Origin of the sequence: Enterobacter sp. 118C5, from assembly GCF_034107645.1 — a bacterium.
GTDB classification, from domain to species: domain Bacteria; phylum Pseudomonadota; class Gammaproteobacteria; order Enterobacterales; family Enterobacteriaceae; genus Enterobacter; species Enterobacter nematophilus.
Genome location: NZ_JAWNEU010000021.1, coordinates 1 through 45,057 on the forward strand (window position 1 = coordinate 1; position 45,057 = coordinate 45,057).

Sequence of the window (45,057 nt, forward strand, 5' to 3'; positions counted from 1 at the left end):
ATGTTCACTCAGAGACTTGGTATTCATTTATTGTCCGAAGACATTAAGAATCCATGTCACTTTGAGTGCCCACACAGATTGTCTGATAAATTGTTAAAGAGCAGTTGCAACACGGCTTTCAGCTCACCGTTGCGAGGTCCCGTATATTACGTTTTCCTCATTCAGAGTCAAGCGATTATTTTCACTTTTCTCTGTTGGTGTTCATCTCTGAACCCCGCTAACACGGCGGCTTGCAAGCCGTTGTTCCGTGTCAGTGGAGGCGCATTATAGGGAGTTCTCAGACGTTGACAACCCCTCTTTTAAAAAAAACTTTCAACCGTCTCTTTTTTGCTCAAAACCGTGCTACAGCGCCAGTTTTTCGAGCGTTTCAAAGCCATAACGGCGTAAAACGGGTAAAAGTTGCTCAGTCTCTTTCGTGATAGCCATGCAAAACGCGATATTCGCATCGATAGATTTCGCATCCGGCGCTTCATGCTCCAGCAGCCAGGCCGTACGACGAGCGATTGCCGCACCAGAATCCACCAGGCGCGTCCCCTCCGGAAGCACTTCTAGTAGCTCTTCCTGCAAGAGAGGAAAGTGGGTGCAGCCCAGCACAACCGTATCCGGTGGTTCGGGCATCCGCAGCCACGGACGAAGAATACGACGCAGCTCTTCGAGCGATACCGTCTCGCCGTGTAGTTTCGCTTCCGCCATCTCCACCAGTTCTGCGGAGCCAAGCATTGCAATCTGGCATTCGTTAGCAAAACGGTCGATCAGCTCGCGGGTATAAGGACGCTTTACCGTACCACGCGTGGCCAGTAACCCCACGATGCCGTTCGCCGTCAGGCGCGCGGCAGGCTTTATGGCAGGAACGACGCCCACAACCGGGAACGGGAATTTCTCACGCAGGGCGGGAAGAGAAACGGTGCTCGCCGTATTACAGGCAATGACCGCCAGCGCAAGGGGATAGCGCTTTTGTACCGCGGTGACGATTTCAACCACGCGCTCAACGATAAAGTCCTCACTCTTCTCCCCATACGGAAAAGCGACGTTATCGAAGGCGTAGATGTAATGGAGATCCGGCAGGAGATGCCGAATCTCATCGTAGACCGAAAGCCCACCGACGCCGGAATCAAACACCAGCACGGTAGGGCGCGGATTAGAAGGTGTAGCTGCCAGACAAGGTGTATTCCCGTCCTGCAGTTTGGTAGCCATAAACTGTCTCGTAATCTTTATCGAACAGGTTGGCTATTTTACCACGAACTGTGAGGTGTGAGGTGACCGGATATGAAACTGCGACATCCCACAGGCTCACGCCGCCCATTTTCACTTTCTCTGACGGATAAGAACCAAAATCAGTGTCGTAACGCGTGCCGAGATAGTGATACGTCAGGCTCCAGTCGAAATCATAGATCTGCGTATCAAGCTGATATTTCACCTGCTGCTTAGCACGACGGTCCAGAAGTTCGTTGGTTGCCGCATTGCGGGCATCCACATAGTCGTAGCCTACAGTATGCGTCAACGGACCTGTATCAAATGAAGCTGTCGCCTCCACACCCTTAATGCGTGCTTTGCCGACGTTGTAATATTCCTGAAGGTTATTATTGAAGTCGATGAGATTATCAACGTCATTACGATAGCCGGACACGCGCCAGCTCACGCCTGCCGTCAGGCCTTCAAACGCCCCTTCCCACTGCTTGCTCTCTTCAGGATCAAGATGGTCATTGCCATAGAAGCCATAAAGTTGACCCAGATTCGGGGCTTTATAGGCCGTACCATAAGAAGCAACGAAGCGGTAACCGTCCACGAACTCCCACGCTGCACTGCTTTGCCAGGTGCCATGGCGACCAAACTGAGAGTTGTCATCGCTGCGAACCGCCCCTTCCAGAGTGAAATCACCCAGCTGCTGCAGCCCGGTCAGGTAGACGCCGGTGTTACGTAGATCGTAGCCGTTGGTCACGTAGTTTGTACCCGGCTCGGTGCTCTGCTTCTGCCAGTCAACGCCCGCGCCAATGTTCCCGTGACCCACATCAACGGAGTTGAGCCACTGGACGTTGTACTGTTTGATTTCATCCAGCGTGGCCGTCGAATCGTAACGGCCCAAATTAGGGTCGTAGTTATAGTCCTTGCTGTGGCTATAGCTGGTGAGCAGCTGTGAATGGAAGATATCCTTGTTGAAGCGTAATCCTGCGTCCCAGGTCTGGCTGTAGAGCTGACGGGTATCGACCAGTACGTCAGGGGTAAATGAGCTGTAGTAACCGTCATAGGCCGTACGGTTGCTGTAGCCAAAGCCGCGAACAAATCCGCTCCACTGGTCTGAGAATGCATGATCCAGTGCGCCGTAGAGCGTCTTATTCATAAAACCGTCGCGATCGGTCTGGGCAAGGCCGCCATTATTGCCGTCCGCAACCACATCGAAACCTTTGGTATAGGTGTAATCACCCGCAAGCGTGACGCGCGTGCTGTCGCCCAGCGTTTGCTGGGTACTGCCGCCATAATTCTGGTAACCGTGCGAGCCTGCGCCGGCATTCAGCGTCGTACCGTCCTTCGCGCGGGTGGTAATAATGTTGACTACACCGCCAATCGCATCCGAGCCGTATACCGCCGAACGCGGTCCACGAACATATTCGATACGCTGCACCAGAGAGATTGGGAACTGGCTGAGATCGGACGACCCCGTGACGCCCGCCTGGTTAAGGCGGACCCCGTCAACGAGAATCAGGACGTGACTGGAGTTGGTGCCACGGATAAAGAGAGAAGAGAGTTGCCCCATTCCGCCATTTTGCGCCGTATCCACGCCGGGCAGGCGACGCATAACGTCCAGCACCGAGGTTGACTGCCAGCGGTCAATATCGGCACGCGTAACCACCGACGTTGCTGCCAGAATTGTTTTTTCAGGTTGTTCAAAACGATTTGCCGTCACCACCAACGAGTCAGCGCTATCCTGCGCCCAGCCCGAAAATGCCGTGACGGACAGCGCCGTCAACAGCGATACTTTTTTAATCATTGTTAAAGCATCCACAATATAAGAAGGATGCCGCAGGCCTCATCTATAGCACGCGATGATGAAACCAAATGCGACGTGATCCCGGCAGGTCTTCGGGCTAGGTGGCGTTATACGGATGAAGACTTCCCATTTTCACAGTGTCTACAGCTCTCATCCCGCCAGTCTTTACCGCTGCGCGTCAGCTCCAGATTTTCACTGGATTCCCTTTTCACTCTCAGGAGACCGGAAACAGAATGCTACAATTAGACACGTATAGATGTCCAGACAGCTATTGGCCATTAAATCTGGACATCCCCTGAACAATCCCTACAATCCCCGCGTAATTCTTTATCACTCAGGACGCATCATGACCCCAGAACACCTCCCGACAGAACAGTACGACGCGCAGCTGGCAGAGAAAGTTGTCCGCCTGCAAAGTATGATGACGCCGTTCAACGCGCCCGTTCCCGAGGTGTTCCGCTCCCCCGTCAGCCACTACCGCATGCGCGCCGAGTTCCGCATCTGGCACGACGGCGACGACCTGTACCACATCATTTTCGATCAGCAGACCAAATCCCGCATTCGCGTGGACAGCTTCCCGGCAGCGAGCGAGCTTATCAACCAGCTGATGACGCTGATAATTGAAGGCGTGCGCAACAATCCGGTGCTGCGCCACAAGCTGTTCCAGATTGACTATCTGACCACGCAAAGCAATCAGGCGATTGTCTCTCTGCTGTATCACAAAGCGCTGACCGACGAATGGCGCGAGCAGGCCGAAGCGCTGCGCGATGCGCTGCGTGCGCAGAACATCAACGTGCACCTGATAGGCCGCGCGACCAAAACCAAAATCATGCTGGATCAGGATTACGTCGACGAACGTCTGCCGGTGGCGGGTAAAGAGATGATTTACCGCCAGGTGGAGAACAGCTTCACCCAGCCGAACGCGGCGATGAACGTGCAAATGCTGGAGTGGGCGCTGAAGGCGACGGAAGGGTCTAAGGGCGATCTGCTTGAGCTGTACTGCGGTAACGGCAACTTCTCGCTGGCGCTGGCGCGTAATTTCGATCGTGTCCTGGCAACCGAAATCGCCAAGCCGTCGGTGGCGGCCGCGCAGTACAACATCGCCGCTAACCATATCGACAACGTGCAGATCATTCGTATGGCGGCAGAAGAGTTCACCCAGGCCATGAACGGTGTACGCCAGTTTAACCGCCTGGAAGGGATCGATTTGAAGAGCTACCAGTGTGAGACGATTTTTGTCGACCCGCCCCGCAGCGGCCTGGACAGCGAAACCGAAAAGATGGTGCAGGCGTACCCGCGTATTCTGTACATCTCCTGTAACCCGGAGACGCTGTGCAAGAATCTGGAAACATTAAGCCAGACGCATAAGGTTGAACGTCTGGCGCTGTTCGATCAGTTCCCATACACGCACCATATGGAGTGCGGTGTACTGCTCACGGCGAAGTAATTAGCCGGCGTTTTTGGCAGGTGGCGCTTCGCTTACCTGCCCTACTCAGATCTTATTACTCTGGCAGTTGGCTCTTGCGGCTACGCATGCGCGAGCCAATCCAGAACACCAGCGCCACGGACAGAACAGCCGGGAAGAAGTTAGAGCCGATATCCGGATACTCCGCGCGCACCACGGTGCTATACAGCAATACGCCCAGAATAAAGCAGGCGGCGGCCAGCCCAGGTAACCCAACCGGCATGGTGCGGTTCAGGTAACGTTGATGCAGGCAGTAGACCGTCAGCACCAGCGCAATAAGCGGGAAAATCGAAAATGGAACGATGGAGCTAAAAATAGCGGCAAACGTGCCATTAATGGATAAGCCAGCGATCAATGCCAGCAACAGCGTCCCTTTATCCTGACCTGACTGTTTCATTACTCACCTTCACTCTTCGGTTTGATGTGCCAGTTTCTCTTGTTCACGGCGATACCAGTAGTACGCGCCTTTGGAGATCATCCTGAGCTGCAATACCAGTCGCTCTTCGAGCTGCTTGCGTTGTTCAATGCTGACATCCAGCGCTTCGGCACCCGCGCTGAATACAATCGTCACCATCGCCTCGGCCTGTGCTTCGGTAAACGCACGCGGCATATGGTTTTCGAGTTCAAGATAGTCGGCAAGTTCCGCGATGAAGTGCTGAATTTCCCGCGCGACGGCAGCACGAAACGCTGCCGACGTGCCCGAACGTTCGCGCAGAAGCAGACGAAACGCGTTGGGGTTATTGCCGATAAATTCCATAAAGGTCGACACGGAGGTGCGGATCACGCTGCCTCCTTTGGCGATACGCTGACGCGCCTGGCGCATCAGCTGGCGCAGCATGAGTCCGCTCTCATCGACCATGGTCAGGCCCAGTTCATCCACGTCACGGAAGTGACGATAGAAGGACGTTGGCGCAATCCCGGCCTCGCGTGCGACTTCGCGCAGGCTCAAACTGGCAAAACTCCGCTCAGCACTCAGTTGACTGAATGCGGCTTCCACCAGCGAACGCCGGGTTTTCTCTTTTTGTTGTGCTCTTACGCCCATCACAATAGTTGAATCCTTCCAAAGGCCTGATGGCACTATACCAGAGAATAAAATTAATCTGTTTGCCTGGCTTTGTGAATGATTGTTTACGTGCGGTTTGTGCTCCACTGCCGGAAAAAAGCACAACGATAATTGGGTTACCCTGGTAATGATGTTATGATTCTGTTGCTTTTATGTATAAGAACAGGTAAGCCTTACCATGCCACATTCCTACGATTACGACGCAATAGTTATTGGTTCCGGCCCCGGCGGCGAAGGTGCAGCTATGGGTCTGGTGAAACAGGGAGCCAGAGTAGCGGTCATTGAGCGCTACCATAATGTCGGCGGCGGTTGCACCCACTGGGGCACCATCCCTTCGAAAGCCCTCCGCCACGCCGTTAGCCGCATTATCGAATTCAACCAGAACCCTCTTTACAGCGACCACTCCCGACTTCTTCGTTCCTCCTTTGCCGACATCCTGAATCACGCGGATACCGTCATTAACCAGCAGACGCGGATGCGTCAGGGCTTTTATGAGCGTAACCACTGTGAAATTCTGCAGGGCAACGCGCATTTTGTGGATGAACACACCCTGGCACTCGAATGCCACGACGGGTCGGTTGAGACGATCACCGCTGAAAAATTTGTTATCGCCTGCGGTTCACGCCCTTACCATCCGGCCGACGTCGACTTCTCGCACCCGCGCGTCTACGACAGCGACTCCATTCTGAGCCTGCACCATGAACCCCGCCACGTCATTATCTACGGTGCAGGGGTCATCGGCTGCGAATACGCGTCGATCTTCCGCGGAATGGATGTCAAAGTTGACCTGATCAACACTCGCGATCGCCTGCTGGCGTTCCTCGATCAGGAGATGTCAGACTCCCTCTCCTACCACTTCTGGAACAGCGGCGTGGTGATTCGCCACAACGAAGAGTACGAGAAGATCGAAGGCTGCGATGACGGGGTGATCATGCACCTGAAGTCCGGTAAGAAGCTGAAAGCCGACTGCCTGTTGTACGCCAACGGCCGTACCGGCAACACCGATTCCCTGCGGCTGGAAAATATCGGGCTTGAGACCGACAGCCGCGGCCAGCTCAAGGTCAACAGCATGTACCAGACCGCGCTGCCGCACGTTTACGCTGTCGGCGACGTGATTGGCTACCCGAGCCTGGCCTCCGCCGCTTACGATCAGGGCCGCATTGCCGCTCAGGCGCTGGTGAAGGGTGAAGCAACGGCGCACCTGATTGAAGATATCCCGACAGGTATCTACACCATCCCGGAAATCAGTTCCGTGGGCAAAACCGAGCAGCAGCTGACGTCGATGAAGGTGCCTTACGAGGTGGGTCGTGCGCAGTTTAAACATCTGGCGCGGGCGCAGATCGTGGGAATGAGCGTAGGTACGCTGAAAATTCTGTTCCATCGCGAGACGAAAGAGATCCTCGGGATTCACTGCTTTGGTGAACGCGCGGCGGAAATCATTCACATCGGCCAGGCGATAATGGAGCAGAAAGGCGGTGGTAACACCATTGAGTACTTCGTTAACACCACCTTTAACTACCCGACCATGGCGGAAGCCTATCGGGTAGCCGCGCTGAACGGCTTAAACCGCCTGTTTTAACGCGCTGTCGAAATGGCCATCCATCGAACCGCGGATGGCCTCTGCCAGCTGCTCATAGCGGCTGCGCAGCGGTGACCCCGGACGATAAACCAGGCCAATCGTGCGACGCGGCTCCGGCTTAATGCACGGCAGGTACACCACGCCATCACGCTTGCGCTCGCGCGGCACGGCCAGCGCAGGCAGCAGCGTAATACCGCTTCCCGCCGCCACCATATTACGCAGCGTTTCCAGGCTGGTTGCGCGGAAATGGGTATCTTCATCGGCACCCGCTTCGAAGCAGAAGCCCATCGCCTGATCGCGCAGGCAGTGGCCGTCTTCCAGCATCAGCAGCTTTTCACCGGCCAGATCGGCCATCGGTACGCGATCGCGGTTCGCCCAAGGGTGATCTTCATAGATCGCCAGCATCATCGGCTCATCGAACAGCGGCACTTCGATAAAAGCCTCGCTCTCTTTCACCAGCGCCAGAATGGCGCAGTCGAGCTTGCCGCTATCTAACTGCGCCAGCAGCTGATGGGTTTGCGCTTCATGCAGGTACATTTCGAGTTTCGGGAACGTCTGGTGCAGCATTGGAATGATGTGCGGCAACAGGTACGGGCCAACGGTTGGGATCAGGCCAATATGCAGCGGGCCGGACATCGCCTCCCCCTGCTGGCTTGCCATTTCCTTGAGCACTTTGACCTCGCGCAGCACGGTGCGCGCCTGATCCACCAGCAGCAGACCGGCCTGGGTGAACAGCACCTTACGGCTGGTACGCTCCAGCAGCATCACGCCCAGCTCGTCTTCCAGCTTGCGGATCTGGCCGCTCAGCGTCGGCTGGCTGACGTGGCAGGAATCTGCCGCGCGGCGAAAGTGACGATGCTCGGCTAACGCTACCAGGTATTCAAGATCACGAATATTCATTATTCATCCTCCGTCGCCACGATAGTTCATGGCGATAGATAGCATAGCAACGAACGATTATCCCTATCAAGCTTTCTGTTGAATAATACACCACATAGACGAGGCGGCCCGTGTTTGACCCTTGACGTCCCCGCACCGTCATCGAGTTTCTCTCAAAACTCGAACAACTAAAGCCAACGTGAACTTTTGCGGACCCCGTGGTCCGCTTTTTTTTTGCTTAAAAAAAAAGCCCAGCGCTAAGCCAGGCTCTGTTTTTCTCCCTCTCCCTGTGGGAGAGGGCCGGGGTGAGGGCACCAGCCCGCACGGATCAAACCAACCGGTTTTTCGCATCCGCAATCGCCTGCGCCACCTGCTTCGGCGACACTCCGCCTTTCGCAGCACGTTTATCCAGGCAGGACTGCAGCGCCAGAATCGGATACACATCATCTCCAATCACCGCGCTGAACTTTTGCAGATCGGCAAGCGCCAGATCTTCCAGCGGCTTACCCTGACGAATGGCCTCCACCACCGCTTCGCCCACAATATGGTGCGCTTCACGGAACGGTACGCCCTTCGCGACAAGGTAGTCCGCCAGCTCGGTGGAGTTGGCATAGCCCTGCTGCGCCGCTTCCTGACAGCGAGGACGTTTCACCTGAATGCCGTCCAGCACCAGCGCGCCCATGTGCAGACAGTCCAGCCAGGTGTCGAGCGCGTCGAACAGCCCTTCTTTGTCTTCCTGCATATCTTTGTTGTACGCCAGCGGCAGCCCTTTCAGGGTCATCATCATGCCGGTCAGCGCGCCCTGCACGCGGCCACACTTGCCGCGGATCAGCTCCAGCGCGTCCGGGTTTTTCTTCTGCGGCATCAGGGATGAGCCTGAGGTCACGCGGTCGGACAGCTCAACGAAGCCCGCTTCGCCAGAGTTAAAGAAGATCAGGTCTTCGGCAAAGCGCGACAGGTGCACCATCCCGATAGACGCATTGGAGAGCAGCTCCAGCACGTGGTCGCGGTCAGAGACGCTGTCCAGGCTGTTACGGGTTGCCGAGGCAAAGCCCAGCCAGCCCGCCAGCTGCTCGCGGTCGATTTCATACGCCGTACCGGCCAATGCGCCGCTGCCCAGCGGGCTGACGTCCAGACGCTTCAGGGTATCCTGCAGACGGCTTTCGTCACGCGCCAGCATCTCAACGTAGGCCAGACACCAGTGCGCAAAGGTCACCGGCTGGGCGCGCTGCAGGTGGGTATAACCCGGCATCACCGCGTCCTGATTGTTCTGCGCGGTCTCTACCAGCGCACTTTGAAGCTGACGGTTGGCCGCCAGCAGCTCGCCAACGGTCTCTTTACACCACAGCTTCAGGTCGGTGGCGACCTGGTCGTTACGGCTACGGCCGGTGTGCAGCTTTTTACCCAGCTGGCCGACTTTGTCGATCAGCTTGCCTTCCACCCAGCTGTGAATATCTTCGGCATCGCTCTGCAGGATTTGCTGCGGATCCAGCCGCACCTCTTCCAGCAGGTTGTTCAGCGCCTCTTCCAGCTGCTGCTGTTCGTCCGCGGTCAGTACGCCAACGGTCACCAGCGCTTTGGACCAGGCCACAGAGCCGACAATATCCTGTTCGGCCAGGCGGTAGTCGAAGCGCAAAGAGTCGTTGAACTGTTTGAACCGCTGATCCGCTGCCTGTGTAAAACGCCCACCCCAAAGTGCCATAACATCGTTCCTTTATTCGTTAGTTCCGCCGGGTGGCGCTTCGCTTACCCGGCCTACGGTCATTCAATAAAAACTTACGCCAGAATACGCGTGCCAATCGGCGTGCCGTTAAACAGCGCCGGAAGCTGCTCCGCGTGGCGCCAGGAGGCGATATCCACCGGGCGGCCCAGCGTGCGCGCCGCATCCAGCGCGGCGTTCACTTTGACGATCATGCCGTCGGTAATAATGCCCTGAGCGATCAGCTGCTCGGCTTTTGCGGCGGTCATTTCCGCAATGCGCTGGCCTTTACCGTCCAGAATGCCGCTCACGTCGGAGAGCAGGATCAGATCCGCGCCCAGCGTGGCCGCCAGCGCGGTTGCCGCCTGGTCCGCGTTAACGTTCATCAGCTCGCCCTCTTCGGTCACGCCGATAGAGCTCACCACCGGCAGGAAACCGCCTTCCAGCAGGGTGTTAATCAGCTTAGGCGAACCTGGCTGCGCCAGTCCAACGTGGCCGAGTTCTTCGTCGAGCTGGGTCACCTTTACGCTGTCGCCGTCGCCCAGGTAGAGGCCAACGGACGCAATATTGTGTTTCTTCGCCCACGCCAGCAGCGTTTTGTTCGCCGTGCCCGCCAGCGCGCCGGTGATGATGTCAATCTGGTCAGCAGGGGTGACGCGCAGGCCGTTCTTCTTTTTCACCGGCAGGTTGAGCCCTTTCATCAGCTCGTCCACCACGCAGCCGCCGCCGTGCACAATCACCAGCGGACGCTGGTGCGATTCGCGATAGTTCACCAGCGCGGTAAACAGACGCTCCAGCGCTTCTTCGCTGTCCAGCAGTACACCACCGAGTTTGATAATTAATGGGTTCATCATCACACCTTAAATAAGAGCCTGCGTTTCAGGGAAGCCGAAACGAATATTTGCACACTGCATTGCCTGTGCGGCAGCGCCTTTGAGTAAGTTATCTTCCGCGGCGACCACAATCAGATGCTCGCCCTGTACGGCAAAGCCGATATCGCAGAACGGCAGGCCGACCACGTTTTTCAGCGCCGGCACGCCTTTGTCGTAAAGACGCACCAGCGGTTTATCCGCATACGCCTGCGTGAAGGCCTCGCTCATCTGCTCTTTCGTCACGCCAGGCTTCAGGCGGCAGGTAATGGTTTCGAGGATCCCACGCGGGAAGCTGCCCAGGTGCGGGGTAAAAATCACCTCCGCGCCCAGATGGGTGGTGATTTCAGGGTGATGGCGGTGATTAAACACGCCATACGGCTGAAGGCTCACTTCGCAGAAGCTGTTGGAGATAGCGGCCTTGCGCCCTGCTCCGCTCACGCCGCTGGTGGCGTTGATCACCGGCCACTGGCTCAGATCCAGCAGGCCCGCGTCGATCAGCGGCTTCAGGGAAAGCTGCGCCGCCGTCGGGTAGCAGCCCGGAACGGCAATCAGGTTCGCTTCTTTCAGTTTATCCGCACTCCACTCCGCCAGGCCGTACACCGCTTTTTCAAGCAGATCCGGGTGCTGATGGGTGAAGCCGTAATATTTTTCGTAGAACGCGCCGTCGTTAACGCGGAACGCGCCGGAGAGGTCGAACACCACGCAGCCGGCCGCCAGGAACTGCGGCGCCAGGTCGTGGCTGACCTCGTGCGCGGTGGCTAAAAACACCACGTCGACGCCGTCGGTAAACTCGCTGATGTCAGACATCGGCTGCAAAGGCAGATCGACAATGCCCTTAAGCTGTGGATGCAAATCGGAAATTAACTTTCCTGCATCATTGCTTTGCGCTGACACGGTCAAAGCGGTTATGGTCATATGAGGGTGACGATTTACGTAGCTTACAAGCTCTGCGCCCGCATAACCGCTAGCGCCTACAATCAGCGTATTCAACATCGGGTTCCTTTATGCTCAACGTTAATGTATTTTTATTCACATTTATTGCATGAATATTGATACTATCACGACCTAAGGTGTGTCAACAATGAAAATGAACTTACCGCCATTTATCGAGATCTACCGCGCCCTGATTGCCACACCGTCCATCAGTGCGACCGAAGAAGCGCTGGATCAGAGCAATGAGTCTTTAATCAATCTGCTGGCGGGTTGGTTTAGCGATCTTGGGTTTAACGTTGAGGTTCAGCCCGTCCCCGGAACCCGTCACAAATTTAACCTGCTCGCCAGTACCGGAACTGGCGCCGGCGGCCTGCTGCTGGCCGGCCATACCGACACCGTACCGTTTGACGATGGCCGCTGGACGCGCGATCCATTCACCCTGACCGAGCATGACAACAAGCTCTACGGTCTGGGCACCGCCGACATGAAAGGCTTCTTCGCCTTTATCCTCGACGCGCTGCGTGACGTGGACGTGACGAAGCTGAAAAAACCGCTCTACATCCTGGCGACCGCCGATGAAGAGACCAGCATGGCGGGCGCGCGCTACTTCTCTGAAAACACGTCAATTCGCCCGGACTGCGCGATCATCGGCGAGCCAACCTCCCTGCAGCCGATCCGCGCGCACAAAGGCCATATCTCTACCGCCGTGCGCGTGCTGGGCCAGTCCGGCCACTCCAGCGATCCGGCGCGCGGCGTGAACGCCATCGAGCTGATGCATGACGCCATCGGCCGCATCATGACCCTGCGCGACAACCTGAAAGAGCGGTATCACTACGAGGCGTTCACCGTGCCGTATCCGACCCTGAATCTCGGTAGCCTGCACGGCGGCGATGCGTCCAACCGCATCTGTGCCTGCTGCGAACTGCATATGGACATCCGCCCGTTGCCGGGCATGACGCTTAGCGATCTCGATGGCCTGCTTAACGAAGCGCTGGCTCCGGTAAGCGAGCGCTGGCCGGGACGCCTGACGGTCTCCGAACTGCATCCGCCGATTCCAGGCTACGAATGCCCGCCAGACCACCAGCTGGTCGAAGTGGTGGAAAAGCTGCTCGGCGAGAAAACCGACGTGGTGAATTACTGCACCGAAGCGCCGTTTATTCAAACGCTTTGCCCGACGCTGGTCCTCGGCCCTGGCTCGATCAACCAGGCCCATCAGCCGGATGAATATCTGGAAACCCGCTTCATCAAGCCAACCCGCGAACTGATTACCCAGGTTGTGCATCACTTCTGCTGGCATTAAAACCGCACCGAAGAGTCCCCTCTCCCTGTGGGAGAGGGTTAGGGTGAGGGTAACAAATCGCATGATCTCCGTCACATTCCCATAAGCATCTCTTATCTGACGCAATGCGAATTAAATTTCGTAAATTGCCCGCATTTATTCGTTTGCTGAACCGTTTTCGCAGCAATTGACGACGGGGGTTTTACGTGGCTTTATAAAGGGAGATGACAAAATAATGTCCAGAAGATTTTCGCCTGGGCATAAACAAAAATGATGGGGTGACTGGGTTTTTATGAACGAACAATATTCCGCGTTGCGTAGTAATGTCAGTATGCTCGGCAAAGTGCTTGGAGATACCATCAAAGATGCGTTGGGTGAGAACATCCTCGACCGCGTTGAAACCATCCGCAAGCTGTCTAAATCTTCCCGTGCCGGTAACGAGGCCAGTCGTCAGGAGCTGCTCACCACCTTGCAGAACCTCTCAAACGATGAGCTGCTGCCCGTTGCTCGCGCCTTCAGCCAGTTCCTGAACCTGGCAAACACCGCTGAGCAATACCACAGCATTTCGCCAAACGGCGAAGCGGCCAGCAACCCGGAAGTCATTGCCCGCACCCTTCGTAAACTGAAAGACCAGCCAGACCTCAACGAAGCCACCATCAAAAAAGCGGTGGAGTCCCTTTCGCTGGAGCTGGTGCTGACCGCACACCCAACCGAAATTACCCGTCGCACCCTCATCCACAAGATGGTGGAAGTGAACAGCTGCCTCAAGCAGCTGGATAACAAAGACATTGCCGACTACGAGCGCAACCAGCTGATGCGCCGTCTGCGCCAGCTGATTGCGCAGTCCTGGCATACCGATGAAATTCGTAAGCACCGCCCAAGCCCGGTCGACGAAGCCAAATGGGGCTTTGCGGTAGTGGAAAACAGCCTGTGGGAAGGGGTGCCTAACTACCTGCGCGAGCTAAACGAACAGCTGGAAGAGAACCTCGGCTACCGCCTGCCGGTCGACTTTGTTCCAGTACGTTTCACCTCCTGGATGGGCGGTGACCGCGACGGCAACCCGAACGTGACCGCGGAAATCACCCGCCACGTCCTGCTGCTGAGCCGCTGGAAAGCGACCGACCTGTTCCTGAAGGATATTCAGGTGCTGATCTCCGAGCTGTCGATGGTTGAAGCGACGCCAGAACTGCGCGCGCTGGCCGGTGAAGAAGGTGCCAGCGAGCCGTACCGCTTCCTGATGAAAAAGCTGCGCGGTCAGCTGATGGCCACCCAGGCCTGGCTGGAAGCGCGTCTCAAAGGCCAGCGCCTGCCGAAGCCGGAAGGCCTCCTGAGCCAGAACGAACAGCTCTGGGAGCCGCTGTACGCCTGCTATAAATCACTGCAGGCCTGCGGCATGGGCATCATCGCCAACGGCGAACTGCTCGATACCCTGCGCCGCGTGAAGTGTTTCGGCGTGCCGCTGGTGCGTATCGACGTGCGTCAGGAAAGTACCCGCCACACCGAAGCTCTGGGCGAGCTGACCCGCTATCTCGGCATCGGCGATTATGAAAGCTGGTCCGAAGCCGACAAGCAGGCCTTCCTGATCCGCGAGCTGAACTCCAAGCGCCCTCTGCTGCCGCGCAACTGGGAGCCAAGCAACGACACCCGCGAGGTGCTCAACACCTGTAAAGCGATCGTGGATGCGCCGAAAGGATCGGTGGCTGCCTACGTGATCTCCATGGCGAAAACTCCGTCCGACGTGCTGGGCGTTCATCTTCTGCTGAAAGAAGCGGGCATCGACTACGCCCTGCCGGTCGCCCCGCTGTTTGAGACCCTCGACGACCTGAACAACGCCAACGACGTCATGACCCAGCTGCTTAACATCGACTGGTATCGCGGCTTTATTCAGGGCAAGCAGATGGTGATGATTGGCTATTCCGACTCCGCGAAAGATGCGGGCGTGATGGCGGCATCCTGGGCACAGTATCAGGCTCAGGATGCGCTGATCAAAACCTGCGAGAAAGCCGGTATTGAGCTGACCCTGTTCCACGGTCGCGGCGGCTCCATTGGCCGCGGCGGTGCGCCTGCTCACGCGGCGCTGCTCTCTCAACCGCCGGGAAGCCTGAAAGGCGGCCTGCGCGTGACCGAGCAGGGCGAGATGATCCGCTTCAAGTACGGCCTGCCGGAAGTGACCATCAGCAGCCTGTCGCTCTATACCAGCGCGATCCTGGAAGCGAACCTGCTGCCGCCGCCGGAGCCAAAAGCGTCCTGGTGCCATATCATGGACGAGCTGTCTGATATTTCCTGCGATCTGTACCGCGGCTACGTGCGTGAAAACAAAGATTTTGTCCCTTACTTCCGCTCGGCCACGCCTGAGCAGGAACTGGGTAAACTGCCGCTGGGCTCGCGTCCTGCCAAGCGCCGCCCGACCGGTGGCGTAGAATCCCTGCGTGCGATTCCATGGATCTTCGCCTGGACGCAGAACCGCCTGATGCTGCCCGCCTGGCTGGGTGCCGGTGCCGCGCTGCAAAAAGTGGTGGAAGACGGCAAGCAAAACGAACTGGAAACCATGTGCCGCGACTGGCCGTTCTTCTCTACCCGTCTGGGTATGCTGGAGATGGTCTTCTCGAAAGCCGACCTGTGGCTGGCGGAATACTACGATCAGCGTCTGGTGAAACCAGAGCTGTGGGCGCTGGGCAAAGAGCTGCGCGAGCTGCTGGAAGGCGACATCAAAGTGGTGCTGGACATCGCCAACGACTCGCACCTGATGGCGGACCTGCCGTGGATCGCCGAGTCTATCCAGCTGCGTAACATCTACACCGACCCGCTGAACGTTTTACAGGCTGAACTGCTGCACCGTTCACGTCTGGCGGAAGAGGAAGGTAAAGAGCCGGATCCGCGCGTTGAACAGGCGCTGATGGTGACGATTGCGGGCGTTGCGGCGGGTATGCGTAACACCGGTTAATGCTTACGCCCGGCGGCGCTGCGCTTGCACGGACCTACGACAGGTAGGCCGGGTAAGCGCTAGCGCCACCCGGCAGATCCCTGGTATCCACACCATGCACCACGACATTGCCCACATTCTGACAGACCTGATCAACGGCACGACGCCGCTGCGTCAGGTACACTTTGCAAACCCAGCCATCTCCGCACCCGACCTTGCCTTACAGGTTGATTTCCCACGTCTGGAGATCGTGCTCGAAGGCTCGGTGAAAGACCAGGCAGCTTCCGTTTTACAGCAGGGTGATGTTTTATACGTCCCGGCTGGCGGCTGGAACGATCCGCAATGGCAAACGCCCGCGACGACGTTGAGCATCCTGTTTGGTAAACAGCAGCTTGGGTTTAGCCTTTTGCACTGGGATGGTGTTGAAGTGCGTAACCTGGCAAAGCAGCACGTTGCTCGCCGTGGCCCCCGCATTGGCTCGTTCCTGCTACAGACGCTTCATGAAATGCAGATGCAGCCGCACGAGCAGCAAACCGCACGGCTGATCATCGCCAGCCTGCTTAGCCACTGCGTTGACTTGTTAGGTAGTCAGATCCAGACCGCCTCACGCAGCCAGGCCCTGTTTGAAGCCATTCGCGTTTATATTGATGAACATTATGCGACCCCGCTAACCCGGGAATCCGTCGCCCAGGCGTTTTATATCTCTCCGAACTATTTATCGCATCTTTTTCAGAAAACAGGCGCGGTAGGTTTTAATGAATACCTGACCCACACACGGCTGGAGCACGCGCGTCAGCTGCTGAAAGGGTATGATTTAAAGGTGAAAGAAGTGGCACATGCCTGCGGATTTGTCGACAGCAACTACTTCTGCCGCTTATTCCGAAAAAACACGGAACGCTCGCCGTCAGAGTACCGTCGCCAGTATCACAGCCAGCTGACGGGGAAAGCGGTCAGTCCAGAATGACCTGAGTATGCTGCGGCGCGGATAACATTTTACGCACCGCCCCCATCACCTTCTGAGGGTCACGCAAAAAGGCGTTAATTCCGCACTTCACGTAGCGCGTATGTTCGAAACGTTCACTGCCCGCCAGTTCGATATCAGTAATCAGCAATACGACATCTGCACGCCGAATGTCGTCTTCAGTGAGCTCGCTCTCAACGCCCAGCGCTCCCTGCGTCTCAATGTTAACGCTCCATCTCTCCTGCTGGCAGAGCTTTTCCAGCCGTTCTGCAGCCATATAGGTATGTGCAACGCCACTGACGCACGCGGTCACCGCCACCAGATGACGTCCCGTTATCACTGTCATGTTCAGCCTCCCACGGTAACGTTGAAACCTTCGCGTTCTGCAAGCCGACGCATCGCTGACACTTCATCTTCTGTCGGAGGGATCGCTTGCCGCATTCCCCACTCTCGCCCTAGCAAACGGTATTTTGGCTCCCCATACTGATGGAAGGGCAATAAATGCAGCTGCCGTATTCCTGAAGGTAGCAGGAAAGCCAACACGCGCGCCATGTTCGTTTCGTTGAGCGTATAGCCAGGAATAAGCGGGACGCGGGGAATCACGTTTATCCCGTCAGCCACCAGCTGACGGAAATTATCCAGCACTCTGGGAAGATTCATTGCGACAATTGATTGGGCCAGCTCCGTGTCCATGATCTTCAAATCAAACAGCACTTCATCACACTGGCGGGCCAACGGCATTAAACGGGACAAAGGGGCATCGCCTGCCGTTTCGATGGCCGTATGTACGCCAAAACGACGCAGCCTCTGTAGAAACCGTGTCGCGAAAGGCGCCTGCAGCAACACTTCCCCGCCCGACAGCGTTACCCCGCCTCCCGAGGAACGAAAGAAGACATCGTCTTTCATCACCTCGCGTTCAAGCTCGTCCAGCGTCACGTCGCGTCCGATGCGCTCAAACGCGCCGGAAGGACATTCATCCACATCACGCAGGCAGGGTGTGCAGTGCAAACATTTACTCTCCCGGCGAACCGTCTCAATTTTCGGCGAGATAGACTCCGGGTTGGCACACCACGGGCAGCGGTGAGGGCAGCCTTTAAAAAAAACTACCGCACGAATGCCGCGACCGTCATTCAAGGAGTAGCGCTGAATATTGAAAATACGCGCCACGTCGACGCGCGTTTCCACGACGTCACAGCTGATGCGCGGTGCGGCGGATAATGTCATCCTGGATCTCCTTCGATAACTCAACAAAGAAGGCGCTGTATCCGGCTACGCGTACCACCAGCCCGGCAAAATCCTGCGGACGCTGCTGCGCTTCACGCAGTGTTTCCGCGTTCACCACGTTGAACTGGATATGCTGCAACTTAAGCTGGGTGAAGGCGCGAAGAAAATCCGCCAGCTTTTGTAGCCCGGCATCGCCTTCCAGCGTCGCCGGTGTGAATTTAACGTTTAGCAGCGTACCGTTAGATAGCAGATAGTTATCCAGCTTACTCACCGATTTGAGTACTGCGGTTGGGCCCTGCATATCTTGCCCAAGCATCGGTGAGAGCCCGCCGTCCGCCAGTTGCTCACCGGCAAAGCGTCCATCCGGGGTTGCCCCCACCACCGCCCCCAGCGGCACGTGTGCCGATACGGTATAAGAGCCCGGCGTAAACAGCCCGCCGCGCGGGTTACGGTATTTTTCGACCTCTTTGCAGTAGTGGCGCAGCAGTTCCGCGCTGATGTTGTCGACATCATCGATATCATTGCCGTACTTTTCGAAGCGATTGATCAGCCTTGCACGCACCTTTTCGCCCTCCGGGGTGGCAAAGTTCGCTTTTAACACGGCTAAGAGCTCATCAAAACTTAAGCGTTGCTGTTCAAAGACCAGCCCTTTCAGGGCGTGTAGTGAATCACTCAGATTGGCTATTCCAATCCCCTGTACGCCAGAGAAGTTATAGCGCGCCCCGCCGTCGGTAATATCTTTCCCGGATTCAAGACAATCGCTTATGAATGAAGAGAGTAACGGCACAGGCGCCCAGTCGCGATGGCCGATATCGCAGATATTGCTCCCCTCGACCATCAGCGCAATATAGTGATTAATTTTGGCGCGAATATGTTCCAGCAAACCTTCATAACTCAGCGCTGCGTTGCCTTCGTTCTCCTGCATCGCGATTTCCATCACTTTCAGCAGGTTAAACATCGCGATATCGTGCAGGCCGTAGGTTTTACCGGGAATCGACAGCTCAACGCAACCGACGACAGCGTAGTCGCGCGCGTCCTCCAGCGACACGCCGCGATTCAGGAAGGCTGGCACCACCACTTCATCGTTAAAGATCTGCGGAATACCGGTTCCCAGGCGGATTGTCTCTGCGGTTTTAAGCAGGAAAGGCCTGTCGATCAGTTCGTTAACCCGCACGCCGAGGTTCGGTTGAGGAAGCTGAACGCTCTGGTAGGCATCCAGGCACAGGAAGGAGAGCACGTTTACCGCGCTACGGCCGTTCTCCGTCAGGCCGCCTAACAATGCGGTATACCCGGTCGGGAAGCCGGCGAAATAGCGGGCGCTGCTGGTCGAGCGTAAAAGCACCACGTCATTGCATTTCACCCACAGCGATTCCAGGATCTCTTTCAGGAACGCAGGCTCTTCGCCCCGTGAGAGCGAGGCCTGATAGAACGGCAGCATATACTGGTCAAAGCGCCCAATGGAGAGCGAACTGGCGTTGGATTCGTACTGCAAAATCACGTTCATGTACCAGAACAGCTGACACGCCTGCCAGAACGTCTGTGGCTTGTGCTGCGCGTTGTGCCGCGAGATGCCGGCAATTTTAAGTAATTCTTCACGCCGTAAAGCGTCACTGCTGGCAGCCAGCTTTTCAGCCAGTAATGCATAGCGCAGTATATGACGCTGAGAAGCCTCAAGCAGGATCAGCGCCGCAGCATAGAAGGTGTTATGGGGATCGCGGGCGCAGTGTTCACGCAGCTCCTCCACCAGCGCACCCAGGCCATTATTGAGCAGGCGCGGATAATCAATAATGATATGCCCCTGCCCTTTATCCGTCTGGTTGACGCTAAAAATCTGCGTCCCTACCGCGGTTTTCACCTCATCCGTCATCTGGCTGTTGATGAAATCCTTCATCGACCGGTTTTCCCAGTACGGATACAGCACGTCACGGTAGGTCTGCTTATCCTCATCGCTGATTTCAAAGCGGTCCTGCGGACGGGTCGCGAACCGATCCAGCTCTTTAAGCAGCCAATACGGGTCCATCTCCGGAGACATAATCCCTGCTCGCGGTTTAACGGTGCGGTTCCCGGCAATCAGCTCCTCATCACGAATCGCGATTTTTACATGGTCGAGTATGTACGCCGTCGCTTTCGCACGCCGGATAATTACCGGCTCGCCTTCCGTCTGTTGGTGGCTGGCGGTGTAGAGCAAAGCACGCTCAAGCGAGATCTCGCGCGGGCTGGCAAAAAGGGCGTCTTTCAAACGCTGGGTACGATTCGTCATGAGGGAACTCCTGTAACGGTAAAACGAGCCCGCCCCGAAGGGCGGGAGAGCATCAGGCGGTTTGCGCCAGGTGGGCATCAATCTTGTTCATGATGGCGTCGGCGCGTTTTACCGCGTCGCTGATGTTGACGCGTACAATGGTTTTCCCGGCAAAGCGCTCTTCGAATTTAATGCCGATATCCTTGGTCAGGATCACCATATCCGCGGCGGCAACGTCTTCTGCCGTCAGTTCGTTCTCAAGACCGATCGACCCCTGCGTTTCAACCTTCACTTCCCAACCTTTGGCTTTAGCGGCGCTTTCCAGCGCTTCGGCAGCCATATAGGTATGAGCAACGCCAGACGGACATGCTGTTACTGCGATAATTCGGGCCATGTTTTCTTCCTCACTCAGTTAATTTCGAAATCCAGATCCAGATCGTCCTCTTTTTCCTCGACCTGTTTTGCATTCTTACGGGCAATACGCTTCAGCACGTTGACGCTGATTGCCGTTACCACTGCGCCCACCGCAACCGCCGCGATATAGCCGAGCTTGCCGTCCACCACGGGAAGCACAATCAACCCGCCCCAACCGGCATAGCATTGCGCGCCCATCACGGCAGCCGTGACCGCACCACATGCGGAACCCAGCATGATGGAGGGAATCACGCGCAGAGGATCGGCAGCAGCGAACGGAATGGCCCCTTCGGTGACGCCCACGCAGCCCATCACTAATGCAGCCTTACCCGCTTCACGCTCTTCATCGGAAAAATTCTTGCGACCGACCAACGTTGCCAGGCCTAACCCCAGCGGTGGTACGCAAATAGCCACGGCGGCAATCGCAACGACGGTATAGACGCCCTGCGCAACGCAAATCAGCATGAAGGCATACGCCACTTTGTTAACCGGGCCGCCCATATCGAACGCCAGCATGAGACCGAGAATGATGGCGAGTACCACGATGCTGCCCTGCTGCATGCCTTGCAGCCACTGGGTGAGGCTGGTGGTCAGCGCGCCGACAGGCTCGCCAAGGCCCCACATCATGACGCCCGCGGTAATAAAGGTGCCGATAATCGGGATGATGAAGATAGGCATGACGGAGCGCAGCACTTTCGGGACCGGCAGTTTTTTCAGGTACCAGACGATAATTCCGCCGAAAATCCCGGCGATAATCGCGCCAAAGAACCCCGCGCCGAAGCTGTTGCCCACCCAGGCGGCAATGGCACAGGGAGCCAGCGCGGCGCGTTCTGCTATTGAGTAGCCGATGTAAGCGGCCAGGAACGGCACCATCAGCGTTAAACCCGCCACACCGATATCAAAGAGCTTTTTCAGATTGGGATCGGTTGCGGCATCCGGTACCGCGCCTTTGCCGTATAGCATGACCGAAACCGCCAGCAGAATGCCGCCCGAGACCACGAACGGGATCATGTGCGACACCCCGGTCATCAGGTGCTGCCGCGTGTTCTTAAGAATATGCACCAACGCTTTCATATGTCGCTCCTGGCCTAAAACCATAAAGATGATGTGGCAAACAATAGGCAATCAGAAAGACGGCGGACAGGAGACAAAAAGGCCATTTACTGGATTTTTGTAATATCGAAATAAAAATGCGATCCGCCTCGACATTTCACATCAGCGATGCGTTACGCAAAACGCCACAACCTGTGAGTGAAATCTCACTTTTAACGTGACATTACATTTGTCCAGCTTTTGGCAGTTTTGTCACATGGCGCACCTTATCCTCACGCTCGTATGCTGTTCGCCAATGAATGATGATTGGTTTCAGGAGTGTGTATGGCTCTGGTAGTGGAATTTACCTGTGAATTGCCCAACGGCGTTCACGCGCGTCCGGCAAGTCATGTGGAAACGCTGTGCAACACGTTTGTCTCGCAAATCGAATGGCATAACCTGCGTACTGACCGTAAAGGCGATGCCAAAAGCGCGCTGGCATTGATTGGTACCGATACGCTGGCGGGCGATCCCTGCCGTCTGGCGATCTGCGGTGAAGATGAGCAACATGCCCATCAGCGTCTGGAACAGTGGTTGAGAGAGGAGTTCCCGCACTGCGACGCACCGCTTGAAGGAGTCATCAACACGGAGCTGGATCCCTTACCAGAATCACTGACACGCCTGAGCCCGACGCTTTTTCGCGCCACTCCGGTATGCAGCGGCAGCGCACAGGGCATCCTGACGGTACTGACCTCGCTGGATCTCAACGCACTGGCCGATTTACCCGACGCACAAAGCGTGGAAGCTGAGCAATCGGCGCTGGATTCCGGCCTGACGCTGCTGGCCAGGCACATTGAGCTGCACGCGCTGGAGGGCGACAGTACCGCCAGCGCCATTCTTGAAGCCCACCGCTCGCTGGCTACGGATACCTCGCTGCGCCAGCACCTTCTGTCAGGAGTTAACCGGGGCTTAAGCTGCGCCCAGGCCATCATCGCCACGGCGAACCATTTCTGCGATACGTTCTCTCGTTCCAGCAGCGCGTATTTGCAGGAACGCGTGCTGGACGTGCGCGACGTCTGCTATCAGCTTTTACAGCATATCTACGGTGAAGCGCGTTTCCCCTCTCCGGGGCAGCTGACGCAGCCGAGCGTCTGCCTGGCTGACGACCTCACTCCCGGCCAGTTCCTGGAACTGGATAAAACCATGCTGAAAGGGCTGCTGTTAAAAAGCGGCGGAACAACCTCTCACACCGTGATCCTCGCGCGCTCCTTCAATATTCCCACGCTGGTCGGCATCGACAGTGAGAGCCTGCTGCAGTGGCGCAATGCACCCGTCTTTGTCGACGGCAATGCCGGTGCGGTCGTTGTCAATGCCAGCGATGCGGTGACGCGCTACTATCAACAAGAAGCACGGGTACAACAGGCGATACGCGAGCAGCAGCGCATCTGGCTCGATCGTGAAGCCAGAACGGCTGACGGTCTGCGCATAGAGATTGCCGCGAACATCGCCCACGCGGTGGAAGCCCAGGGGGCATTTGGCAACGGCGCCGAGGGCGTGGGCCTGTTCCGCACTGAAATGCTCTATATGGATCGCACCAGCGCGCCCGGCGAAAACGAGCTTTACAACATTTTCTGTCAGGCGCTGGAGAGTGCAAACAGGCGAAGCATTATCGTGCGCACCATGGATATCGGCGGCGATAAGCCGGTGGAGTATCTGAATATTCCGGCAGAGAACAATCCGTTCCTGGGTTACCGTGCCGTGCGCATATACGAAGAGTATTCAACACTTTTCACCACCCAGCTTCGGGCGATCCTGCGCGCCTCTGCTCACGGAAACCTGAAGATCATGATCCCGATGATCTCCTCCATGGAAGAGATCCTGTGGGTGAAAGAGAAACTCGCCGAAGCAAAACAGCAGCTTCGCAATGAACATATTCCGTTTGATGAGAAAATCCCGCTCGGCATTATGCTGGAAGTGCCTTCGGTGATGTTCATCATCGATCAGTGCTGCGAAGAGATTGATTTCTTTAGTATTGGCAGCAATGACCTGACGCAGTATCTGCTGGCCGTCGACCGCGACAATGCTAAAGTCACGCGCCACTACAACAGTCTTAACCCGGCCTTCCTGCGCGCGCTGGATTACGCAGTGCAGGCAGTGCATCGCCAGGGGAAATGGATTGGCCTCTGCGGTGAACTGGGCGCGAAAGGGTCAGTGCTGCCGCTACTGGTAGGTCTGGGGCTGGACGAACTAAGCATGGGCTCGCCTGCCATTCCCGCCACCAAAGCACGCCTGGCGCAGCTTGACAGCCGCGCCTGTCGCCAGCTGCTGAACCAGGCCATGGCGTGTCGCACTTCGCTCGAGGTGGAGCATCTGCTGGCGCAGTTCCGCATGAATCAGCAGGATACGCCGCTGGTGACGCCACGCTGCATCTCTCTGGATAACGACTGGAACAGCAAAGAAGAGGTCATGAAAGGGATGACCGATAACCTGCTGCTCGCCGGGCGTTGCCGCTATCCGCGCAAGCTGGAAGCCGATCTCTGGGCCCGCGAGGCCGTCTTCTCCACCGGGCTGGGTTTTGGTTTCGCCATTCCACACAGCAAATCAGAGCATATCGAGCAATCTACCATCAGCGTCGCACGCCTGAAATCTCCGGTCATGTGGGGCGATGAGGAGGCACAGTACATCATCATGCTGACGCTAAACAAACACGCCGCCGGCGACCAGCATATGCGTATTTTCTCCCGCCTGGCACGTCGCATCATGCATGACGATTTTCGCAGCGCGCTGGTTCACGCCAGCTCCGAAGAGGCTATTGCCTCCCTGCTGCAGCACGAATTAGAACTCTAAGACGAGGAAAAATAATGGAACTGTATCTGGATACCGCTAACGTGGCAGAAGTGGAACGCCTTGCTCGTGTTTTCCCCATTGCGGGCGTCACCACCAACCCAAGCATCATTGCCGCCAGCCGTGAATCCATCTGGGACGTACTGCCGCGCCTGCAAAAAGCCATCGGGCCGGACGGCACGCTGTTTGCCCAAACCATGAGCCGCGACGCCGAAGGCATGGTGGCGGAGGCCAAGCGCCTGAGTAACGCCATCCCGGGTATTGTGGTGAAAATTCCAGTCACCGCGCAGGGGCTTATCGCCATTAAAGCGCTGAAAAGAGAGGGTATTACCACGCTGGGTACCGCCGTTTACAGCGCCGCTCAGGGTTTACTGGCCGCGCTGGCAGGCGCGAAGTATGTTGCGCCATACGTCAATCGCGTCGACGCACAGGGCGGCGATGGTATTCGCATGGTGCAGGAGCTACAGTCCCTGCTGGAACTGCATGCGCCGGAAAGCATGGTGCTGGCCGCCAGCTTTAAAACACCGCGTCAGGCGCTGGACTGCCTGCTGGCAGGATGCGAGGCAATTACGCTCCCCTTAGACGTAGCGCAACAAATGCTCGGTACCCCGGCGGTAGAGTCGGCCATAGAAAAGTTCGAGCAGGACTGGAAAAACGCGTTTGGTAACCTCAGTCTCTAAGGGAGAAGAGGTTCGTAAAAAGAACTCGATCGCCTGAAAAAGCGGGTGACAGCTACGCCTTACCCCGCCTGGATGACCGGCAAAAAAATCCCCGCCGTAGCGGGGATTGCTTTTACTTCACGTCAAACCGATCCAAATCCATCACCTTCGCCCATGCGGCAACGAAGTCACGGACAAACTTCTCGTGCGCATCGCTGCTGGCGTAAACCTCTGCCAGCGCGCGCAGGACGGCGTTCGAGCCAAAGACCAGGTCGGCGCGGGTCGCGGTGTATTTCACTTCACCGCTGGCGCGATCGCTACCGGCAAACAGCTCGTTTGAATCGTCGGTCGCTTTCCACTGGGTATTCATATCCAGCAGGTTCACGAAGAAGTCGTTGCTCAGCACGCCTTCGCGGCTGGTGAATACGCCATTCTTGCTGCCATCAAAGTTCGTACCCAGCACGCGCAGGCCGCCGATCAGCACCGTCAGCTCAGGCGCGGTCAGGGTCAGCTGCTGAGCCTTATCAATCAGCAGCGATTCCGTCGTGGACACATCCACCTGCGCACGGTAGTTGCGGAAGCCGTCGGCAATCGGTTCGAGCAGGTTGAACATCTCGATATCCGTCTGGTCCTGACGCGCATCTACGCGGCCCGGAGAGAACGGCACGTTGACGTAAACGCCCGCCGCTTTCGCCGCCTGCTCAACGCCCACAACGCCCGCCAGCACGATGATATCGGCCAGTGAAGCTTTGTTGGTGGTGCGCTGGATAGCTTCCAGAGCCGGCAGCGCGCGTACCGCCGCAGCGTTCACATCCCAGTCGCGCTGAGGAGCCAGCGCCAGACGCGCGCCGTTGGCACCGCCGCGCTTGTCGCCGCCGCGGAAGGTCGATGCAGATGCCCAGGCCACGGAAACCAGCTCGCTCACGGAGAGGCCAGAGGCCGCGATTTCCGCTTTCAGGCTTTCAATATCTTCCTGCGTCGGATGGAACACCGCCTGCGGCAGCGGATCCTGCCAAATCAGATCTTCTTTCGGCACTTCCGGGCCGATGTACCGCGCTTTTGGCCCCATATCGCGGTGGGTCAGTTTGAACCACGCGCGCGCGAAGGCTTCGTTAAAGGCCTGCGGATCGTTCAGGAAGCGACGGGAAATTTTCTCGAATTCCGGGTCGAAGCGCAGCGTCAGGTCGGTGACCAGCATGGTTGGCTTACGTTTTTTCGACGGGTCGAACGGGTCTGGCATGATTTCCGGCGCATCCACGGCTTCAAACTGAATCGCACCTGCCGGGCTGCGGGTCTGCACCCATTCGTATTTGAACAGGTTCTCGAAGAAGTAGTTGCTCCACTGGGTCGGAGTTTGTGACCAGATGACTTCCAGCCCGGAGGTGATAGCGTCAGCGCCAATACCGGTGCCGTGCGTGCTGGCCCAGCCTAAGCCCTGCGCTTCAATCGGCGAGGCTTCCGGGTCGGTGCCAACGTGCGTGGCTTCACCCGCGCCGTGGGTTTTACCGAGCGTATGGCCGCCTGCAATCAGCGCGACGGTCTCTTCGTCGTTCATGCCCATGTTGCCAAAGGTAGCGCGAATTGCCGCAGCCGCAGACAGCGGTTCACCGCTGGCGTTTGGCCCTTCCGGGTTCACGTAAATCAGGCCCATTTCGGTGGCCGCCAGCGGGCGTTTCGCCAGCGCTTCCGGGTCACGGTGGGTCAGCCAGGCTTTTTCATCGCCCCAGTTTACGTCCAGATCCGGTTCCCAGACGTCTTCACGACCGGCGCCAAATCCAAAGGTGCGGAAGCCGGAGTTCTCCAGCGCCACGTTACCCGCGAGGATAAACAGGTCGGCCCAGGAGATTTTTTGTCCGTATTTTTGCTTGATTGGCCACAGCAGGCGGCGCGCTTTATCCAGGCTGACGTTATCGGGCCAGGAGTTCAGCGGCGCAAAGCGCTGTTGGCCGCGTCCGGCTCCGCCGCGTCCGTCCACGGAGCGGTAAGTACCTGCCCCGTGCCAGGCCATGCGAATAAACAGACCCGCGTAGCTGCCCCAGTCGGCAGGCCACCACGGTTGAGAGTCGGTTAACAGGGCTTTGAGATCGCCCTTGAGGGCGGAATAGTCGAGCTTGCTGAATTCTTTGCGGTAGTCGAAGTCTTCACCCAGCGGGTTTGAACGGTTGGAATGTTGATTTAGAAGATCGATGCGGAGTTGTTTAGGCCACCACTCTTTGCTGCCGGTACCTGCGCCCGCGCTGTGATCGACGCCGCCCTGATGGAACGGACATTTGCCGGCGGATGCCGCGTTATTGGTCTCGTCTGACGTGCTCATCGCTATGCTCCCTTTACAGTGTTACCGTTACGATATACACCACTAGCAATAAGATATAGTTGAATTAATCCACAGATTCGATAGTTAATACCTTTTAACTCTCTACCTGACTAAAAAGCCCTCAATTTTATGAGGGCTTTTTGCTAATTACGCCGGGCGAACGCCGAGCGTATGACAGATGGCGTAGCTCATCTCCGCGCGGTTCAGCGTGTAGAAGTGGAAGTCTTTCACCCCTTCGCGGCTTAAGATTTTCACCATATCCATCGCGATGTTGGCCCCCACCAGCTTGCGGGTTTCCGCATCGTCGTCCAGCCCTTCGTACATTTTGGACATCCACAGCGGAATGCGCACGTTGGTCATATCGGCGAACTTCTTCGCCTGTTTGAAGTTAGAGACCGGCAGAATGCCCGGGATAATTTCGACGTCGATATCGGCCGAGACGCAGCGGTCGCGGAAGCGCAGATAGCTTTCCACGTCAAAGAAGAACTGGGTGATGGCGCGGTTGGCACCGGCCTCCACCTTACGCTTCAGGTTAAGCAGATCCGCCTGGGCGCTTTTCGCTTCCGGATGAACTTCAGGATAGGCGGCCACGGAGATATCGAAGTCGGCCACCTCCTTCAGCAGCCCGACCAGATCGGCCGCATACATCTCTGGCTTGCCGCTGCCGGGAGGGAGATCGCCGCGCAGGGCAACGATATGGCGGATACCGTTGTTCCAGTAGTCCTGGGCAATGGCGCGCAGCTCATCGCGGGTGGCGTCGATACAGGTCAGATGCGGCGCCGCTTCCAGACCGGTTCTGTCCTTAATGCCTTTAATAATGCTGTGCGTGCGGTCACGCTCGCCGGAGTTCGCACCGTAGGTCACGGAGACAAACTTCGGCTTCAGGCTGCTCAGGCGATCGATAGAGCTCCACAGGGTTTGCTCCATTTCACTGGTGCGCGGCGGGAAAAATTCAAAAGAGACGTTAATCTGGCCGTTTACTTCGGCCAGGCTCTGATTCAGTGCTTCCCGCTGGTTGGCGTGAAAAAAGCTCATACCTTACCTCTATCTTTCGCGTGTCGTTGTCTGTTGTGTTGTGAACTTCTATACGTTTAGACGTCCAGATGTAAAAATGACGGAAAAGCGGCGTGACGTCAACAGAAATAATCACATTAACGGTGAGGTTTGCTCAGGGAAGATGAGGAGAATTCATGATGGGGGTGGAAAGGTAGCACCGGGCAGTCCCCTCTCCCCTTTGGGGAGAGGGTTAGGGTGAGGGGGAGAGATTACAGCAGCTTAGCCAGACGGTTAATATCGGACTGGATGGCCCCGGCGGTGACGTCGCGTCCCGCACCCGGGCCGCGGATCACCAGCGGGTTATCGCGGTACCAGCGGCTTTCAATAGCGAAGACGTTATCGCACGGCAGCAGCGCCGCCAGCGGATGGTCAGGACGCACCGCCTCGACACCCACGCGCGCCTTACCGTTGGCCTCGAAACGCGCCACGTAGCGCAGCACCAGCCCCATCTCGTTCGCCGCTTCCAGACGCTGCACCATCTGGTCATTCAGCTCGTCGCCGTTCTCGAAGAAATGGTCAACGGACCCTTCCTCGCAGCCCGCAGGCACCAGCGACTCGACGCGTACGGAATCCGGCTCGATGTCATAACCGGCTTCGCGCGCCAGGATCACCAGCTTGCGCATCACGTCTTTACCGGAGAGGTCAACGCGCGGATCGGGCTCGGTTAAGCCCTGCTGCCAGGCCTGATCCACCAGGTCGGTGAACGGTACGGTGCCGTCAAACTGCAGGAACAGCCAGGAGAGCGTGCCGGAGAAGATCCCGCTCAGCGCCAGAATGCTGTCGCCGCTTTCAATCAGGTCGCGCACGGTGTGGTTAACCGGCAGGCCCGCGCCAACGGTGGCGTTATAGAGCCAGTGGCGACCCGTTTTTTCAAACGCGTCGTGGATCTGACGGTATTTATCGGTGCTGCTCGCCCCCGCCAGCTTGTTGGCGCTGATGACGTGGAAACCGTGGCTGGCGAAATCCAGATACTGATCGGCAAGCTGTTCGCTGGCGGTGACGTCCAGCACCACCAGATCGTCATACGGGTGCGCGCGCATCCACAGGAACAGCGACTCTTCGTCCTGCTCAACCGCTTCATCGTTAAAGAAGGCCAGCGCCCGGCTGGCGTCCAGCCCCTCGTAGTTCAGCAGGCTGCGGCGGCTATCCACCACGCCCGCAAGAATAAACTCAAACCCGGTACGCGCCGAAAGCGTGACCTGTTCGCGGGCAAACAGCTCCAGCCAGCGGGAACCGATGTTGCCCTTACCAAACAGCACCAGTCCGATGCGCTTTTCCGCGCGGAACAGCGAGGTGTGCAGGCCCTGAATCAGGCTTTCGGTTGGCCCTTTACGCAGGACGGCGACCAGGCTAATGCCCTCTTCCGACTGCCAGGTGAACTCCACCGGCTGGCCCTTCAGCTGCTGCCAGAAGCGGTGGCAGTGCAGCGGGTTGCGGGTGACGCCCGCGCCGACCATTGCCACCAGCGCCAGCCCCTGACGCAGGCGAAGCTCGCCCGGCAGGCCCGCTTCATCCAGAATTTTCAGGGCGCTGTCCGCCACTTCGGCGGTATAGCAGAACTGCAGCAGCTGGCGGTCATTATGAACGCCAACGGCCAGCGGACGCACCTGGGCGCGTTTCAGGATCGTGTCGATATCTTTATGCGCCAGCCTGAAGTCCTGACCCGCAGGGACCTGGAACTCAATCAGGCAGATGTCGTCGTGGCTGGTGACAATGCGCGCGCCCGTGCCGGATGCCAGCACGCGCTCGATGCGCGTGGAACCCTGATCCGGCGTGTAGCTACAGCGCAGCTGCAGGTCGATATCGCTGCCGGAAACCGGCTGCAGCGTACGCGCGTGCAGCACCGGTGCCGCCAGACGCGCCAGCTCGCTGGCTTCGTCGAGACGCAGCAGCGGCAACAGGCAGGCATCTTTCACCTTACGCGGGTCCGCGCTGTAAACACCGGCCACGTCGCTCCAGATGGTAACGCGGGACACGCCCGCCAGGGCACCAATTTGCGTTGCCGAGTAGTCCGAGCCGTTACGGCCCAGCAGCACGGTTTCACCGGCGTTGCTGCGGCTGATAAAGCCGGTGACGACAATACGTTTACCCGGATGCTGCACCAGCAGCTGTTGCAGCAGCGGATAGGACAACCCTTCGTCCACCTGAGGCTGCGCGGCGCGTTCCGCGCGCAGGAAATCACGCGCGTCGAGCCAGGCCGCGTCCACGCCCAGGTGTTGCAGCACGGCGGCCATCAGGCGCGCGGACCACACTTCACCGTGGCCCACCACTTCGGCATACACCGCGTCGGTAATCCCGCTGTCCAGCAGGGCAGCCAGACGCTCAAGGTCATGCGTGAAGGCGCCGATCAGCCCGTCCGCCACGTCCGCAGGCAGCAGGCCGGCAATCAGCTCGCTCTGGTAACGACGTAAGGACTGTTGCACCTGATGCGCAGAAAGGCGATCGGTCTGGCTCAGTTTCAGCCAGCTAATCAACTGGTTGGTGGTGCTGCCCGCCGCCGAGACAACCATCATGTCACCCGGCTGTGAATATTCGGTCATGATCCCTGCGACGCGCAGATAACATTTCACATCAGCAAGACTACTACCACCAAACTTGTGCAGCTGACGACCCTTCGCCCCTGCCTGCGCTATCACACTCATGATTACCCCTTGGCTGCGACCCGGAAGCCATTTTCCAGATCGGCAATTAAATCTTCAGAATCTTCAATACCGGTCGAGATACGCAGCAGCGTCTCGGAAATCCCGGCGGCGGCACGCGCTTCCGGTGCCATACCTGCGTGCGTCATGGTCGCGGCGTGGGAGATCAAGCTTTCAACCCCACCTAAGGATTCCGCCAGCGTAAACAATGACAGCCCGCTCAGGAAGCGACGCAGCGTTTGCTCGTCACCGTCCAGTTCAAAACTTAACATCGCGCCAAATCCTTTCTGCTGGCGCGCGGCAATCTCGTGCCCCTGGTTTTCCGGCAGCGACGGGTGATAAAGCTTCTTCACCAGCGGCTGGTTTTTCAGGAAATCGACAATCGCCTGGGCATTGCGCTGCGCCACGTCCATGCGCGGCGAAAGCGTGCGGATGCCGCGCAACAGCAGGTAGCTGTCGAACGCGCCCGCGGTGACGCCAATGTTATTGGCCCACCATGCCAGTTCCGTGACAACGTCGGGATCTTTTGCAATCACCACGCCCGCCACCACGTCAGAATGGCCGTTCAGATATTTAGTACATGAATGCAATACCAGATCCGCACCCAGTGCTAACGGGTTCTGAAGGGCCGGACTGAGGAAGGTATTATCCACTACACTTATCGCTCCCGCATCCCTTGCGAGCTGACAAATTTTCGCAATGTCGACAACGCGCAACAATGGGTTGCTTGGACTTTCCACCAGAACCAGCTTCGGCTTCTCTGCCAGCGCCTGTTTCAGCGCCTGCTCGTCGTTTTGATCGACAAACAGCACGCGGTAGCAGCCGCGCTTTGCCATGCTGTCAAACAGACGATAGCTGCCGCCGTAGCAGTCGTGCGGCGCAACCAGCAGATCGCCCGGTTTCAGAAACACTGTCGTCACGAGGTGAATGGCGGACATCCCCGTATTGGTTAATACTGCCCCTGCGCCCCCTTCCAGCTCGGCCAGCGCACGCTGGGTTACATCACGCGTAGGGTTGCCACGACGCGAGTAGTCATGCGCGCGCGGTTCATTAAATCCGGTGAAATTGTAGGTACTGGAAAGATGAATGGGCGGGACAACGCAGCCGTACTGCTCGTCATCATTTAATCCGCTACGCACTGCGATAGTGGCCTGTTTACGCGTCATGGTGAGGGCTTCCTGGCGAATGAGGTGAAAAGTCAGGCACCAGAGTAAACATTGAAAGTATGGACGTCAATACATCTGGACATCTAAACTTCTTTGCGTATAGATTGAGCAATGCGCAAATAGCCGTTAAAATTATATGCTTTAGTGCACGCTGCAGCGGCAATATCCGTGCCACGGTATCGTCTCTACGGTAAACTATGCAAGATTACGGTTCAAAACGGGCAGTGACCGGTTTGCACCTTTAGATTAATGACTGAGAGGATTAAAGGTATCTCATGGCTGAATGGAGCGGCGAATATATCAGCCCATACGCTGAGCACGGTAAGAAGAGTGAGCAAGTAAAGAAAATTACGGTTTCCATTCCTCTGAAGGTGTTGAAGATCCTCACCGATGAACGTACGCGTCGTCAGGTGAATAACCTGCGCCACGCGACCAACAGCGAACTGCTATGCGAAGCGTTCCTGCATGCGTTTACCGGCCAACCGTTGCCGAACGATGACGATCTGCGCAAAGAGCGTAGCGACGAAATCCCGGAAGAGGCGAAGGTGATCATGCGTGAACTGGGTATCGACCCGGAGACGTGGGAATACTGAGAAGCGGATACAAAAAAGGCACCTCGCGGTGCCTTTTTTTCGGGAAACTTATTTAGCGCCCGGGATGCTGAAACGCTTGTTGAAGCGGTCAACACGGCCACCGGTTGCAACATCACGCTGCTTACCAGTGTAGAACGGGTGGCATTTGCCGCACACGTCCAGGTTCAGATCGTGACCCACGGTAGAGCGGATCTGGATAGAGTTACCGCAAGAGCAGTTTGCAGTAATCATTTCGTATTTCGGGTGAATATCTTTTTTCATGGGAGAACCTCAGTTAAGGCCGCGTCGCTCTTCCAGCCCTAACGCCAGACACCACGCGATGTTGAATGTAAGTTCTTTGGCGTAAAGTACACCAAAGGCGGCGAATCATACAGAATTTAACCAGCGTATGCAAACTGATCCGCACGCCGCTTTTACTAATGTGTATACTAACGCGCCACTTTTCAAGTCAGGAAGATTCGATGCCCGTCGCTCACGTTGCCCTGCCCGTTCCGCTTCCCCGCACCTTTGACTACCTGCTGCCCGACAGCATGAGCGCCAAAGCGGGCTGTCGCGTGACCGTGCCGTTTGGCAAACAGCAGCGCGTGGGGATCGTCGTCTCCGTCAGCGATAAAAGCGAATTGCCCCTCAATGAACTGAAGTCGGTGGTTGAGGTGCTGGACAGCGAGCCGGTTTACTCCACCAGCACCTGGCGACTGCTGCTGTGGGCGGCGGATTATTATCATCACCCGATTGGCGACGTCCTTTTCCACGCTCTGCCGATCCTGCTGCGCCAGGGCAAGAGCGCCAGCCACGCCCCGATGTGGTACTGGTTTGCCACCGAACAGGGTCAGGCCGTGGACATCAACAGCCTGAAGCGCTCGCAGAAACAGCAGCAGGCGCTGGCGGCGCTGCGTCAGGGAAAAATCTGGCGGCATCAGGTCGACGAGCTTGAGGTCAGCGAAACGGCGCTACAGGCATTAAGAAAGAAAGGGCTGAGCGAGCTGGCCAGCGAAGCGCCCGCCCTTCACGACTGGCGCGACGGCTTCTCCGTCTCGGGCGATCGCCTGCGCCTGAATACCGAGCAGGCTACCGCGGTAGGCGCCATTCACAGCGCCTCGGACCATTTTTCCGCCTGGCTGCTGGCGGGCGTGACGGGCTCCGGCAAGACTGAAGTGTATCTGAGCGTGCTGGAAAACGTGCTCGCGCAGGGCAAACAGGCGCTGGTGATGGTGCCGGAAATCGGCCTGACGCCGCAGACCATCGCCCGCTTCCGCGAACGCTTTAACGCGCCGGTTGAGGTGCTGCACTCCGGGCTTAACGACAGCGAGCGCCTCAGCGCCTGGCTGAAAGCGAAAAACGGCGAAGCGGCGATTGTGATCGGCACCCGTTCGTCGCTGTTTACGCCGTTTAAAAACCTCGGTGTCATCGTCATCGACGAAGAGCACGACAGCTCCTATAAACAGCAGGAAGGCTGGCGCTACCATGCCCGCGACCTGGCGGTTTACCGCGCGCACAGCGAGCAAATTCCCATTATTCTCGGATCCGCCACGCCTGCGCTCGAAACGCTGCACAACGTACGCCAGCGTAAGTACCACATGCTGCGCCTGACGCGCCGCGCGGGGAACGCCCGCCCGGCCATTCAGCACGTGCTGGATCTCAAAGGCCAGCAGGTGCAGGCCGGGTTAGCGCCCGCATTGATTTCCCGCATGCGCCAGCATTTGCAGGCGGGGAACCAGGTGATCCTGTTCCTGAACCGTCGCGGATTCGCCCCCGCCCTGCTGTGCCACGACTGCGGCTGGATTGCCGAATGCCCGCGCTGCGACCACTACTACACCTTCCACCAGGCCCAGCGACACCTGCGCTGCCACCACTGCGACAGCCAGCGCCCGGTGCCGCGCCAGTGCCCGTCGTGCGGATCAACGCATATCGTGCCGGTGGGTCTGGGCACGGAACAGCTGGAACAGGCGCTAGGCCCCTTCTTCCCGGACGTGCCTATTTCCCGAATCGACCGGGACACCACCAGCCGCAAGGGGGCGCTGGAGCAGCAGCTTGCGGAAGTGCACCGCGGCGGCGCGCGCATTCTGATTGGCACCCAGATGCTGGCCAAAGGGCACCACTTCCCGGACGTGACGCTGGTCGCCCTGCTGGACGTCGACGGCGCGCTGTTCTCGGCAGATTTCCGCTCCGCCGAGCGCTTCGCCCAGCTTTATACGCAGGTGGCAGGGCGTGCGGGACGCGCAGGCAAGCAGGGCGAGGTGGTACTGCAAACGCACCATCCTGAGCATCCGCTGCTACAGACTCTGCTGCACAAAGGCTATGACGCCTTTGCCGAGCAGGCGCTGGCCGAACGCCAGACCATGCAGCTGCCGCCGTGGACCAGCCACGTCATCATCCGCGCGGAAGATCATAACAACCAGCAGGCGCCGCTTTTCCTGCAACAGCTGAGGAATCTCCTGCAGGCCAGCCCGCTGGTGGATAACCAGCTGTGGATCCTGGGCCCGGTGCCTGCGCTGGCGCCAAAACGCGGTGGACGCTTCCGCTGGCAAATTTTACTTCAGCACCCCTCGCGCATTCGCCTGCAGCACATCGTCAGCGGCACGCTGGCGCTCATCAACACCCTGCCGGAAGCGCGTAAAGTGAAGTGGGTGCTGGACGTCGATCCCATCGAAGGCTGAAGACGGATCGAAAAATTTAACGCGCCTCACACTTTTTATGAAAATTCTGTAACCGATTCCATTAACTATCTGTAAAAATGGTGACGTCCGCAGTTCGGTGTTCAGGCGAGGAGAAGACGTTGAAGTCCAGGAAAGAGGTTGCCACGGCGACCATGAAAGACGTTGCCGAGAAAGCACAAGTCTCAACGGCAACCGTGTCCCGCGCATTAATGAACCCGGATAAAGTCTCCCAGGCGACCCGTAACAAGGTTGAACAGGCGGCCCTGGAAGTGGGGTATTTCCCGCAGGCGATGGGGCGGAACGTCAAGCGCAATGAATCGCGGACCATCCTGGTGATAGTGCCGGACATCTGCGATCCCTTCTTCAGCGAGATCATTCGCGGTATCGAAGTGACGGCGGCGGAGCAGGGCTATCTGGTGCTGATTGGCGACTGTGCCCACCAGAACCAGCAGGAAAAAACCTTTATCGACCTCATTATCACCAAGCAGATTGACGGCATGCTGCTGCTTGGATCGCGCCTGCCGTTTGATGCCAGCATCGAAGAACAGCGCAATTTACCGCCGATGGTGATGGCCAACGAGTTTGCGCCTGAGCTGGAACTACCCACGGTACATATCGATAACCTGACGGCCGCGTTCAACGCGGTGAACTATCTTCAGGAGCTGGGGCATAAGCGCATTGGCTGCATTGCCGGGCCGGAAGAGATGCCGCTCTGCCACTATCGCCTGCAGGGCTATGTTCAGGCGCTGCGCCGTACCGGGGCGATTGTCGATCCGCACTACATTGCGCGCGGCGATTTTACTTTCGAAGCGGGCGGACAGGCGCTGGAGAGACTGCTGGCGCTGCCGGAACCGCCAACGGCGGTGTTCTGCCACAGCGACGTGATGGCGCTGGGGGCGCTATCATACGCCAAGCGCCGTGGGTTACGCGTGCCGAAAGACCTGTCGATTATCGGCTTCGATAACATTTCGCTTTCAGAGTTTTGCGATCCGCCGCTCTCCACCGTTTCACAACCGCGCTATCAGATTGGCCGTGAAGCGATGCTGCTTCTGCTGGATCAGCTGCAGGGTCAAACGGTTAGCAGCGGTTCGCGGTTACTGGACTGCGAGCTGATTGTTCGCGGTTCGACCCAGGCATTGACTTAAAGTAAACGCCTTTCGGACACCCTTATCTGGTCAAAGCCCCGCCGCTTAAGTAACATGGCGGGCTGACGAACGAATAAATACAGCGAAACGATAGTGGCACAACGAGATTATGTACGTCGCGGCCAGCCGGCACCTTCGCGACGCAAAAAGAGTAGTTCAAAAAGCAAGCAGCGTAATCTGCCTGCGGTCTCGCCAGCAATGGTCGCTATTGCTGCGGCAGTGCTGGTGGCCTTTATTGGCGGCCTGTACTTCATCACGCACCATAAAAAAGAAGAGTCCGAGGCGCTTCAGGGCAACAAAGTGGTGGGAAATGGTCTGCCGCCGAAACCTGAAGAGCGCTGGCGCTATATTAAAGAGCTGGAAAGCCGTCAGCCCGGCGTGCGCGCACCTACTGAGCCCTCAGCCGGTGGCGAAGTGAAAAATGCCGACCAGCTGACGGACGAGCAGCGGCAGCTGCTGGCACAGATGCAGGCCGATATGCGCCAGCAGCCGACGCAGCTGAACGAAGTGCCGTGGAATGAACAAACGCCAGCGCAGCGTCAGCAAACGTTGCAGCTGCAGCGTCAGCGCCAGGCACAAATTCAACAGCAGCAACAGCAGCAGCAGCAGCAGCAGTGGACGCAAACTCAGCCGGTACAGCAGCCGAAGGCCCAGCCATACCAGCAGCAGCAGACGCGTACGGCGCAGTCGCAGCCTGTTCAACAGCCAAAAGCGCAGCCGCAAAAGCAAACGGCGCAGCCGTATCAGGATTTGCTCCAGACGCCAGCGCATACTACCGCGCAGCAGCCGAAAACGCAGCAGGCCGCACCGGTGACCAAAGAGACCGAAGCGCCGAAGCAGACGGCAGAGAAAAAAGACGAGCGCCGCTGGATGGTGCAGTGCGGTTCGTTTAAAGGTGCCGAGCAGGCGGAAACCGTGCGTGCTCAGCTGGCGTTCGAAGGATTTGATTCACGCATTACCACCAACAACGGCTGGAATCGCGTGGTGATTGGCCCGGTCAAAGGCAAAGAAAATGCCGATGGCACCATTTCGCGCCTGAAAGTGGCCGGTCACACAAACTGCATTCGACTCGCCTCCGGGGGTTGAAACCCCCAAAATCCCCCCCATCTATCATTTAATTCAGCCCTGAGCACAGGCTCAGGGCTTCTGTTTCCCGAATTTGTAACCAGGGGGTCTGCTCGTGACAACAATAGTAAGTGTACGCCGTAACGGCCAGGTGGTAATTGCCGGTGATGGCCAGGCCACGCTGGGTAATACCGTCATGAAAGGCAACGTGAAGAAAGTGCGTCGTCTCTACAACGACAAAGTGATCGCCGGTTTTGCAGGCGGCACGGCGGATGCCTTCACGCTGTTTGAACTGTTTGAACGCAAGCTGGAAATGCACCAGGGTCATCTGGTGAAAGCTGCCGTTGAGCTGGCAAAAGACTGGCGTACCGACCGTATGCTGCGCAAGCTCGAAGCGCTGCTGGCGGTCGCGGATGAAACCGCCTCGCTGATCATCACCGGTAACGGTGACGTGATTCAGCCGGAAAACGACCTGATTGCCATCGGCTCTGGCGGCCCTTATGCCCAGGCTGCAGCCCGCGCGCTGTTGGAAAATACCGATATGAACGCGCGTGATATCGCGGTGAAGGCGTTGGATATTGCAGGTGATATCTGCATCTATACCAACCACAACCACACCATCGAAGAATTGACCTCCAAAGCGTAAGGATCTCCCATGTCTGAAATGACCCCACGCGAAATTGTCAGCGAACTGAACAAACACATTATCGGCCAGGATAACGCCAAGCGCTCCGTGGCTATCGCGTTGCGTAACCGCTGGCGTCGTATGCAGCTTGACGAAGAGCTGCGTCACGAAGTCACGCCGAAAAACATTCTGATGATCGGCCCGACCGGCGTCGGTAAAACCGAAATCGCCCGTCGTCTGGCGAAGCTGGCGAACGCGCCGTTCATCAAAGTTGAAGCCACCAAGTTCACCGAAGTGGGCTATGTGGGTAAAGAAGTGGACTCTATCATCCGCGATCTGACCGATTCTGCGATTAAGATGGTGCGCGTCCAGGCGATTGAGAAAAACCGCTACCGCGCGGAAGAGATGGCGGAAGAGCGCATTCTCGACGTGCTGATCCCGCCGGCGAAAAACAACTGGGGCCAGGCAGAACAGCAGGCTGAGCCTTCAGCCGCGCGCCAGGCGTTCCGCAAAAAACTGCGTGAAGGCCAGCTGGACGACAAAGAGATTGAGATCGACCTCGCGGCCGCGCCGATGGGCGTTGAAATCATGGCGCCTCCGGGCATGGAAGAGATGACCAGCCAGCTGCAGTCCATGTTCCAGAACCTGGGCGGCCAGAAGCAGAAAGCGCGTAAGCTGAAAATCAAAGACGCGATGAAGCTGCTGATTGAAGAAGAAGCGGCGAAGCTGGTGAACCCGGAAGAGCTGAAGCAGGACGCTATCGACGCGGTTGAGCAGCACGGTATCGTGTTTATCGACGAAATCGACAAAATTTGTAAGCGCGGCGGCAACAGCTCCGGCCCGGACGTGTCCCGCGAAGGCGTACAGCGCGACCTGCTGCCGCTGGTTGAAGGCTGCACCGTCTCTACCAAGCACGGCATGGTGAAAACGGACCACATTCTGTTTATCGCTTCCGGTGCGTTCCAGGTGGCCAGCCCGTCGGATCTGATCCCGGAACTGCAGGGTCGTCTGCCTATCCGCGTTGAGCTGCAGGCGCTGACCACCGAAGATTTCGAGCGCATCCTGACCGAGCCGAACGCCTCTGCTACCGTACAGTACAAGGCGTTGATGGCGACCGAAGGCGTTAACCTCGAGTTCACCGAAGACGGTATCAAGCGTATCGCCCAGGCCGCATGGCAGGTCAACGAAACCACCGAGAACATCGGTGCGCGTCGTCTGCACACCGTGCTGGAACGCCTGGTGGAAGACATCTCGTATGATGCGAGCGACCTCAACGGTCAAACCATTACCATTGACGCAGAATATGTGAGCAAACATCTGGATGCATTAGTGGCAGATGAAGATCTGAGCCGTTTTATCCTATAATCGCGGTTACTGCATTCTCATCACTGTTAATGGGGGCTAAGGCCCCCATTTTTATTGGCTAAATTACTATGACTGATATCAGCCGTACTCAGGCGTGGCTCGAAAGCCTGCGCCCTAAAACGCTTCCTCTGGCCTTTGCCGCGATTATCGTCGGTACGGCGCTTGCCTGGTGGCAGGGTTATTTTGATCCGCTGGTCGCCGCGCTGGCATTGATTACCGCTGGCCTGCTGCAAATCCTCTCCAACCTCGCGAACGACTACGGTGATGCGGTGAAAGGCAGCGATAAGCCTGACCGTATCGGGCCGCTGCGCGGGATGCAGAAAGGGGTCATTACCCAGGCACAGATGAAGCGCGCGCTGATTATCACCGTGGTACTGATTTGCTTGTCCGGCCTGGCGCTGGTGACGGTTGCCTCGAAAACCACCAGCGACTTCATTGGCTTCCTGGTGCTGGGTCTGCTCGCCATCGTCGCGGCCATCACCTACACCGTCGGCACGCGCCCTTACGGCTATATTGGCCTCGGGGATATCTCCGTGCTGGTATTCTTCGGCTGGCTGAGCGTGATGGGAAGCTGGTACTTACAGGCGCATACGGTGATCCCTGCCCTGTTCCTCCCGGCAACCGCCTGCGGCCTGCTGGCGACGGCGGTGCTCAATATCAATAACCTGCGCGATATCGACAGCGACCGTGAGAACGGCAAGAACACGCTGGCGGTGCGTCTGGGGCCGGTGAATGCGCGCCGCTATCATGCCTGCCTGCTTATTGGCGCGCTGGTTTGCCTGGCGCTGTTTAACCTGATTTCCCTGCACAGCCTGTGGGGCTGGCTGTTTGTGCTTGCCGCGCCGCTGCTGGTTAAGCAGGCCCGCTTTGTGATGCGTGAACTCAGCCCGGCAGCCATGCCGCCGATGCTGGAGCGAACGGTAAAAGGCGCGCTGCTGACTAACCTGTTGTTCGTCATTGGGATTGTGTTAAGCCAGACGCTCAGTTAGCTGACAAATATCAATTAACAATTGATGATTTTGCCAACAACGCATTTCGCACGATATACTGAACACATTCGCAGCAACTGAGCGTTAAACCTATGAAATACGATACCTCCGAGCTTTGTGACATCTACCAGGAAGATGTCAACGTCGTTGAACCGCTGTTCTCCAACTTTGGTGGGCGGTCATCGTTTGGCGGGCAAATCGTCACGGTGAAATGTTTCGAGGACAACGGGTTGCTGTACGATCTGCTCGAACAGAACGGCCGTGGCCGCGTTCTGGTGGTCGACGGCGGCGGGTCCGTGCGTCGCGCACTGATTGATGCTGAACTGGCCGGAATTGCCGTCCAGAACGAGTGGGAAGGCATCGTGGTATACGGCTCCGTGCGTCAGGTGGACGATCTCGAAGACCTGGATATTGGAATTCAGGCCATCGCGGCCATTCCGGTAGGCGCTGCAGGTGACGGCATCGGCGAAAGCGACGTGCGCGTCAATTTCGGCGGCGTGACCTTCTTCTCCGGGGACCATCTCTACGCTGATAATACCGGCATTATCCTTTCCGAAGATCCGCTGGATATTGAGTAGTAAAAGAGTCAGCGTGAACCATAAAAAAACCGCCAACAGCAATGTGGCGGTTTTTTTGTCCCTCGGGATTCGCGGTCCGTTGGGAAATTTTGCAACCTTTAACCAGGATTTTTATCTTACCCTGGTTCATACCTCAGGTGATCCCTGTTAGCCCTTTATAAATTCCTAATTATCTATGGAAACCTTAACTACGCAGGTATTGCTCATTATGATGCTGCGTCCCTTTCCGCCATCTTGCAAATGGGCATCGGTCCAGGGAAAGGTGTACTCACAACCGTAAAGCAGCCTTTAACCAGGCTTGTGTCCACCGACTTATCACCGATGGTGAACGGTGGAGCGGTTAGCTGCAGGGACCGCATAATGAAACGCTATTTATGTATTGCGTTCATTGTCGCCAGCGTACTCGTAGTAAAGAGTGATGAACCCAATGTGTTAATTGCTCTTACTATGACAGCGCAGGACAAGTAGCGTTAAGGCCGCCTTTGGCGGCCTTTTTTATGGTTGTTGCAGACTGACATCAAACCATAAAAAAGCCGGGTGGCGTTGTCGCCTTACCCGGCCTGTTCAGTGCAATCCCAACAGGAATTAGACCTCTTCCATACGTCCCAGCAGCGCCTGCAGGCGATCCTGCCAACCGTTCTGCTGTTCGCGCAGCTGGTTGTTTTCGCGCTCCAGTTCTTCGCGGCCGTGCTGAGCGTTCTGAACTTCCTGCGCCAGGCTGTTGTTCTTCTCTTTCAGCTCTTCAATTTCCATCTGCAGCAGCGTGATGGTGTCAATCGCCTGCTGTACTTTCGATTCCAGTTTCTCAAACACTTCTAAAGACATGATCCTACCTCTCCTGAATTGCAAGGCGACGCTTTAACGTAAACGCGCACAACATATGTTCCGATTGTATGGAGCGCAGTCGCCCCTGTCCAGCGGCATGCCACGCAGATCGCGGTTTGCAACACTTTTCGGCCTCGTCCTGGTGCGTTCGCCGCATATACCACTAAGTTGTTAACCCATTCGTTAAAAAAATGATTCAACTCGCCGTGCGCGACTGATGCAAAAACGCGCTTTATGGCGCGAAAACGCTCATTTTATTGACACAGACCACACATTTTAATTTCGATATTTCTCGTTTTTGCTCGTTAACGATAAATTAACACTATGTCTACAGGGCATCGTGGCTGTCACGGGCGGCCACGCTAACAATAAACATCAATTTCTTCAGGATTCCGATTATGAGTCAGACATCAACCTTAAAAGGCCAGTGCATTGCCGAGTTCCTTGGTACCGGGTTGTTGATATTCTTCGGAGTGGGCTGTGTCGCTGCACTGAAAGTGGCGGGTGCCAGTTTTGGTCAGTGGGAAATCAGTATCATCTGGGGTCTGGGCGTGGCGATGGCCATCTACCTGACTGCAGGGGTCTCTGGTGCACATCTTAACCCGGCGGTGACTATCGCACTGTGGCTGTTCGCGTGCTTCGACGGACGCAAAGTTGTTCCTTTCATTATTTCTCAATTTGCCGGCGCGTTTTGCGCAGCGGCGTTAGTTTACGGGCTTTATTACAATCTTTTCATCGACTTCGAACAGACGCATCATATGGTGCGCGGCAGCGTCGAAAGTCTGGATCTGGCAGGCATCTTCTCAACCTACCCTAACCCGCATATCAATTTTGTGCAGGCGTTCGCAGTTGAAATGGTGATTACCGCTATTCTGATGGGCGTTATCCTGGCGCTGACCGACGACGGAAACGGCATTCCGCGCGGTCCGCTGGCTCCCCTGCTGATTGGTCTGCTGATTGCGGTGATTGGCGCATCCATGGGCCCGCTGACCGGCTTCGCGATGAACCCGGCGCGTGATATCGGACCCAAAGCGTTCGCCTTTATCGCAGGCTGGGGCGACGTGGCCTTCACCGGCGGCAAAGACATTCCTTACTTCCTGGTGCCGCTGTTTGCGCCGGTTGTCGGGGCTGCGCTGGGCGCATTTAGCTACCGCAAATTAATTGGTCGCCACTTACCGTGCGACACCTGTGTGGACGAGGAGAAGAAAACGACTTCTACCGCACAACAAAAAGCTTCGCTGTAATCTGACTACGGGACACATACCATGACCGAAAAAAAATATATCGTTGCGCTCGACCAGGGCACTACCAGCTCCCGCGCTGTCGTAATGGATCATGACGCGAACATTGTCAGCGTGTCTCAACGTGAATTTGAGCAAATTTATCCCCGTCCAGGCTGGGTAGAACACGACCCGATGGAGATCTGGGCGTCACAAAGCTCCACGCTGGTGGAAGTGCTGGCGAAAGCCGATATCAGTTCCGACGAGATTGCCGCGATTGGTATTACCAACCAGCGTGAAACCACCGTAGTGTGGGAACGCGAAACCGGTAAGCCTATTTACAACGCCATCGTCTGGCAGTGCCGCCGTACGTCAGAAATCTGCGAACAGCTTAAGCGTGACGGGATGGAAGAGTATGTGCGCAGCGCCACCGGCCTGGTGGTTGACCCGTACTTCTCAGGTACCAAAGTGAAGTGGATCCTCGACCACGTGGAAGGTTCACGCGAGCGTGCAAAGCGCGGCGAGCTGCTGTTCGGGACCGTCGATACCTGGCTTATCTGGAAGATGACTCAGGGACGCGTCCACGTTACCGACTACACCAACGCCTCGCGTACGATGCTGTTCAACATCAACACCCTGGAGTGGGATGACAAGATGCTGGACGCGCTGGATATTCCGCGCGCAATGCTGCCTGAAGTGCGTAAGTCGTCTGAAGTGTACGGCCAGACCAACATCGGCGGTAAAGGCGGCACCCGTATTCCTATCGCCGGGATCGCCGGTGACCAGCAGGCGGCGCTGTTCGGCCAGCTGTGCGTGAAGGAAGGGATGGCGAAGAATACCTACGGCACCGGCTGCTTTATGCTGATGAACACCGGCGAGAAAGCGGTGAAGTCAGAAAACGGCCTGCTGACCACCATCGCCTGCGGCCCGCGCGGCGAGGTGAACTATGCCCTGGAAGGTGCGGTGTTTATGGCAGGCGCATCCATTCAGTGGCTGCGCGACGAGATGAAGCTGATCAGCGACGCGTTTGACTCCGAGTACTTCGCGACCAAAGTGAAAGACACCAACGGCGTGTACGTGGTGCCTGCGTTCACTGGTCTGGGCGCGCCGTATTGGGATCCGTATGCCCGCGGCGCGATTTTCGGCCTGACGCGTGGTGTGAACTCTAACCACATCATCCGCGCCACCCTGGAATCCATCGCCTACCAGACGCGCGACGTGCTGGAAGCGATGCAGGCAGACTCCGGCATTCGTCTGCACGCCCTGCGCGTGGACGGCGGCGCGGTGGCTAACAACTTCCTGATGCAGTTCCAGTCCGACATACTGGGCACCCGCGTTGAGCGCCCAGAAGTGCGTGAAGTAACGGCGCTGGGCGCAGCGTACCTTGCCGGTCTGGCGGTAGGCTTCTGGCAGAACCTGGACGAGCTGCAGGAGAAAGCGGTCATCGAACGCGAATTCCGCCCTGGCATCGAAACCACCGAGCGCAACTACCGCTACAGCGGCTGGAAGAAAGCGGTGAAACGCGCCCTGGCGTGGGAAGAGCACGAAGAGTAAGCCAATCCCCCTCACCCTAACCCTCTCCCCATGTACGGTCCGGGGACTTAAAACACCCTCTCCCCTTTGGGGAGAGGGCCGGGGTGAGGGGCTCCGCCCGCCCCGGGGGGGGGGGGGGGGGGGGGGGGGGGGGGGGGGGGGGGGGGGGGGGGGGGGGGGGGGGGGGGGGGGGGGGGGGGGGGGGGGGGGGGGGGGGGGGGGGGGGGGGGGGGGGG

General features: G+C 57.4%; 36 protein-coding genes and 1 riboswitch. Of the genes, 17 read left to right on the forward strand and 19 right to left on the reverse strand.

Going from position 1 to position 45,057, the window contains the following annotated elements; all coding sequences use genetic code 11:
• Positions 1-342: 342 nt before the first annotated feature.
• Together murI and btuB are read right to left on the reverse strand one after the other, a co-directional pair.
• Positions 343-1,194: a glutamate racemase gene (gene murI, locus UTO39_RS21220; RefSeq protein WP_320728035.1), complete on the reverse strand. Its 852-nt coding sequence runs from the start codon at positions 1,192-1,194 to the stop codon at positions 343-345.
• The gene (gene btuB / locus UTO39_RS21225; RefSeq protein WP_320728036.1) at positions 1,139-2,986 is read right to left on the reverse strand and encodes a TonB-dependent vitamin B12 receptor BtuB; all 1,848 of its coding nucleotides are present in this window, start codon (positions 2,984-2,986) and stop codon (positions 1,139-1,141) included. The genes murI and btuB overlap by 56 nt, the downstream gene beginning before the upstream one ends.
• A 65-nt stretch (positions 2,987-3,051) precedes the next feature.
• Positions 3,052-3,228: riboswitch (cobalamin riboswitch) on the reverse strand.
• Positions 3,229-3,332: 104 nt separating this feature from the next.
• On the opposite strand from btuB, the gene trmA reads away from it, so the two are divergent.
• Positions 3,333-4,433 carry a tRNA (uridine(54)-C5)-methyltransferase TrmA gene (gene trmA, locus UTO39_RS21230; RefSeq protein ID WP_061096477.1) on the forward strand — a complete coding sequence of 367 codons (1,101 nt, stop codon included), beginning with the start codon at positions 3,333-3,335 and terminating at the stop codon, positions 4,431-4,433.
• A 55-nt stretch (positions 4,434-4,488) separates the two neighbouring features.
• On the opposite strand, the gene UTO39_RS21235 is transcribed toward trmA, so the two are convergent.
• Together UTO39_RS21235 and fabR are read right to left on the reverse strand one after the other, a co-directional pair.
• Positions 4,489-4,848, reverse strand: a complete 360-nt coding sequence (locus tag UTO39_RS21235; RefSeq protein ID WP_008501783.1) for a YijD family membrane protein — start codon at positions 4,846-4,848, stop codon at positions 4,489-4,491.
• 9 nt (positions 4,849-4,857) lie between these two features.
• Entirely contained in the window at positions 4,858-5,496 is a 639-nt protein-coding gene (fabR, locus tag UTO39_RS21240) for an HTH-type transcriptional repressor FabR (RefSeq protein ID WP_008501784.1), read from the reverse strand.
• A gap of 196 nt (positions 5,497-5,692) precedes the next feature.
• Between fabR and sthA the strand changes: the two genes are divergently transcribed.
• Positions 5,693-7,093, forward strand: coding sequence for a Si-specific NAD(P)(+) transhydrogenase (gene sthA, locus UTO39_RS21245; protein WP_061096478.1), 1,401 nt, complete (start codon positions 5,693-5,695; stop codon positions 7,091-7,093).
• On the opposite strand, the gene oxyR is transcribed toward sthA, so the two are convergent.
• The 4 genes from oxyR to argC form a co-directional block, all read right to left on the reverse strand.
• The gene (gene oxyR / locus UTO39_RS21250) at positions 7,076-7,993 is read right to left on the reverse strand and encodes a DNA-binding transcriptional regulator OxyR (protein ID WP_023309664.1); all 918 of its coding nucleotides are present in this window, start codon (positions 7,991-7,993) and stop codon (positions 7,076-7,078) included. The genes sthA and oxyR overlap by 18 nt on opposite strands.
• Positions 7,994-8,300: 307 nt before the next feature.
• Positions 8,301-9,674, reverse strand: a complete 1,374-nt coding sequence (argH, locus tag UTO39_RS21255; protein WP_061096479.1) for an argininosuccinate lyase — start codon at positions 9,672-9,674, stop codon at positions 8,301-8,303.
• Between the two features lie 74 nt (positions 9,675-9,748).
• Positions 9,749-10,525 (reverse strand): acetylglutamate kinase, encoded by a 777-nt coding sequence (argB, locus tag UTO39_RS21260; protein WP_151412520.1) that lies wholly within the window; start codon positions 10,523-10,525, stop codon positions 9,749-9,751.
• A 6-nt stretch (positions 10,526-10,531) separates the two neighbouring features.
• On the reverse strand, positions 10,532-11,536 hold the full coding sequence (argC, locus tag UTO39_RS21265) for an N-acetyl-gamma-glutamyl-phosphate reductase (protein ID WP_320728037.1): 1,005 nt from the start codon (positions 11,534-11,536) through the stop codon (positions 10,532-10,534).
• Between the two features lie 88 nt (positions 11,537-11,624).
• Between argC and argE the strand changes: the two genes are divergently transcribed.
• The 3 genes from argE (at position 11,625) to UTO39_RS21280 (ending at position 16,642) form a co-directional block, all read left to right on the forward strand.
• Positions 11,625-12,776 (forward strand): acetylornithine deacetylase, encoded by a 1,152-nt coding sequence (argE, locus tag UTO39_RS21270; protein ID WP_320728038.1) that lies wholly within the window; start codon positions 11,625-11,627, stop codon positions 12,774-12,776.
• 271 nt (positions 12,777-13,047) lie between these two features.
• A complete protein-coding gene (gene ppc, locus UTO39_RS21275; protein WP_061096481.1) occupies positions 13,048-15,699 on the forward strand; it encodes a phosphoenolpyruvate carboxylase in 2,652 nt (883 codons plus the stop codon).
• A gap of 94 nt (positions 15,700-15,793) precedes the next feature.
• Positions 15,794-16,642 (forward strand): AraC family transcriptional regulator, encoded by an 849-nt coding sequence (locus tag UTO39_RS21280; RefSeq protein ID WP_320728039.1) that lies wholly within the window; start codon positions 15,794-15,796, stop codon positions 16,640-16,642.
• Here the strand turns inward: UTO39_RS21280 and UTO39_RS21285 are convergent.
• The 5 genes from UTO39_RS21285 to UTO39_RS21305 are packed head-to-tail and all read right to left on the reverse strand — an operon-like array spanning position 16,629 to position 21,590.
• Positions 16,629-16,985: a PTS fructose-like transporter subunit IIB gene (locus UTO39_RS21285; protein WP_061096483.1), complete on the reverse strand. Its 357-nt coding sequence runs from the start codon at positions 16,983-16,985 to the stop codon at positions 16,629-16,631. The genes UTO39_RS21280 and UTO39_RS21285 overlap by 14 nt on opposite strands.
• 2 nt (positions 16,986-16,987) lie before the next feature.
• Positions 16,988-17,863 (reverse strand): [formate-C-acetyltransferase]-activating enzyme, encoded by an 876-nt coding sequence (locus UTO39_RS21290; RefSeq protein WP_320728040.1) that lies wholly within the window; start codon positions 17,861-17,863, stop codon positions 16,988-16,990.
• Entirely contained in the window at positions 17,829-20,123 is a 2,295-nt protein-coding gene (locus UTO39_RS21295) for a formate C-acetyltransferase (RefSeq protein ID WP_320728041.1), read from the reverse strand. Before UTO39_RS21295 ends, UTO39_RS21290 begins: the two co-directional genes overlap by 35 nt.
• 52 nt (positions 20,124-20,175) lie before the next feature.
• Positions 20,176-20,496, reverse strand: a complete 321-nt coding sequence (locus UTO39_RS21300) for a PTS fructose-like transporter subunit IIB (protein WP_023326311.1) — start codon at positions 20,494-20,496, stop codon at positions 20,176-20,178.
• A 14-nt stretch (positions 20,497-20,510) separates the two neighbouring features.
• Entirely contained in the window at positions 20,511-21,590 is a 1,080-nt protein-coding gene (locus tag UTO39_RS21305) for a PTS fructose transporter subunit EIIC (protein ID WP_320728042.1), read from the reverse strand.
• 303 nt (positions 21,591-21,893) lie between these two features.
• Here UTO39_RS21305 and ptsP point away from each other — a divergent pair, with 303 nt between their 5' ends.
• Both ptsP and fsa read left to right on the forward strand, forming a co-directional pair.
• Positions 21,894-24,395: a phosphoenolpyruvate--protein phosphotransferase gene (gene ptsP / locus UTO39_RS21310; RefSeq protein ID WP_320728043.1), complete on the forward strand. Its 2,502-nt coding sequence runs from the start codon at positions 21,894-21,896 to the stop codon at positions 24,393-24,395.
• Positions 24,396-24,409: 14 nt separating this feature from the next.
• Entirely contained in the window at positions 24,410-25,072 is a 663-nt protein-coding gene (gene fsa / locus UTO39_RS21315; RefSeq protein ID WP_320728044.1) for a fructose-6-phosphate aldolase, read from the forward strand.
• 112 nt (positions 25,073-25,184) lie between these two features.
• Here the strand turns inward: fsa and katG are convergent, their stop codons facing one another.
• From katG to metB, 4 genes are all read right to left on the reverse strand, one after another.
• A complete protein-coding gene (gene katG / locus UTO39_RS21320) occupies positions 25,185-27,365 on the reverse strand; it encodes a catalase/peroxidase HPI (protein WP_320728045.1) in 2,181 nt (726 codons plus the stop codon).
• Between the two features lie 147 nt (positions 27,366-27,512).
• The gene (gene metF / locus UTO39_RS21325; RefSeq protein WP_320728046.1) at positions 27,513-28,400 is read right to left on the reverse strand and encodes a methylenetetrahydrofolate reductase; all 888 of its coding nucleotides are present in this window, start codon (positions 28,398-28,400) and stop codon (positions 27,513-27,515) included.
• Positions 28,401-28,630: 230 nt separating this feature from the next.
• A complete protein-coding gene (locus UTO39_RS21330; RefSeq protein WP_266179907.1) occupies positions 28,631-31,063 on the reverse strand; it encodes a bifunctional aspartate kinase/homoserine dehydrogenase II in 2,433 nt (810 codons plus the stop codon).
• A gap of 2 nt (positions 31,064-31,065) precedes the next feature.
• Positions 31,066-32,226, reverse strand: a complete 1,161-nt coding sequence (gene metB, locus UTO39_RS21335; RefSeq protein WP_320728047.1) for a cystathionine gamma-synthase — start codon at positions 32,224-32,226, stop codon at positions 31,066-31,068.
• Between the two features lie 275 nt (positions 32,227-32,501).
• Here metB and metJ point away from each other — a divergent pair, with 275 nt between their 5' ends.
• A complete protein-coding gene (gene metJ, locus UTO39_RS21340; protein WP_003862042.1) occupies positions 32,502-32,819 on the forward strand; it encodes a met regulon transcriptional regulator MetJ in 318 nt (105 codons plus the stop codon).
• Between the two features lie 48 nt (positions 32,820-32,867).
• Here metJ and rpmE read toward each other — a convergent pair whose 3' ends face one another.
• On the reverse strand, positions 32,868-33,080 hold the full coding sequence (gene rpmE, locus UTO39_RS21345; protein ID WP_003862040.1) for a 50S ribosomal protein L31: 213 nt from the start codon (positions 33,078-33,080) through the stop codon (positions 32,868-32,870).
• 200 nt (positions 33,081-33,280) lie between these two features.
• Here rpmE and priA point away from each other — a divergent pair, with 200 nt between their 5' ends.
• The 7 genes from priA to rraA all read left to right on the forward strand — a co-directional run bounded on the left by priA (position 33,281) and on the right by rraA (position 41,243).
• Complete coding sequence (gene priA, locus UTO39_RS21350; RefSeq protein WP_045631547.1) at positions 33,281-35,476, forward strand: primosomal protein N'; 2,196 nt, start codon at positions 33,281-33,283, stop codon at positions 35,474-35,476.
• Positions 35,477-35,595: 119 nt separating this feature from the next.
• A complete protein-coding gene (cytR, locus tag UTO39_RS21355) occupies positions 35,596-36,621 on the forward strand; it encodes a DNA-binding transcriptional regulator CytR (protein ID WP_061096494.1) in 1,026 nt (341 codons plus the stop codon).
• Between the two features lie 93 nt (positions 36,622-36,714).
• A complete protein-coding gene (ftsN, locus tag UTO39_RS21360) occupies positions 36,715-37,707 on the forward strand; it encodes a cell division protein FtsN (RefSeq protein WP_320728048.1) in 993 nt (330 codons plus the stop codon).
• A 94-nt stretch (positions 37,708-37,801) separates the two neighbouring features.
• Complete coding sequence (gene hslV / locus UTO39_RS21365) at positions 37,802-38,332, forward strand: ATP-dependent protease subunit HslV (protein ID WP_014072345.1); 531 nt, start codon at positions 37,802-37,804, stop codon at positions 38,330-38,332.
• A 9-nt stretch (positions 38,333-38,341) separates the two neighbouring features.
• Positions 38,342-39,676 (forward strand): HslU--HslV peptidase ATPase subunit, encoded by a 1,335-nt coding sequence (hslU, locus tag UTO39_RS21370; protein ID WP_010436948.1) that lies wholly within the window; start codon positions 38,342-38,344, stop codon positions 39,674-39,676.
• A gap of 62 nt (positions 39,677-39,738) precedes the next feature.
• Positions 39,739-40,665: a 1,4-dihydroxy-2-naphthoate polyprenyltransferase gene (gene menA, locus UTO39_RS21375; RefSeq protein ID WP_253543521.1), complete on the forward strand. Its 927-nt coding sequence runs from the start codon at positions 39,739-39,741 to the stop codon at positions 40,663-40,665.
• A gap of 92 nt (positions 40,666-40,757) precedes the next feature.
• Complete coding sequence (gene rraA / locus UTO39_RS21380; protein WP_014885702.1) at positions 40,758-41,243, forward strand: ribonuclease E activity regulator RraA; 486 nt, start codon at positions 40,758-40,760, stop codon at positions 41,241-41,243.
• Positions 41,244-41,828: 585 nt separating this feature from the next.
• Here rraA and zapB read toward each other — a convergent pair.
• The gene (zapB, locus tag UTO39_RS21385; RefSeq protein ID WP_010436935.1) at positions 41,829-42,068 is read right to left on the reverse strand and encodes a septal ring assembly protein ZapB; all 240 of its coding nucleotides are present in this window, start codon (positions 42,066-42,068) and stop codon (positions 41,829-41,831) included.
• Positions 42,069-42,466: 398 nt separating this feature from the next.
• On the opposite strand from zapB, the gene UTO39_RS21390 reads away from it, so the two are divergent.
• On the forward strand, positions 42,467-43,312 hold the full coding sequence (locus UTO39_RS21390; protein ID WP_320728049.1) for an MIP/aquaporin family protein: 846 nt from the start codon (positions 42,467-42,469) through the stop codon (positions 43,310-43,312).
• A 21-nt stretch (positions 43,313-43,333) separates the two neighbouring features.
• Positions 43,334-44,842: a glycerol kinase GlpK gene (gene glpK / locus UTO39_RS21395; RefSeq protein WP_028014844.1), complete on the forward strand. Its 1,509-nt coding sequence runs from the start codon at positions 43,334-43,336 to the stop codon at positions 44,840-44,842.
• Positions 44,843-45,057: the final 215 nt, after the last annotated feature.

Bases quoted from the DNA above. Each gene is read 5' to 3' on its own strand.
- murI (WP_320728035.1), bottom strand. From the start codon at position 1,194: ATGGCTACCAAACTGCAGGACGGGAATACACCTTGTCTGGCAGCTACA.
- btuB (WP_320728036.1), bottom strand. From the start codon at position 2,986: ATGATTAAAAAAGTATCGCTGTTGACGGCGCTGTCCGTCACGGCATTT.
- trmA (WP_061096477.1), top strand. From the start codon at position 3,333: ATGACCCCAGAACACCTCCCGACAGAACAGTACGACGCGCAGCTGGCA.
- UTO39_RS21235 (WP_008501783.1), bottom strand. From the start codon at position 4,848: ATGAAACAGTCAGGTCAGGATAAAGGGACGCTGTTGCTGGCATTGATC.
- sthA (WP_061096478.1), top strand. From the start codon at position 5,693: ATGCCACATTCCTACGATTACGACGCAATAGTTATTGGTTCCGGCCCC.
- oxyR (WP_023309664.1), bottom strand. From the start codon at position 7,993: ATGAATATTCGTGATCTTGAATACCTGGTAGCGTTAGCCGAGCATCGT.
- argH (WP_061096479.1), bottom strand. From the start codon at position 9,674: ATGGCACTTTGGGGTGGGCGTTTTACACAGGCAGCGGATCAGCGGTTC.
- argB (WP_151412520.1), bottom strand. From the start codon at position 10,525: ATGATGAACCCATTAATTATCAAACTCGGTGGTGTACTGCTGGACAGC.
- argC (WP_320728037.1), bottom strand. From the start codon at position 11,536: ATGTTGAATACGCTGATTGTAGGCGCTAGCGGTTATGCGGGCGCAGAG.
- argE (WP_320728038.1), top strand. From the start codon at position 11,625: ATGAAAATGAACTTACCGCCATTTATCGAGATCTACCGCGCCCTGATT.
- ppc (WP_061096481.1), top strand. From the start codon at position 13,048: ATGAACGAACAATATTCCGCGTTGCGTAGTAATGTCAGTATGCTCGGC.
- UTO39_RS21280 (WP_320728039.1), top strand. From the start codon at position 15,794: ATGCACCACGACATTGCCCACATTCTGACAGACCTGATCAACGGCACG.
- UTO39_RS21285 (WP_061096483.1), bottom strand. From the start codon at position 16,985: ATGACAGTGATAACGGGACGTCATCTGGTGGCGGTGACCGCGTGCGTC.
- UTO39_RS21290 (WP_320728040.1), bottom strand. From the start codon at position 17,863: ATGACATTATCCGCCGCACCGCGCATCAGCTGTGACGTCGTGGAAACG.
- UTO39_RS21295 (WP_320728041.1), bottom strand. From the start codon at position 20,123: ATGACGAATCGTACCCAGCGTTTGAAAGACGCCCTTTTTGCCAGCCCG.
- UTO39_RS21300 (WP_023326311.1), bottom strand. From the start codon at position 20,496: ATGGCCCGAATTATCGCAGTAACAGCATGTCCGTCTGGCGTTGCTCAT.
- UTO39_RS21305 (WP_320728042.1), bottom strand. From the start codon at position 21,590: ATGAAAGCGTTGGTGCATATTCTTAAGAACACGCGGCAGCACCTGATG.
- ptsP (WP_320728043.1), top strand. From the start codon at position 21,894: ATGGCTCTGGTAGTGGAATTTACCTGTGAATTGCCCAACGGCGTTCAC.
- fsa (WP_320728044.1), top strand. From the start codon at position 24,410: ATGGAACTGTATCTGGATACCGCTAACGTGGCAGAAGTGGAACGCCTT.
- katG (WP_320728045.1), bottom strand. From the start codon at position 27,365: ATGAGCACGTCAGACGAGACCAATAACGCGGCATCCGCCGGCAAATGT.
- metF (WP_320728046.1), bottom strand. From the start codon at position 28,400: ATGAGCTTTTTTCACGCCAACCAGCGGGAAGCACTGAATCAGAGCCTG.
- UTO39_RS21330 (WP_266179907.1), bottom strand. From the start codon at position 31,063: ATGAGTGTGATAGCGCAGGCAGGGGCGAAGGGTCGTCAGCTGCACAAG.
- metB (WP_320728047.1), bottom strand. From the start codon at position 32,226: ATGACGCGTAAACAGGCCACTATCGCAGTGCGTAGCGGATTAAATGAT.
- metJ (WP_003862042.1), top strand. From the start codon at position 32,502: ATGGCTGAATGGAGCGGCGAATATATCAGCCCATACGCTGAGCACGGT.
- rpmE (WP_003862040.1), bottom strand. From the start codon at position 33,080: ATGAAAAAAGATATTCACCCGAAATACGAAATGATTACTGCAAACTGC.
- priA (WP_045631547.1), top strand. From the start codon at position 33,281: ATGCCCGTCGCTCACGTTGCCCTGCCCGTTCCGCTTCCCCGCACCTTT.
- hslU (WP_010436948.1), top strand. From the start codon at position 38,342: ATGTCTGAAATGACCCCACGCGAAATTGTCAGCGAACTGAACAAACAC.
- rraA (WP_014885702.1), top strand. From the start codon at position 40,758: ATGAAATACGATACCTCCGAGCTTTGTGACATCTACCAGGAAGATGTC.
- zapB (WP_010436935.1), bottom strand. From the start codon at position 42,068: ATGTCTTTAGAAGTGTTTGAGAAACTGGAATCGAAAGTACAGCAGGCG.
- UTO39_RS21390 (WP_320728049.1), top strand. From the start codon at position 42,467: ATGAGTCAGACATCAACCTTAAAAGGCCAGTGCATTGCCGAGTTCCTT.
- glpK (WP_028014844.1), top strand. From the start codon at position 43,334: ATGACCGAAAAAAAATATATCGTTGCGCTCGACCAGGGCACTACCAGC.